Source organism: Streptomyces noursei ATCC 11455, from assembly GCF_001704275.1.
GTDB lineage: Bacteria > Actinomycetota > Actinomycetes > Streptomycetales > Streptomycetaceae > Streptomyces > Streptomyces noursei.
This window is the reverse complement of sequence record NZ_CP011533.1, coordinates 3,652,591-3,709,471: the sequence shown is the minus strand read 5'-3', so window position 1 is coordinate 3,709,471 and position 56,881 is coordinate 3,652,591. Positions and strand designations below refer to the sequence as shown.

The 56,881-nt window shown below is 69.6% G+C and carries 48 protein-coding genes and 2 pseudogenes (2 of these 50 running past the window's edge); 27 read left to right on the top strand and 23 right to left on the bottom strand.

The window, feature by feature from the left end; translation table 11 throughout:
* Positions 1–72 carry the final stretch of a hypothetical protein gene (locus tag SNOUR_RS15380; RefSeq protein ID WP_067347305.1) on the top strand. The gene continues 132 nt to the left of window position 1, outside the view, so the window shows 72 of its 204 coding nt (coding positions 133–204); the start codon falls outside the window, past its left edge; it ends in the stop codon at positions 70–72.
* A gap of 36 nt (positions 73–108) precedes the next feature.
* Here SNOUR_RS15380 and SNOUR_RS15375 read toward each other — a convergent pair whose 3' ends face one another.
* From SNOUR_RS15375 to SNOUR_RS15360, 5 genes are all read right to left on the bottom strand, one after another.
* Entirely contained in the window at positions 109–771 is a 663-nt protein-coding gene (locus SNOUR_RS15375) for a hypothetical protein (protein ID WP_067347303.1), read from the bottom strand.
* A gap of 24 nt (positions 772–795) precedes the next feature.
* Positions 796–1,533, bottom strand: a complete 738-nt coding sequence (locus SNOUR_RS46185) for a hypothetical protein (RefSeq protein WP_159425862.1) — start codon at positions 1,531–1,533, stop codon at positions 796–798.
* Between the two features lie 12 nt (positions 1,534–1,545).
* Positions 1,546–2,787 (bottom strand): putative T7SS-secreted protein, encoded by a 1,242-nt coding sequence (locus SNOUR_RS15370; protein WP_067347301.1) that lies wholly within the window; start codon positions 2,785–2,787, stop codon positions 1,546–1,548.
* Between the two features lie 57 nt (positions 2,788–2,844).
* Positions 2,845–3,183, bottom strand: a complete 339-nt coding sequence (locus SNOUR_RS15365; RefSeq protein ID WP_067347299.1) for a WXG100 family type VII secretion target — start codon at positions 3,181–3,183, stop codon at positions 2,845–2,847.
* A 280-nt stretch (positions 3,184–3,463) separates the two neighbouring features.
* Positions 3,464–5,140, bottom strand: a complete 1,677-nt coding sequence (locus SNOUR_RS15360; protein ID WP_067347298.1) for a fumarate hydratase — start codon at positions 5,138–5,140, stop codon at positions 3,464–3,466.
* 300 nt (positions 5,141–5,440) lie between these two features.
* Here SNOUR_RS15360 and SNOUR_RS15355 point away from each other — a divergent pair.
* Together SNOUR_RS15355 and SNOUR_RS15350 are read left to right on the top strand one after the other, a co-directional pair.
* Positions 5,441–6,031 (top strand): annotated as a pseudogene (locus SNOUR_RS15355) (DUF1707 SHOCT-like domain-containing protein); the annotation flags it as partial.
* A 332-nt stretch (positions 6,032–6,363) separates the two neighbouring features.
* Positions 6,364–6,726 (top strand): WhiB family transcriptional regulator, encoded by a 363-nt coding sequence (locus SNOUR_RS15350; protein WP_067347296.1) that lies wholly within the window; start codon positions 6,364–6,366, stop codon positions 6,724–6,726.
* Between the two features lie 130 nt (positions 6,727–6,856).
* Here SNOUR_RS15350 and glpX read toward each other — a convergent pair whose 3' ends face one another.
* Positions 6,857–7,888 (bottom strand): class II fructose-bisphosphatase, encoded by a 1,032-nt coding sequence (gene glpX / locus SNOUR_RS15345; RefSeq protein ID WP_067347294.1) that lies wholly within the window; start codon positions 7,886–7,888, stop codon positions 6,857–6,859.
* 228 nt (positions 7,889–8,116) lie between these two features.
* Between glpX and SNOUR_RS15340 the strand changes: the two genes are divergently transcribed.
* The gene (locus SNOUR_RS15340) at positions 8,117–8,653 is read left to right on the top strand and encodes a DUF4245 domain-containing protein (RefSeq protein WP_079142659.1); all 537 of its coding nucleotides are present in this window, start codon (positions 8,117–8,119) and stop codon (positions 8,651–8,653) included.
* 105 nt (positions 8,654–8,758) lie between these two features.
* Here SNOUR_RS15340 and SNOUR_RS15335 read toward each other — a convergent pair whose 3' ends face one another.
* The 4 genes from SNOUR_RS15335 to SNOUR_RS15320 all read right to left on the bottom strand — a co-directional run bounded on the left by SNOUR_RS15335 (position 8,759) and on the right by SNOUR_RS15320 (position 12,547).
* Complete coding sequence (locus SNOUR_RS15335; protein WP_067347290.1) at positions 8,759–9,352, bottom strand: malonic semialdehyde reductase; 594 nt, start codon at positions 9,350–9,352, stop codon at positions 8,759–8,761.
* A gap of 233 nt (positions 9,353–9,585) precedes the next feature.
* Positions 9,586–9,855 (bottom strand): exodeoxyribonuclease VII small subunit, encoded by a 270-nt coding sequence (locus SNOUR_RS15330; protein WP_067358335.1) that lies wholly within the window; start codon positions 9,853–9,855, stop codon positions 9,586–9,588.
* Positions 9,856–9,865: 10 nt separating this feature from the next.
* Complete coding sequence (gene xseA, locus SNOUR_RS15325; protein ID WP_067347288.1) at positions 9,866–11,122, bottom strand: exodeoxyribonuclease VII large subunit; 1,257 nt, start codon at positions 11,120–11,122, stop codon at positions 9,866–9,868.
* A 39-nt stretch (positions 11,123–11,161) separates the two neighbouring features.
* Positions 11,162–12,547: an APC family permease gene (locus tag SNOUR_RS15320; protein ID WP_079142657.1), complete on the bottom strand. Its 1,386-nt coding sequence runs from the start codon at positions 12,545–12,547 to the stop codon at positions 11,162–11,164.
* A 75-nt stretch (positions 12,548–12,622) separates the two neighbouring features.
* Here SNOUR_RS15320 and SNOUR_RS15315 point away from each other — a divergent pair, with 75 nt between their 5' ends.
* Positions 12,623–13,624 (top strand): 4-hydroxy-3-methylbut-2-enyl diphosphate reductase, encoded by a 1,002-nt coding sequence (locus SNOUR_RS15315; protein ID WP_079143428.1) that lies wholly within the window; start codon positions 12,623–12,625, stop codon positions 13,622–13,624.
* A gap of 73 nt (positions 13,625–13,697) precedes the next feature.
* Complete coding sequence (gene ppgK, locus SNOUR_RS15310; protein WP_067347282.1) at positions 13,698–14,639, top strand: polyphosphate--glucose phosphotransferase; 942 nt, start codon at positions 13,698–13,700, stop codon at positions 14,637–14,639.
* A 58-nt stretch (positions 14,640–14,697) separates the two neighbouring features.
* Here ppgK and SNOUR_RS48325 read toward each other — a convergent pair.
* Positions 14,698–14,991 (bottom strand): annotated as a pseudogene (locus SNOUR_RS48325) (DUF6542 domain-containing protein); the annotation flags it as partial.
* A gap of 655 nt (positions 14,992–15,646) precedes the next feature.
* On the opposite strand from SNOUR_RS48325, the gene ychF reads away from it, so the two are divergent.
* The 3 genes from ychF (at position 15,647) to SNOUR_RS15295 (ending at position 17,466) form a co-directional block, all read left to right on the top strand.
* The gene (ychF, locus tag SNOUR_RS15305; protein ID WP_067347280.1) at positions 15,647–16,735 is read left to right on the top strand and encodes a redox-regulated ATPase YchF; all 1,089 of its coding nucleotides are present in this window, start codon (positions 15,647–15,649) and stop codon (positions 16,733–16,735) included.
* 198 nt (positions 16,736–16,933) lie between these two features.
* On the top strand, positions 16,934–17,215 hold the full coding sequence (locus SNOUR_RS15300) for a type II toxin-antitoxin system Phd/YefM family antitoxin (protein ID WP_067347279.1): 282 nt from the start codon (positions 16,934–16,936) through the stop codon (positions 17,213–17,215).
* The gene (locus SNOUR_RS15295; protein WP_009321768.1) at positions 17,212–17,466 is read left to right on the top strand and encodes a Txe/YoeB family addiction module toxin; all 255 of its coding nucleotides are present in this window, start codon (positions 17,212–17,214) and stop codon (positions 17,464–17,466) included. Before SNOUR_RS15300 ends, SNOUR_RS15295 begins: the two co-directional genes overlap by 4 nt.
* A 121-nt stretch (positions 17,467–17,587) precedes the next feature.
* Here SNOUR_RS15295 and SNOUR_RS15290 read toward each other — a convergent pair whose 3' ends face one another.
* Entirely contained in the window at positions 17,588–18,763 is a 1,176-nt protein-coding gene (locus SNOUR_RS15290; protein WP_067347277.1) for a serine/threonine-protein kinase, read from the bottom strand.
* The gene (locus SNOUR_RS15285; RefSeq protein WP_067347275.1) at positions 18,760–20,574 is read right to left on the bottom strand and encodes a hypothetical protein; all 1,815 of its coding nucleotides are present in this window, start codon (positions 20,572–20,574) and stop codon (positions 18,760–18,762) included. The genes SNOUR_RS15290 and SNOUR_RS15285 overlap by 4 nt, the downstream gene beginning before the upstream one ends.
* A 212-nt stretch (positions 20,575–20,786) precedes the next feature.
* On the opposite strand from SNOUR_RS15285, the gene SNOUR_RS15280 reads away from it, so the two are divergent.
* The 3 genes from SNOUR_RS15280 to SNOUR_RS15270 all read left to right on the top strand — a co-directional run bounded on the left by SNOUR_RS15280 (position 20,787) and on the right by SNOUR_RS15270 (position 23,915).
* Positions 20,787–22,715 carry a P-loop ATPase, Sll1717 family gene (locus SNOUR_RS15280; RefSeq protein WP_067347273.1) on the top strand — a complete coding sequence of 643 codons (1,929 nt, stop codon included), beginning with the start codon at positions 20,787–20,789 and terminating at the stop codon, positions 22,713–22,715.
* Positions 22,716–23,235: 520 nt separating this feature from the next.
* Positions 23,236–23,520: a hypothetical protein gene (locus SNOUR_RS15275; RefSeq protein WP_006138089.1), complete on the top strand. Its 285-nt coding sequence runs from the start codon at positions 23,236–23,238 to the stop codon at positions 23,518–23,520.
* Positions 23,502–23,915 carry a DNA-binding protein gene (locus SNOUR_RS15270; protein ID WP_067347271.1) on the top strand — a complete coding sequence of 138 codons (414 nt, stop codon included), beginning with the start codon at positions 23,502–23,504 and terminating at the stop codon, positions 23,913–23,915. The genes SNOUR_RS15275 and SNOUR_RS15270 overlap by 19 nt, the downstream gene beginning before the upstream one ends.
* Positions 23,916–24,293: 378 nt before the next feature.
* Here SNOUR_RS15270 and SNOUR_RS15265 read toward each other — a convergent pair whose 3' ends face one another.
* Complete coding sequence (locus SNOUR_RS15265) at positions 24,294–24,674, bottom strand: AbiJ-related protein (RefSeq protein WP_067347269.1); 381 nt, start codon at positions 24,672–24,674, stop codon at positions 24,294–24,296.
* Between the two features lie 1,261 nt (positions 24,675–25,935).
* Between SNOUR_RS15265 and SNOUR_RS15260 the strand changes: the two genes are divergently transcribed.
* Positions 25,936–27,612, top strand: a complete 1,677-nt coding sequence (locus tag SNOUR_RS15260; RefSeq protein WP_067358334.1) for an SWIM zinc finger family protein — start codon at positions 25,936–25,938, stop codon at positions 27,610–27,612.
* Between the two features lie 347 nt (positions 27,613–27,959).
* On the opposite strand, the gene SNOUR_RS15255 is transcribed toward SNOUR_RS15260, so the two are convergent.
* Positions 27,960–28,721: a PIG-L deacetylase family protein gene (locus tag SNOUR_RS15255; RefSeq protein WP_067358332.1), complete on the bottom strand. Its 762-nt coding sequence runs from the start codon at positions 28,719–28,721 to the stop codon at positions 27,960–27,962.
* A gap of 218 nt (positions 28,722–28,939) precedes the next feature.
* Between SNOUR_RS15255 and SNOUR_RS15250 the strand changes: the two genes are divergently transcribed.
* The 6 genes from SNOUR_RS15250 to SNOUR_RS15225 all read left to right on the top strand — a co-directional run bounded on the left by SNOUR_RS15250 (position 28,940) and on the right by SNOUR_RS15225 (position 36,142).
* Entirely contained in the window at positions 28,940–29,689 is a 750-nt protein-coding gene (locus tag SNOUR_RS15250; RefSeq protein WP_039633129.1) for a GntR family transcriptional regulator, read from the top strand.
* 343 nt (positions 29,690–30,032) lie between these two features.
* Entirely contained in the window at positions 30,033–31,715 is a 1,683-nt protein-coding gene (locus tag SNOUR_RS15245) for an APC family permease (RefSeq protein WP_067347267.1), read from the top strand.
* A 236-nt stretch (positions 31,716–31,951) separates the two neighbouring features.
* The gene (locus SNOUR_RS15240) at positions 31,952–32,131 is read left to right on the top strand and encodes an SPOR domain-containing protein (RefSeq protein WP_039633125.1); all 180 of its coding nucleotides are present in this window, start codon (positions 31,952–31,954) and stop codon (positions 32,129–32,131) included.
* A gap of 63 nt (positions 32,132–32,194) precedes the next feature.
* Positions 32,195–32,623, top strand: coding sequence for a (deoxy)nucleoside triphosphate pyrophosphohydrolase (locus tag SNOUR_RS15235; protein ID WP_067347265.1), 429 nt, complete (start codon positions 32,195–32,197; stop codon positions 32,621–32,623).
* A gap of 237 nt (positions 32,624–32,860) precedes the next feature.
* A complete protein-coding gene (locus SNOUR_RS15230; protein ID WP_067347263.1) occupies positions 32,861–33,322 on the top strand; it encodes an ATP-binding protein in 462 nt (153 codons plus the stop codon).
* Between the two features lie 279 nt (positions 33,323–33,601).
* On the top strand, positions 33,602–36,142 hold the full coding sequence (locus tag SNOUR_RS15225) for a SpoIIE family protein phosphatase (protein WP_067347261.1): 2,541 nt from the start codon (positions 33,602–33,604) through the stop codon (positions 36,140–36,142).
* 64 nt (positions 36,143–36,206) lie between these two features.
* Here the strand turns inward: SNOUR_RS15225 and SNOUR_RS15220 are convergent, their stop codons facing one another.
* The 5 genes from SNOUR_RS15220 to SNOUR_RS15200 form a co-directional block, all read right to left on the bottom strand.
* Positions 36,207–37,604 carry an amidohydrolase family protein gene (locus tag SNOUR_RS15220; RefSeq protein ID WP_312632577.1) on the bottom strand — a complete coding sequence of 466 codons (1,398 nt, stop codon included), beginning with the start codon at positions 37,602–37,604 and terminating at the stop codon, positions 36,207–36,209.
* Positions 37,605–37,724: 120 nt separating this feature from the next.
* Positions 37,725–38,522 carry a succinate dehydrogenase/fumarate reductase iron-sulfur subunit gene (locus tag SNOUR_RS15215; protein ID WP_067347257.1) on the bottom strand — a complete coding sequence of 266 codons (798 nt, stop codon included), beginning with the start codon at positions 38,520–38,522 and terminating at the stop codon, positions 37,725–37,727.
* Complete coding sequence (locus SNOUR_RS15210) at positions 38,519–40,441, bottom strand: fumarate reductase/succinate dehydrogenase flavoprotein subunit (RefSeq protein ID WP_067358330.1); 1,923 nt, start codon at positions 40,439–40,441, stop codon at positions 38,519–38,521. Before SNOUR_RS15210 ends, SNOUR_RS15215 begins: the two co-directional genes overlap by 4 nt.
* Before the next feature lie 70 nt (positions 40,442–40,511).
* Positions 40,512–41,339, bottom strand: a complete 828-nt coding sequence (gene sdhC, locus SNOUR_RS15205; protein ID WP_067347255.1) for a succinate dehydrogenase subunit SdhC — start codon at positions 41,337–41,339, stop codon at positions 40,512–40,514.
* 15 nt (positions 41,340–41,354) lie between these two features.
* Positions 41,355–41,654, bottom strand: coding sequence for an Rv0250c family protein (locus SNOUR_RS15200; protein WP_067347253.1), 300 nt, complete (start codon positions 41,652–41,654; stop codon positions 41,355–41,357).
* Between the two features lie 387 nt (positions 41,655–42,041).
* Between SNOUR_RS15200 and SNOUR_RS15195 the strand changes: the two genes are divergently transcribed.
* The 8 genes from SNOUR_RS15195 (at position 42,042) to SNOUR_RS46180 (ending at position 53,369) form a co-directional block, all read left to right on the top strand.
* On the top strand, positions 42,042–44,393 hold the full coding sequence (locus SNOUR_RS15195; protein WP_067347252.1) for an ABC transporter family substrate-binding protein: 2,352 nt from the start codon (positions 42,042–42,044) through the stop codon (positions 44,391–44,393).
* A 184-nt stretch (positions 44,394–44,577) separates the two neighbouring features.
* Positions 44,578–46,485, top strand: coding sequence for a translational GTPase TypA (typA, locus tag SNOUR_RS15190; RefSeq protein ID WP_039633106.1), 1,908 nt, complete (start codon positions 44,578–44,580; stop codon positions 46,483–46,485).
* A gap of 250 nt (positions 46,486–46,735) precedes the next feature.
* Positions 46,736–48,358 carry a peptide ABC transporter substrate-binding protein gene (locus tag SNOUR_RS15185; protein WP_067347249.1) on the top strand — a complete coding sequence of 541 codons (1,623 nt, stop codon included), beginning with the start codon at positions 46,736–46,738 and terminating at the stop codon, positions 48,356–48,358.
* Positions 48,359–48,378: 20 nt separating this feature from the next.
* Positions 48,379–49,302: an ABC transporter permease gene (locus SNOUR_RS15180; RefSeq protein ID WP_067347247.1), complete on the top strand. Its 924-nt coding sequence runs from the start codon at positions 48,379–48,381 to the stop codon at positions 49,300–49,302.
* Positions 49,295–50,278, top strand: coding sequence for an ABC transporter permease (locus tag SNOUR_RS15175; RefSeq protein ID WP_067347245.1), 984 nt, complete (start codon positions 49,295–49,297; stop codon positions 50,276–50,278). Before SNOUR_RS15180 ends, SNOUR_RS15175 begins: the two co-directional genes overlap by 8 nt.
* Positions 50,279–50,291: 13 nt before the next feature.
* Entirely contained in the window at positions 50,292–51,323 is a 1,032-nt protein-coding gene (locus tag SNOUR_RS15170) for an ABC transporter ATP-binding protein (protein ID WP_067347243.1), read from the top strand.
* On the top strand, positions 51,310–52,380 hold the full coding sequence (locus SNOUR_RS15165) for an ABC transporter ATP-binding protein (RefSeq protein WP_067347242.1): 1,071 nt from the start codon (positions 51,310–51,312) through the stop codon (positions 52,378–52,380). The genes SNOUR_RS15170 and SNOUR_RS15165 overlap by 14 nt, the downstream gene beginning before the upstream one ends.
* A gap of 512 nt (positions 52,381–52,892) precedes the next feature.
* The gene (locus tag SNOUR_RS46180; RefSeq protein ID WP_159425861.1) at positions 52,893–53,369 is read left to right on the top strand and encodes a ricin-type beta-trefoil lectin domain protein; all 477 of its coding nucleotides are present in this window, start codon (positions 52,893–52,895) and stop codon (positions 53,367–53,369) included.
* 1,186 nt (positions 53,370–54,555) lie between these two features.
* On the opposite strand, the gene SNOUR_RS15160 is transcribed toward SNOUR_RS46180, so the two are convergent.
* The 3 genes in view from SNOUR_RS15160 to SNOUR_RS15150 are tightly spaced (at most 12 nt apart) and all read right to left on the bottom strand, a layout consistent with a single transcriptional unit that may run on beyond the window.
* Positions 54,556–55,710 carry an ABC transporter ATP-binding protein gene (locus SNOUR_RS15160; RefSeq protein ID WP_067347240.1) on the bottom strand — a complete coding sequence of 385 codons (1,155 nt, stop codon included), beginning with the start codon at positions 55,708–55,710 and terminating at the stop codon, positions 54,556–54,558.
* Positions 55,711–55,722: 12 nt separating this feature from the next.
* Positions 55,723–56,790: an ABC transporter ATP-binding protein gene (locus SNOUR_RS15155; RefSeq protein WP_067347238.1), complete on the bottom strand. Its 1,068-nt coding sequence runs from the start codon at positions 56,788–56,790 to the stop codon at positions 55,723–55,725.
* Between the two features lie 11 nt (positions 56,791–56,801).
* Positions 56,802–56,881 carry the 3' end of an ABC transporter permease gene (locus SNOUR_RS15150; RefSeq protein WP_067347237.1) on the bottom strand. The gene runs 892 nt beyond the window's last position, so the window shows 80 of its 972 coding nt (coding positions 893–972); its start codon lies beyond the right edge, outside the window; it ends in the stop codon at positions 56,802–56,804.

Sequence of the window (56,881 nt, the reverse complement as noted above, 5' to 3'; positions counted from 1 at the left end):
GACCGCTTCGACCTCTACGGCCTCTCCCAGGCGTGGCCACCGTGTGCTTGCCCGCGCCACAAGAGCTGTTGATGCCGAGCCGTTCGGCGCCGCCGCACGGGAGGCCCGCTAACCGAAGAGGTCCCGCGGAGCCGGAACCCCCTCCGGCGCGAAGCGCAAGCTGCGGAGGAAGGGAGCCAACACCTCGCAGTAATCGGCCCAGTGGTCCGTGCTGGGTGTGCTGAAGGTGACCGTGACCAGAGCCTGGGCTCCCGGAACCGCGCTCCGCGGAACGGGGATGAACGCCTGCAACTGTGCGACATCGATCGGAATGTCGTCCCCCGAGGCCGTGAATTCGGCGGGTATGCGCAGCTCGGGTGACTGACGGAGGACGAGCGTGGCCTGACCGCAGGGCAGGTCGATCGCGCTGACCTCGGCGGTCGGCCCGTGGTGGGCGGCGAGGATCTTGGTCATGCCGGAGACGGCGATCTCCGGGGCCTGATAGGTGAGCGGCTGGAGTGCGATGGTGACCGTCCCCGTGGACCAGTCGCCGTCGTCGAACGTCCCGAAACAGGTGGCGGAATAGCGCACGCCGTTCTCCGCGAGGAGCTGCGAGACCTTTGCGTACTCCGCTGCCATCTCGTCGAGCTGCGCCTCGGACGGTGTCGCGCCGCGCGCTTGCGCGTGGGCGGCGACCTCGGCCCGTGCCTGGTCGACATTCAGCCCTGGGGTCGTCTTCCGGAAGATCGAGGAGATCTCGAAGGCGATCTCTACCGGCTGTTCCGTGCTCATCTGGATTCACCGTGCTCGCTGGGCTCAGGGGGATTGCGGCGGCTGTTGTCCGCCGGGGGGCCAGTGGCCCGGTGGCGGGCCGTATCCCGGTGGGGGAGGTGCCATGTAGGGGTTGTTCGCCGGTGGCGGCGGCAGTGGGGCGCCAGGAACGGGACCGGGATGTGCACGCGGTGGGGCGGCCTTACGCTTCCGCTGGTTGGCGCGCCGCGCGTACCGGGCGAGCACCGCGGCGCCGGCCAGGAAGACGGCCGAGACCGTGGCGGCGGCCAGAGCGTAGGGGCGCCCGGCGTGGAACTCGCGAACGGCCACTATCGCCGATCCGGCACCGAAGGCCAGGAGGCCCCAGAACTGCCTCTCCCGGGCGACCGGATCGGGTGCTTGGCGGAGTTCCTCTTGGATGTGTTCCATGCGAACGGAAACGGGTGGTGTGGGCCATCCCGGCGTGCCACCCGTGTTCGGTGGGACGGCAGTGTTGGTCCTACGCATGACGAGGCGGCGAGGCGAACCTCGATGGGTCTCGAAGTGCGATACGGAATACCCGTATTGATAGCCCAACCATGCGGTCTGCTCGGCCGTCATTCCGGCGCCGTGCACCTGGACTTTGACTTCCGGCCTCCCGTCGAATGCACGGCAAACCTTTTCGAAGTTCCTGCGTCGCTGGTCCGCTGTTGCGCCGAGATCGGAAAGGGTGGTGACGACAATGGCGATGACGATCACCGGCGTGCCGGTCAGGACCACCACGAGGAAGATGTCGGAAAGCAATGCGTGATCTCCTCAGCCCGCTTGCTGCCGTGCCGCGGCCGAGTCCTTCTCGCTGCCGTTTTCCCAGGCGTGCTTGAACGCGACCACTAGACCGCCCAGCGGCGGCGCCGTGCCGCCCAGCAGCAGGGAACCGCCCACCGCAAGGGCCTCGCCCGCGTTGTGGGGGAGGAAGTAGCCAAGGCTCGTCAGGTCGTGCTTCCAATCCACCACGGTCTTGCCGGTCGATCCCCACCCAGCGGCCTTGCTGAGCTCGTCGACCTTCTCCCCCAGGACCGCTCCGCCGACCTTCTCCGCCACTGTGGCGCCCTTGCTCAGGCCGAACGAGGCGATCCCCAGCTCGTCCTCCAGCAGTGTCCGGTCGCTGACGACGTCTTTGCCGCCGAAGCCTTGTGCCGTCTTGTGCAGTGCAAACGCGGCCAGCGAACTCAGCCCGGAAATCGGTGCCATGACTTCTTCCGCCGGCGGGAAGCAGAATCCAACCAGCCCGGTGAGCGTACTGAGCGTCGACAACACATCCCCGATGGCCGCGATCGCGTTGGCGTGTTCCTGGGCCCAACGCCCGACCGCGTGGAAGAGGGCCTCGTGGTCTTTGACCAGCTGCTCCAGGCCGTTCTTGAGGTTGTCGAAGAAGCCCGGTTCCTTGGGGGCCTGTTCGGCGGCGAGTTTGAGTACCGAGGCGACGGTTCCGGCGAGCTCCTCGTGCTGGCTGCGGATGTTGTTGGCCGAGGAGACGATGCCGGACAGTTCCTCGCGGGCCGTGCCGAGTTCGTTGAGCGCCGCGCTGTAGCGCTGTTTGGCGTCCGCGGCCTCCTCGTCCGTCATTCCGATTCCGCCGAAACGGAAGAGGTTCAGGTCGTCGTTCCGTTCGGCCCGTTCGGCGCGTTTGCGGGCGGTCTTGGCCTCGGCCTCGTACGCATGCGCCTTGGACTGCATCGCGCCCAGCTGGTTCTGCCATTTCTGCAGCACACCGTGAGCCAGTTCGAAGCTCTTGCCGGCGTCGTCAAGGAGTTTGGGAAGCGCCTGGGTCTTGGCGCGGAACGCTTCTGCGGCGGTTCCGGTCCAGTCGCCGTCGCCGATGTTGTGCAGCGTCTCCGACGCACTCGTGATGTTCTTCTGTGCCCGGTTCAGGTCCTCGACCAGGTCACTGACCGCCTGCGGGACCCCGGGCGCCGGATTGAACTGCAATCCGGGAAAGTTGCCGTTGTCCTCGTACGGGTCGCCGCCGTACCCCCACAGCTGCTCACCGAGCGACACTGCTCATTTCCCCCATGTCTCTGGTCGACGTCCAAGCCATGCACTGCGACCGGCCGCTCAGCCGAACGGACTGGTGGCCGGGCCCCCGCCGCCCTGGCGGACGCCCTTCGTGAACGCCTGCCGTACCGCGTCGTCCGTCTCGTTGTATGCCCGGGCCGTGGTCTCCAAGCCCTGCTTGATGGCGTCGGTCAGCTGCGTGATCTGGTCGATGCCGTATTCCCAGGAGCTTTTGAACTCCGCCCCGGCCTTGTCGATCTGGTCGTTGCCGAGATCTCCGGTGGTCGCGCTCCGCAGATCGCCGCTCGCGTGCTTCATCGACTCCGTGCAGCGCTCCAATCGCGTCGCCAGGGAACCCAACTCCTCGACGTCGACCGTGAATTCCCCTGCCCCCGACATCCGTTCCGCCCCCTTGACATGTCGTCATCCATCGCGTGGCCGGCGAGAGTAACACGTGCGTAATTCCGCGGGTCAAGCGCATGAGAGAGAGCGTTCCGGTGGCGGCGAGGAGGGGGAAAGATTCCAGCCATGGCCGTGACCGGGTGAATTAGCGAAAAATTAACGGCCGTCATTCGCGCGCTGCGAATGACGGCCGTTGAACCGTACCGTCCGGGACGTTATGTGGGACGTGATACCGGACGTTACGTCAGGACGTGGTGCCGGAAGTGGCGCCGGGTCGTCACGCCCCCGGTCGCATCGGAATGCTGGTGAACGTCGGCGTCGTCGGCGCCGGGTCCTGGAAGAAGTCGTTGCCCTTGTCGTCGACGACGATGAAGGCGGGGAAGTCCTCGACCTCGATCTTCCAGACGGCTTCCATGCCGAGCTCCTCGTATTCGAGCACCTCGACCTTCTTGATGCAGTCCTGGGCGAGGCGGGCGGCCGGGCCGCCGATGGAGCCCAGGTAGAAGCCGCCGTGCGTGCCGCAGGCGTCGGTGACCTGCTGGGAGCGGTTGCCCTTGGCCAGCATGATCTTGGAGCCGCCGGCGGCCTGGAACTGCTCGACGTAGGCGTCCATCCGGCCGGCGGTGGTCGGGCCGAAGGAGCCGGAGGCGTAGCCCTCGGGGGTTTTGGCCGGACCGGCGTAGTAGACCGGGTGGTCCTTGAGGTACTGCGGCATCTCCTCGCCGGCGTCCAGCCGTTCCTTGATCTTGGCGTGGGCGATGTCGCGGGCGACGACCAGGGTGCCGGTGAGCGAGAGCCGGGTCTTGACCGGGTGCTTGGTCAGCTCGGCGAGGACGTCGGCCATCGGGCGGTTGAGGTCGATGGCGACCGCGTCGAGGTCGGCTCCGGCGCCCTTGGTCAGCTCCTCGTCGGTGGTGTCCGGGAGGAAGCGGGCCGGGTCGGTCTCCAGCTGCTCCAGGAAGACGCCCTCGGCGGTGATCTTGGCGACGGCCTGGCGGTCGGCGGAGCAGGAGACGGCGATGGCGACCGGGCAGGAGGCGCCGTGCCGCGGCAGACGGACCACGCGGACGTCGTGGCAGAAGTACTTGCCGCCGAACTGGGCGCCGATGCCGATCTTCTGGGTCAGCTCGAAGACCTTCTCCTCCAGCTCCTTGTCACGGAAGCCGTGGCCGGTCGGGGAGCCCTCGGCCGGCAGCTCGTCCAGGTAGTGCGCGGAGGCGTACTTGGCGGTCTTCAGCGCGTACTCGGCCGAGGTGCCGCCGACGACGATGGCCAGGTGGTACGGCGGGCAGGCGGCCGTGCCGAGGGAGCGGATCTTCTGCTCCAGGAACTTCATCATGGACGCCTCGTTGAGGACGGCCTTGGTCTCCTGGAACAGGAAGGACTTGTTGGCCGAGCCGCCGCCCTTGGCCATGAAGAGGAACTTGTAGGCGCCGCCGTCGGTCGCGTACAGCTCGATCTGGGCCGGGAGGTTGGAGCCGGTGTTCTTCTCCTCCCACATGGTCAGCGGCGCCATCTGCGAGTAGCGCAGGTTGAGCTGGGTGTAGGCGTCGTAGATGCCGCGGGAGAGGGCCGCCTCGTCACCGCCCTCGGTCAGCACGTGCTGACCGCGCTTGCCCATGACGATCGCGGTGCCGGTGTCCTGGCACATCGGCAGCACGCCGGCGGCGGCGATGTTGGCGTTCTTGAGTAGGTCCAGGGCGACGAAGCGGTCGTTGGCGCTGGCCTCCGGGTCGTCCAGGATCTTGCGCAGCTGGGCCAGGTGGGTCGGGCGCAGGTAGTGCGCAATGTCGTGCATCGCCTCGGCGGCGAGCTTGCGCAGCGCCTCCGGCTCGACCTTGAGGAACGTCCGGCCGTCGGCTTCGAAGGTGCTGACGCCCTCCGAAGTGACCAGACGGTAGGGGGTGTTGTCCTCGCCGGTGGGGAGCAGGTCGGTATAGGCGAATTCCGGCATGGGGGATATGTCCTTACTCGGAGGGGTGGTGGCTGACTTCTACGGCAGCGCCTGAACAGCGTAGAACCCCGGCGTCGGGCCGCCGCTGTGAGGTAGGGCTCAGTCCCTGCGGACGCGCCCCCGTTCCACTAGTCGCGATCTATCGCGTTTCGGTACGCTGTGGTCGTGGACGCTTCAGGAAACGGGGGACGACCGGGCCCCGAGACCCCGCCCGGGCCGCTTGCACAGCCGGATCAGCAGGCGGTGAAACTGACCAAGGGTGAGGCGAAGCCGCAGGGCAGGCCGGTGGCCCAGGCCGAGATGCGCGCCTCGGACGCGGACCGCGACCGGGTCGCGGAGATCCTGCGGGAGGCGCTGGCCGAGGGCCGGCTGGACGCCGAGGAGCACGCCGAGCGGATCGACGCGGTCTACCGCGCCAAGACCCTCGGCGAGTTGGAGCCCGTCGTGCGGGACCTGCCCGCCGTCGGCGCCCGGCCGCAGCCGGCCGCGGATCCCTATGAGTACGGCCCGGCCGGCCCGGAGGCCGACCAGAACCTCGTCGCGATCTTCAGCGCGGCCAACCGCAAGGGCCGCTGGCGGGTCCCGCGGCGGATCAACGCGGTCGCGATCTTCGGCAGTGTGGAGATCGACCTGACCGAGGCGGTCTTCCCGCAGCAGCGGGTGCAGATCAACGTCGCCTCCGTCTTCGGCAGCGTCGAGGTCCGGGTGCCGGAGAACATCACCCTGCGCAGCAGCGGCTCCGGCATCCTGGGCTCCTTCGAGGTGGAGACCCACGAGGCGGAGGACGGCAACGCACCCGAGGTGGACGTGAACGGCTTCGCGCTGCTGGGCAGCGTGGAGGCCAAGCCCAAGCGCGGCGCCTGGATCCGCGATCTGCGGGACCGGCTGCGCGGCGACCGGCGCGAGCGGTTGGACGAGCTGCGTGCCGAGCGGCACGAACGGATGGACGAGCTCCGCGCCGAGCGGCACGAGCGGATGGACCGACTGCGGGCGGAGCGCCACGAGCGGTGGGAGGAGCGCCGGCGCCGCCGACTCGGCTAGTCGCAGGGGCCGTTGCGGCACCGGTCGTCACGTCCTCGATCGCCACGGTGTGCATAAGCCCGCGTACAGCGGGTAGGGCTGGTGCATCGTCTCTCGTACGGCTGCGGGGTGCGAAAAAGGCCGTGCGCAGCGAGACGGGCAAGGGTGATTTCTCTCGCCGAAGCCGTCGTCAGGAGTAGACCGTGCTGCTACCGCATCAGCCCCTGCAGGATGCCGCTGTCGTCCCGTCCCAGCGAGGGCACGCTCGTGACGAGGCCGGCCCCTGGCATTCGGAGGCGGTGTGCCGCCGGGACGAGGCCGGGCTCTTCTTCGCCCCCTCCAAGGAGCCCACCGCCGCACGGCTGGCCAGGGAGGAAGCCGCGAAGCGGGTCTGCGCCCGCTGCCCGGTGATGGTCGAGTGCCGGGAGCACGCCCTGCTCCAGCCGGAGCCGTACGGCGTCTGGGGCGGGCTGACGGCCGCCGAGCGCCGGGTGGTGCTGACCCGCAGGCGGCGCCGGGAGAACGAACTGCAGCGGGCCGCCGCCCCGATGCCCGCGGCCGGCTGACCGCACGCGAGTCCGCACGGGCTCCCGCACCCGCGGCTGGGCGCACCCCCCGGCGGCAGCTGGGGGAGCAGCTCGCCCCCGCCGGAAGTCGCTTCCGACGGGGGCGAGTTGCGTGCCGGGACGGCCCGGATCAGCTCGGGCGCTCGAAGTCGATCGAGCTGTAGGCCCGCAGCTTGGAGAGGCGGTGCTCGGAGTCGATCTGGCGGATGGTGCCGGACTTGGAGCGCATCACCAGGGACTGGGTGTAGGCGGTCTCCGCGCGGTAGCGGACGCCGCGCAGCAGCTCGCCGTCGGTGATGCCGGTGGCGACGAAGAAGACGTTGTCACCGCGGACCAGGTCCTCGATCTGCAGGACCTTGTCCAGGTCGTGGCCGGCGTCGATGGCGCGCTGCCGCTCGTCGTCGTCCTTGGGCCACAGCTTCCCCTGGAAGGTGCCGCCCATGCACTTCAGCGCACAGGCCGCGATGATGCCCTCGGGCGTGCCGCCGATGCCCAGCAGCAGGTCCACGCCGGTGCCCTCGCGGGCCGCCATGATCGCGCCGGCGACATCGCCGTCGGAGATGAACTTGATCCGCGCGCCGGCCTCCCGGACCTCCTTGACCAGGCCCTCGTGGCGCGGCCGGTCCAGGATGACGACGGTGACGTCCTCGACGGCGGACTTCTTCGCCTTGGCGATCCGCTTGATGTTCACCGCGACCGGGGCGGTGATGTCGACGAAGTCCGCCGCCTCCGGGCCGGTGGCGAGCTTGTCCATGTAGAAGACCGCGGACGGGTCGAACATCGAGCCCCGCTCGGCGACCGCCATCACGGAGACCGCGTTGGCCATGCCCTTGGCGGTCAGCGTGGTGCCGTCCACCGGGTCCACGGCCACGTCGCACTCCGGGCCGGTGCCGTCGCCGACCCGCTCGCCGTTGTAGAGCATCGGGGCGTTGTCCTTCTCGCCCTCCCCGATGACCACGACGCCGTTCATGGAGACGGTGTGGATCAGGGCGCGCATGGCCTTCACCGCCGCGCCGTCCGCGCCGTTCTTGTCACCACGTCCGACCCAGCGGCCCGATGCCATGGCGCCGGCCTCGGTCACCCGGACCAGCTCCAGGGCGAGGTTGCGGTCCGGGGCCTCCGGGCTGACCTCGAGTTGGGACGGGAGATGATGCTCGGTCATCGAGCGCACCTTTCTGTACGGCGACGGCCGGATTGATGAGGGTGCTCATGACTTTATCGGTAGGTCGCGAAAATGAGCAGGGGGGCCTTCGCATGAGCAAGCCACTGGCTGGGTAGCGCCCCCGCCGCCCGTTATCCGGACGCCGCTCCGTTTGGGCAGGTGGGTGGGGTCCGAGGGGGCCGCGTCCGGTCGCCGACGGGCATAGGGGACCATAGGGACGTGGCTGGTATGCGAGGCAGGCAAAGAGTGACGGACATGGTTCTGTCGCTGGCGGTGATCGGCGTCCTGGTCGGGGCGATCTACTTCTTCATCCCGCACGACGACAGCGCGACCGCGGAGAAGAACGCGGTGCAGACCGTCGACACCCGCGTCGAGATCATCACCGCCCGACGCGCCGCCCCGTACCCGGTCGCCGCCCCCGAGGGCCTGCCCAAGACCTGGCGGACCACCTCCGTGAGCTACCAGGCCAGCAACGACGGCAAGGGCGGCGCCTGGCACCTGGGGCTGCTCGACCCGGAGCAGCAGTACGCGGCCGTCGAGCAGAGCGATGCGCCCGCCAAGCAGTTCATCCAGGACGTGACACTGGGCGCGGCCAAGGTCGCCGGCCAGCAGGCCGTCGGCGGCAAGAAGTGGGACCGCTACCAGGGCGACACCTACAAGGCGCTGGTCAACGAGGAGCCGGGGGTGACCACGGTCGTCACCGGCACCGCGCCGTACGGGCGGCTGGCGGAGCTGGCCGCGGCCCTGGTCGCCAAGAAGGGCTGAGCGGCCGGCCCGCCCCGTTCGCCGGGCACGCCGCAGGAGCAACGACGAGGCCGCCGCACCCGGTTGGGGTGCGGCGGCCTCGTGATGCGTCGGGCCGGGGGCGGCTCAGACGGTGGTCGCGGCCTCGTCGAAGGACAGGCGGGGGGAGCGCGGGAAGAAGGCGTCGGCGGCGGGCTTGCCGAGGTTGATGACCAGGAAGGACTTCTGCTTGCCGTCGCCGAAGAACTCCTTGTCGACGCCGGTGAAGTCGAAGCCGGTCATCGGGCCGGCGGCCAGGCCGGCGGCGCGGATGCCGAGGATGAAGTAGCCGGCCTGGAGGGTGGCGTTCTGGGTGCCGGCGACCTCGCGGTACCCGGCCTCGGAGAAGAAGTCGTCCTTGACGTTCGGCAGGGCCGGGAAGAGCCGCGGCAGCTTCTCGTGGAAGTCCAGGTCGACGGAGAGCACCACGGTCAGCGGCGCGGCCAGGGTCTTCGGGCCGTTGGCGCCCATGGCGTGCGCGACCAGGCGCTTGCGGGCGTCCTCGGAACGGACCAGGGTGATCCGCAGCGGCGACTGGTTGAAGGCGGTCGGGGCGTACTTCACCAGGTCGTAGATGGCCTGGACCTGCTCGTCCGTCACCGGCTCGTCCGTGAACGTGTTGGCGGTCTGGGCCTCGCGGAAGAGGAGGTCCTGGGCGGCTGCGTCAAGGGCGAGAGACATCGGGGCACCTCGGGCTTGGGGTGGTTACGGATCTTCGAAGACTGTGCTGTCTACGGGAACCACTCTAACCGAGATAGATTAAAGTTCAACTAACGGCTGGAAAGTGTGAGGCGCTTCACAAGGCGGGAGCGACCTTCCGGAATCCGGAATACGGAAGGCCACTCGGGTTCGCCGCCGCTCGGGACGAGGGGCTCGGGTCCGCCCTTGGTTCGGCCCTACGCGTACTCCTACGCCTACTCCTGCTCCGCTTCGCCGTTCTCCGGCGACCCCTCCGCCAGCGCCGCGTCCAGGCGCGCCCGGGCGCCGTCCAGCCAGCGGCGGCACACCTTCGCCAGCTCCTCGCCGCGCTCCCACAGGGCGAGCGACTCCTCCAGTGTCGTGCCGCCCGCCTCCAGGCGGCGGACGACCTCGATCAGCTCGTCCCGCGCCTGCTCGTAGCCGAGGGTGGAATCCACCGGCGCTCCGCCGGCCGCCTCGTCCACCACGTCATCCGTCTTCGCCATGTCTCCCACCCTATGAGTCCGCCCTGGTCGGAACCGTCTGCTCGAAATCCGCACCCGGGACCGCGGCCACCCGCACCCGGAACTCGCCCTCGGCCACCCGGGCCCGCAGCTCCTCGTCCACCGCCACCTCGGACGGCGCGCGCACCGCCGCCCCGTCCGGCCGCTGGAGCACCGCGTAACCACGCTGGAGAGTCGCCTTGGGGGAGAGCGCCACCACCCGCGCCAACGTGTGCACCAGCTCGGAGTCCGCGCGGTCCAGCAGATGGCCCAGCGTCCGGCGGCCGCGCTCCAGCAGGGCGGTGACCTGCTCCTCGCGCTGCTCCACCATCCGCTGCGGATGCTGTATCGACGGGCGCTGCAGCGCCGCCGCAAGGCCCCGCTCCTCGCGGTCCAGGAAGCCGCCGAGCGCGCGCCGGGCCCGCTCCCGCAGTTGACGGACCCGGGCCAGCTCCTCGCCCACGTCCGGCACCACCTTCTTCGCCGCGTCCGTCGGCGTCGAGGCGCGCAGGTCGGCAACCAGGTCCAGCAGCGGGCTGTCCGGCTCGTGGCCGATCGCCGAGACCACCGGCGTGCGCGCCTCCGCCACCGCCCGCACCAACTGCTCGTCGGAGAACGGCAGCAGGTCCTCCACGCTGCCGCCGCCGCGCGCCACGATGATCACGTCCACCTCGGGCAGTGCGTCCAGCTCCTGCACCGCGGCGATCACCTGCGGCACCGCGTGCACCCCCTGCACCGGCACATTGCGCACCTCGAAGCGGACCGCCGGCCAACGGTGCCGGGCGTTCTCCAGCACATCGCGCTCGGCGGCGCTGGCCCGGCCGCAGACCAGCCCGATCAGCTGCGGCAGGAACGGCAGCGGGCGCTTGCGCTCCGCCGCGAACAGCCCCTCGGCGGTCAGCGTCCGCTTCAACTGCTCCAGCCTGGCGAGGAGTTCACCCACCCCGACCGGTCGGATCTCGGCGGCCCGCAGCGACAGCTGACCGCGCGGGGCGTACCACTCCGGCTTGGCGTGCACCACCACCCGGGCGCCCTCGCTCACCACCTCGGAGACCTTGTCGAAGACCTGGCGGTAGCACGTCACGCTCACCGAGATGTCGTGCGACGGGTCGCGCAGCGTCAGGAACACCACGCCCGCGCCCGGCCGCCGCGAGAGCTGGGTGATCTGCCCCTCGACCCACACCGCGCCGAGTCGGTCGATCCACCCGCCGATGAGTCGGGACACCTCGCCGACCGGGATCGGCGCTTCCGGAGACGTAGAGACAGCCATACGAGCGAGAGTAGCGGCGGCCACCGACAGTGCCGGGCCTCACGCGTCGGACGGACCGGCGCCGGCCCTCGCGTACTGCACCGCCAGCACCACCAGACCCACCAACAGCCAGACGCCGCCCACGATCTGCGCGGTCGGGGACGCCTCGACGACCACCGCGACCACCACCGCCAGCCCCAGCAGCGGCACCACCACATGCCGGAGCACGCTCGGCGGCGCCCCCTGCCGGCGGAACCGGAACCACCCGATCACCGAGGCGTGCAGCAGCGCGAACGCGCTCAGCGCGCCGACGTTCACGATCGACGACAGCCGGTCCAGACCGTCGTCCCGGGCGGCCGCCCAGACCGCCGCCACCAGCGTCACCAGTGCCGCCCCCAGCAGCGCCCGGCGCGGCACCCCGCTGCCCGCGTCCACCTTCGCCATCGCCCCCGGCAGCCGCCGGTCCCGGGCCATCGCGAACAGCAGCCGGCCGGCCGCGGCCTGCCCGGCCAGCGCCGCGAACGCCGCCCCGATCGCCTTGCTCACCGCCACCAGGTCGTGCAGCCAGCCGCCCACCGCGGAGTCCACCGTCGTATAGAACGCGGCTCCCTGCTCGCCCGGACGGGCGGCCAGTTCCGCGGCGCTCATCGGGGCCAGCAGCGCCGCCAGGTACGTCTGCACCGCGAACAGCACCCCGGCCACCACCAGGCACGTCACCACCGCCCGCGCCACCCGCCGCGAACCTCCGGAAGCCTCCTCCGCGAACGACGCGATCGCGTCGAAGCCCAGATACGACAGCACCGCCACCGACACCGCCGCCAGCACCGCGTCGAGCGAGAAGCCGCCCTCCCCGGTCAGCGGCACCGCCCAGCCGCGCTGCGCCCCGTGTGCGGCCAGCGCCCACACCGCCGCCACCACGAAGACCACCAGCACCGCGATCTCCAGCGCCAGCACCGCGAACCCGACCACCGCCGCGGTCCGCACCCCCCAGAGGTTCAGCAGTGTGGTGACCACCACAGCGACCGCCGTCCACACCCACTGGTGCACCTGCGGCACCAGGGCGTGCAGCGCGATCCCGGAGAACAGGTACGCCACCGCCGGGATCAGCAGGTAGTCCAACATCGCCATCCATCCGGCGACGAACCCCGCGCCCCGGCCCAGGCCGACCCGGGCGTACGCGTAGACCGAGCCGGCCTTCGGGACGACCCGCACCATCTGGGCATAGGAATACGCGGTGAAGGCCATCGCCACCGTGGCGACGACGTAGACGGCCGTGATCGCGCCGTGCGACGTGGCCTGGAGGGTGCCGAAGATCCCCACCGGCGCCATCGGGGCGATGAACAGCAGCCCGTACACGACCAGATCCCGGAACGACAGCGTCCGGCGCAGCGCTCCGGTGTCGTCGTGCGCCCTCTCACCAACGGTCGCGCCGTCCATACCCGGCATCCCGCCTCCTCACCCGTGCTCCGCACCAGTCTGGGCCACCGCCGCGATCACCCCCTGCCGGGGCGCGGCCGTACGATGGGACCCATGTCTGCTACTCCCGGTCCGCAGCCCAGCCGCAAGGTCCTCCTCGCCGCCCCGCGCGGCTACTGCGCGGGCGTGGACCGCGCCGTGATCGCCGTCGAGAAAGCCCTCGAGCAGTACGGCGCCCCGGTCTACGTGCGCCACGAGATCGTCCACAACAAGTACGTGGTGAAGACCCTGGAGAAGAAGGGCGCGATCTTCGTCGAGGAGACGGAGGAGGTGCCCGAGGGCAACATCGTCATCTTCTCCGCGCACGGCGTCGCCCCCGTCGTCCACGAGGAGGCCGCGCGCGGCAAGCTCGCCACCATCGACGCGACCTGCCCCCTGGTCACCAAGGTCCACAAGGAGGCCGTCCGCTTCGCCAACGAGGACTACGACATCCTCCTGATCGGCCACGAGGGCCATGAGGAGGTCATCGGCACCAGTGGCGAGGCCCCCGAGCACATCCAGCTCGTCGACGGCCCCAAGGACGTCGCGAACGTCGAGGTCCGCGACCCGGAAAAGGTCGTCTGGCTCTCCCAGACCACGCTCTCCGTGGACGAGACCATGGAGACCGTCGACGCCCTCAAGGGCCGCTTCCCCAACCTCCTCTCGCCGCCCAGCGACGACATCTGCTACGCCACCCAGAACCGTCAGATCGCGGTCAAGCAGATGGGCGCCCACGCCGACCTCGTCATCGTCGTCGGCTCCCGGAACTCCTCGAACTCCAAGCGCCTGGTCGAGGTCGCCCTCGGCGCCGGCGCCACCGCGTCCTACCTGGTCGACTACGCCGAGGAGATCGACGAGAGCTGGCTGGAGGGCGTGACCACGGTCGGTGTCACCTCCGGCGCCTCCGTCCCCGAGATCCTGGTCGACGGGGTCCTGGAGTGGCTGGCCGCCCGCGGCTTCGACGACGTCGAGACGATCACCGCCGCCGAGGAGTCGATCGCCTTCTCGCTGCCCAAGGAGCTCCGCCGCGACCTGCGCGCCGAGGCCAAGGCCGCCGTCGAGGACTGATCGACCACCGTCGCCCGCCCGCCGTCCCGCCATACCGGGAGCGGCGGGCGGAGTACGCGCCTAGCCTTTTCTCATGAGGGTCTTCGGTGTGGACATCGGCGGATCGGGCATCAAAGGCGCCCCGGTCGATCTGGAACGCGGCGAGCTGGCCGACGAGCGTTACAAGGTACTGACGCCGCACCCGGCCACCCCCGAGGCGGTCGCCGACTGCGTCAGGGAGGTCGTGGACCACTTCGGGTGGACCGGCCCGGTCGGCGCGACCTTCCCCGGTGTGGTCACCGGCGGGACGACCAGGACGGCCGCCAACGTCGACAAGCGCTGGATCGGCACGGACGCCGCCGCGCTGCTCACCGGCCGGCTCGGCGGCGACACCGGCGGCAGCCCGGTCACCCTGCTCAACGACGCGGACGCCGCGGGCCTGGCCGAGATGCAGTTCGGCGCCGGCCGGGGCCGCAATGGCACGGTCGTCGTCCTCACCTTCGGCACCGGCATCGGCAGCGCCGTCTTCATCGACGGCCGGCTGGTCCCCAACACCGAGCTGGGCCACCTGGAGCTGCACGGCCACGACGCCGAGAAGCGTGCCTCCACCAAGGCCAAGGAGGACGAGGAGCTCAACTGGCAGCAGTGGGCGCACCGGGTCCAGAAGTACCTTGCCCACGTGGAGATGCTCTTCTCGCCCGCCCTGTTCGTGATCGGCGGCGGGGTGAGCCGCAAGGCGGAGAAGTTCCTGCCGCTGATCGAGGGGATCAGGGCCGAGATCGTGCCGGCGCGGCTGCAGAACGACGCGGGGATCGTGGGGGCCGCCATGGCCGCGCGGCCCTCCGCCGCCGGCTCCACCGGAGCCGCCCAGGCCGCGCCCGCTACCGGCGCGCCGCCTGCCGCGGGCGGCTCCCCGGCCGGGAACGGTCCGGGGCCCGCGGCGCGGACCCGTCCGGCCCCGGGGCCGACGCCCGCGGACCGGGCCCCGAGCGCCGCTGTCGACTCACCGGTCGGCTGGCCCGACGGCCGGCGATGAGCAGCGCCTTACGGACCAGCACCAGCAGCCCGCAGACCAGCGTGCCCCCGTAGAGCCACCCGGCGTTCAGGGCCAGGACGGTGAAGACGCCGATCAGCAGCCCGGTGAGGCCCGCGGGACCGTGCTGCACCGGCAGCGTGCCGACGGCGAACGCGATCGGCAGCGCGACCGGCGCCGCGACCAGGTCCAGGGGCCGCACCCACGCCCCGGCCGCCACGCTGACCAGCAGGAAGAACACCCCGTACGCGGTCTGTGTGCCGCCGAACAGCCAGCGGTCCAGGAACCCGAAGGCCAGCAGCGCGGCGGTGGCCAGCAGCCCGCAGCCGAGGCCGGTCAGCTTGGCGGCCGGCATCCGGCGGAGCAGCCCGGCCACCGGGGCGGGCGCCGGGGGACGCCGCGGGCCCGCCCGGTAGACGGCCGCGACCTCCTCGCCCTCGGTGGGCGGCCCGGCGGCCGGCCGCGGCATCCACTCGCCCGCCCGCACGGCCGACGCCCGGAACTCCGCCGGCGTGGGGGCGTAGCCGCGGGCCGTGACCTCGGTGCCGGCCGGTACCGACGCATAGCCCGACGCCCGCATCGCGGACAGGAAGGCGTCGTCGGGATCGGGTCCCACGGCCTCCGCGGGGCGTGGGAGCCGGGCGTCCCGCCCCGGGTCCGGGCCGCCGTCGTGCGGCCGACCGCACGGGGCCGTGCGCGCTTCGCGTTCCTCCGTGTATTGCTCCACGTCTTGCTCCACTCGGCAACGGTAGGCCGCTAAGTGGGATTAATCGGTCATGGGACACGCGCTTTGACCTCCCTTGGGGGCACTGTTAGGCGGCCCGGCGCACGCCACCGGGGCACGCGGCGCGGCGGGCGCCCTCCCCGGCGCCGCGTGCGGTCCGCCCGGCCCGGCGGGGCCCGCCCAGTAGACTGGTGGATCGGCCCTCCTCGGCCAGGCCCGGTCCCACCGGCCGGATCCGGGAAGCGGCCCGCCCTTCGCCCACCTCCAGCTCCGGGAAGTCGCCACCGTGTCGCTCACGATCGGAATCGTCGGTCTGCCCAATGTCGGCAAGTCGACCCTGTTCAACGCCCTGACCAAGAACGACGTGCTGGCGGCCAACTACCCGTTCGCCACCATCGAGCCGAACGTCGGCGTGGTCGGCGTCCCCGATGCCCGCCTCACCAAGCTCGCCGAGATCTTCGGCTCCGCGCGGGTGCTGCCCGCCACCGTCGACTTCGTCGACATCGCCGGCATCGTCCGGGGCGCCTCCGAGGGCGAGGGCCTGGGCAACAAGTTCCTCGCCAACATCCGCGAGTCCGACGCGATCTGCCAGGTCATCCGCGCCTTCAAGGACGAGAACGTCGTCCACGTCGACGGCAAGGTCTCGCCCAAGAGCGACATCGAGACCATCAACACCGAGCTGATCCTCGCCGACCTCCAGACCATCGAGAAGGTGCTGCCGCGCCTCCAGAAGGAGTCGCGGATCAAGAAGGACGTGGCCCCCAAGGTCAAGGCCGTCGAGGAGGTCAAGGCCATCCTGGAGGAGGGCCGCACCCTCTTCGCCGCCGGCTACGTCCAGGGCACGGAGAAGACCGAGCTGCTGCACGACCTGCACCTCCTCACCACCAAGCCCTTCCTCTACGTCTTCAACGTCGACGAGGAAGAGCTCACCGACGAGGACTTCAAGAACGAGCAGCGGGCCCTGGTCGCCCCCGCCGAGGCGATCTTCCTCAACGCCAAGCTGGAGGCCGACCTCGCCGAGCTGGACGACGAGGAGGCCCTGGAACTCCTGCAGTCCGTCGGCCAGGAGGAGCCCGGCCTGGCCACCCTCGCCCGCGTCGGCTTCGACACCCTGGGGCTGCAGACGTACCTGACCGCCGGTCCCAAGGAGAGCCGCGCCTGGACGATCAAGAAGGGCGCCACCGCCCCCGAGGCCGCCGGAGTCATCCACACCGACTTCCAGAAGGGCTTCATCAAGGCCGAGGTCGTCTCCTTCGCCGACCTGGTCGAGACCGGCTCCGTCGCCGAAGCCCGCTCCGCCGGCAAGGCCCGCATGGAGGGCAAGGAATACATCATGCAGGACGGGGACGTGGTGGAGTTCCGCTTCAATGTGTGAGCGGATGAAATAACACCACGTTGGCGACCTGGCAAACATGCAGGTAAAACGGGGTCGACTCTTCAAGGAGTCGACCCCCTGCTGTTTCCCGTGCTGGGATGGTGCTGGGTTTCATGACGGATCGTCACTTATTGACTTCGCTTGAGGTGGCCGTGAGTGGTACGTTATTCAGTACCACTCGAGGTAGGGGGTCAGTTCATGTCGATAACTGCGAGCGAAGCCCGCAAGGCTCTCTTTCCACTGATCAAGAAGGTCAATGACGATCACGAGGCCATCGAGATTGTCTCCAAGCACGGCAATGCTGTGCTCGTCTCGGCCGAGGATTACGCGGCACTGCGCGAGGGCTCGTACCTGCTGCGTTCCCCTGCGAACGCGCGGCGACTGCTCAAGGCGTACGAGAACGCCCTGGGCGACATCAACGTCTCGGAGCGCGAGCTGATCGATCCGGATGCTACGGATCCTGCTGAGGGTGCTGCGTGAGGCTTGTCTTCGAGGATCAGGGCTGGGAGGACTACACGTCCTGGCTCAAGAACGACCGCAAGATGCTCGCTCGGATCAACAAGCTCATCGAGGACGTCAAGCGCGATCCCTTCACGGGGATCGGCAAGCCCGAGCCACTCAAGTACCACTTGCCTGGGGCATGGTCGAGGCGGATCGACGACGAACACCGCCTCGTATACCTGGTCACGGACAAAGAGATCGTGATCCTCGCGGCGCGCTATCACTACTGACCGCGGGGCCATCCGTGCTGGGTTGCCGCTCTCGTGCCGGATTGATGCTGGGGGCGATCGAGGGGGAGGTTTCCGGAGGGGAAGGTCGGGATCCGAGGGCAGTGCTCTGGGTTTCCTCGCCTTAAGCGCTGACCCACCGCGCCATACCTTCAAAGGCGTCGAGCGTGCGACTGTGCCCCGGACCGAACCAGGTGCTGCAGTCCTGACCGAGACGGTCGTACAGTTCGGCGGCTCCGCGCACGTCACCGCTATGCCCGGTGAGGTCGGCAAGTTCCATGCGCGCTGTGATGACCAGAGCATGGTCTTGGCCGTGCTTCCAGATAAGCCGCCGTACGGTGAGTTCGGCAGCGCTGAGTTGATCCGCAAAGCCGTTGCCGGACGCGTCCGAGCCCGGTGCGGGGCCGTGAGCACGTTGCTCTGCTCCGGAAGCGTCGAGGTCCTGTTCGATCTCCTTGATCGCATGGACGACCGCGCGCGCGTTGCGGGGCCGGTGCTGGGGATCCTTGGCGAGTAGTGTCATGATCAGTTTTTCGAGTGTCGGTGGCACTCCTGCCACCCGCGCTCGCGGCGGCGTGGGCGCCTTGTTCTGGTGGGCTTGGGTGAGAGCGACGGGATCGGCGCGGGTGTCGCCGAATGGTGGCCATCCAGTGACCATTTCGTACATCACGCAGCCGAGTGAGTACAGGTCGCTGCGTTCGTCGCCAGGCTCGGCGCGGCACCGCTCGGGTGACATGTACAGCGGTGTGCCAGCCGCGCTGCGTGTCTCGGTAGCGTCGACGAAACGGGACAGACCGAAGTCGACGAGGCGTACGTCGCTGTCGGCCTCCCGCACGAGCACATTGCCGGGTTTGATGTCACGGTGGACGACGCTCTGGTCGTGAGCGGCGGCGAGGCCCTGGGCAATCTGACCGCTCCAACGACAGGTACGTGCCAGTGGTAGGGGGGTGATGCCCACATGGGCGTTCAGCGGCTCACCGTCCACGTATTCCATGACGAGGAATGGCGTCTCGTTGTCCATGTCACAGTCGTAAATGCTGGCGACATACGGGCTGTCGACCTTGGCAGCGATCAGGCTCTCGCGCGCGAACCGCTCACGTATTTGCCGGACCCGCTCCGGATCCGGCCGCGGCCCCGCCAGCCTGTCTAAGGCGAGGAATTTCAGAGCTACTTCGCGGCCGAGCATCGCGTCGCGGGCACGCCAAACGTCTCCGAATCCGCCGCTACCCATGTGGTCGACCAGTTCGAAGCGGCCGCCCAGACCGACGAAGCGGCGGCCGTCGCGGGGACCCATCATCATTCGTTCTCCCTGTTGTCGCTGCTTGCGTCCCGAGTGCCTCCTTCGAGCACACCCGCCTCGCGCCGCCACGCCTGGTTCGCCCAGGTTGCCAGTTGGGGAGCAACATCGAGGTTCTCATGCCATGTAGTGAAGAACGTGACGCGTTGGGTCAACGCCTGGTTCAGGACGGCGGCGGCGGTCTGGGCACTGTCTCGGCCTTCACGGCTGAGTTCCTGCTTGCGTGCCGGGACTCGCCGCCACTCGGCGATCGTCAGAATGACGGCAGCGGTTGCGAGTGTGGCGGCGATGACCCGCGGTACGCCTTGTGGAAGGAGGAACGCCGTGATCACGCCCACCACGGTCGTCACGGCAGCGGCGAGGAACCGGAACCGATTGAGCCGGACGGATTCGACCTTCTGATGGGTGCGCTCCTCTATCAGCTCCCGCACTTCGTCGACCAGTTGCTGTTCTGGGACGGGCGCGGTCGGGTCTGCGGGAAGCGGGCGATTCCACTCACCCCAGCTGACGTCGATCTGCCGGGGGAGTAGTGACCGGGAGCGTTGCACGTAGGCTTCGGACGAGTTCAGCACGTGGGGCCACACTGCACGGAGTGCCAACAAGCGTGCCTCCTCTCCAAGATGCACGGCTTCCGGCATGAAGACAGCGTTCACCAGCAGTGTCCGGAGGTTCACCGGCTTTGCGGCGTTCCGCTGTGCCGTGTGCTCCTGGCGTGCTGTCTTCTCGTCACCACTGTGCTCGACGACGAGTTCGAGATAGCGGATGCGTGACGCGAGCTGTGCCTCGTCGGTGTCATGTCGGTCGATGAGCGCGTCGAGAGCGCTGTCGACGTGTCCTGCCGGACCGTCGTCTAGGTCACCGGGGAAGGCGCGGCGCAGATGGGCGAGCGTGGCCTTCGGGACGGTCGCCCACTCCCAGCCGCTGCGCAGGCCATCCCAACCGTCGGTGCACAAGCTGCCTAGTTCCTGGTATCGCTGTGTTGGCAGGGCCTTCCCCAAGTCACCCATGTGACGGGCGACTTGAGTCTCAAGTGTGGTCGCCTGCGCCAGCTCAAGACGGCTGAGCCACTGCCGCATTGCCTGCCGGGTGTATGCATGTGCTTGTGCCCCCAGCTCGTTGCAAGCGACGGCGTCGAGTACGACGTGGAAGTCCTCGTCCAAGGCGTAGGGGTCGAGTGACTGCAGATAGCGGTCCATCCAGCGGGCGGCTTCGTCCAATTCGCCCAGGCGTGTACAGGTCAAGGTGAAGAAGAGGTTGGCACGGGCCTGGTCGATCGAGTACGCCTGAGCCCGGGCACGGTGCATCTGTGGTTCTTTGTCGAGATGGCGGGCCGCGAGAGCTACCACCGCCGGGCCGAGCCAGAATCCACGGTCCATGAGCATGCGTTCCTGGGCGCAGGCGGCTACCAGGTCTTTGTCCACCATGCCCTTCTCCAGAGCGTCCTTCGTCAGCGCGTGGACGAGTCCGTGAGCCAGGGCGCGTGTTTGTCGGCGCTGTTCGAACCGTGCGTGCCACTCAGTCGTCAGCCGGGCCAACTCTGCCTCAGCACGCGCCCGGACCTGATCTCTGGTGTACTGATCCGTGAACTCAACTAACTTATGCTCAAGCTGACGTACGGAACCTTCGACCCGGTCGATGGTGTGCGAGACGTCACCGAGTTCAGAGGCCATGGTCCGCAGCTCGCCTCGTAGCGCTGTGACATTGCCCTGCACTGCTTCGACCCGCGTTCCCAGGGCGTCGACATCTCCGTCCAGCCGGCGTAACGCTCCCGCGACTTCATTGAGAGGCGCCTCCGTGTCCCCGTACTCTTCCACGTCGTCCCCCGGAATTGGATGATGCCTCCGTCGACGAGGCTCCTCACTCGGCATCGCATAAGACTCGCGTCTGTCTTGCTCATTATGCGTACGCCTGCGCCACTGGGCTTATGAACGGTTAATCTGGGCGGGCTGTCGGCGCGGATCCGTACCGCAGGGGCAGCCGCGGCACCCGTCAAGGAGCCACCGGCACAGGAGGAGTCGCAGACATCGTGGATCAGGTGCACCAGCCCGTACGTGATCTCTTCTTTGGGCGTGATGACGCCGAACATGACTTCGCCGATGGCCTGCTGAGGCAAGGCTTCCAGCGGACGCTCGCCTATGAAGCGGCACTCCACGGGCGTAAGTCGCTGGTCATTGGCAGAAAGGGTTCGGGTAAGAGTGCCATCTGCGCTCAACTCGCCCACGGGGGCATGTATCCCGGTCCGACGGCCGAGATCATGCCGGACAGCGCTGCGGGCGATGAGATCCGCCGGTTCGATCTTCAGGGCATCACGTCGGACACCGCCAAGTCGCTGATCTGGCGCTATCTGTTCGCTGTACAGGTCGCCCGGTATGTCGTCGACCATGCGCGCGCCCGGCACAGCCGGTCGTTACGGCAACCCGCGCCGGTCCGCGCGCTGCGCGAATTTCTGCGGATCAACGGCGAGGAGCACGAGGCACGCCTCACGGACAGGCTCAGGCGTGGCACGAGTCGCCTGCAGTCGGCGACACTGTCCCTGAAGATGTTCGGGATCGAGGCCAGTGTGGCGACTGGCGACGGCACAGCCGGGCTCGGCTCCGAGGGCGCCCGCGCGATGCACCAACTCGACGCGCTCGAGGCCGGCGTCCTAGCGGCTCAAAGAGTGTTGGACTGTGCCACTGACGGGCACCCGCCTCTGCTCATTCTTGTCGACCAGCTGGAACTGGTGTGGGAGGCGGACCCCGACAGCCATGCCCTGGTCACTGGGCTGCTTCTGGCTTCCAAGCACCTCGCAAGGACCTATGCCACGTCGGCTCGCTGCGTGCTGTTCATCCGCTCCGACATCTACGACACCCTCAACTTCGCGGACGGTGACAAGTTCCGCAGTGAGGAGATGCAGATCACCTGGACCCCGGAGGCCCTGCGTCGCTTGGCACTCGCCCGAGCCTCTGTTTCCTTGAGGCGACAGCTCAGCCATGAGCAGTTGTGGGGCGATGTCTTCCCCAGCTCCGTCTGCGGCGAGCCGACGGCTGACTATCTTGAACGTCACTGCCTGCCTCGCCCGCGCGACGCCATCCAATTCCTCACCCTCTGCCGTGACGTCGCATGGGAACGGGGGCACAGCACGGTGCGCGAGTCCGATGTGCTGGCTGCGACCAAGCGCTTCTCGCAGTGGAAGCTGGAGGATCTTGCCAGGGAATACAACGTCGGATTTCCGTTTCTGCGCCAAGTCTTCGCCTTGTTCGAGAACGGCGAACCTCGTGTCTCCCGGGAGGAGTTCGGCGAGCGCTTTTCGGCCATCCACACAAACTTGCACGAGGCGCACTCCGCCTACACGGAACACCTCACCGCACAAGCCATGGTGGCGGCCCTCTTCGCCGTCGGTTTCCTCGGTGTGCGGCGGGGCGACAGCGTCGCGTATGCGGGTTCAACATCGCTGCCCGTCCAACTCTACGAGGACGATCTCCACGTCCATCCCTGTTTCCGCCAAGCACTGAACTGCAGGGAGGGCACTACGGCAAGATCGACGGCGGCGGACCTAGCCCTGCAGACCCCGCTGCCGAGCGGCACGCACACCAGCTTTCTGCGTAACATCGCCGTGACGGACGCAGGGTTCACCGTTGATCGCGATGTGCGCCTCCTTGAGGAGGTAGATCGCGTGATGCAGCGTCTACTCCGCCACCTTGGGCGATCGGGACTGCCGGTCGATGTACGCGAGGAAACGAGACTCGCTCTGTCGGCACTGCGCGGGCAGGACCATGCCCTCGCAGGGGAGGGCGCAGGTGTCGAGGCGCGGGTGCGCTCCGGCATCACCCTCCTGGAGACACTCGCCGGCCATCTCGCCCACGAGGGTTATGGCAGCGAGGCTGTCACTCTGCGCTTGGCCGACGAGGCGCGCAGGCTTGAGCGGGTGCTGGGTGGGGCGGCCGGCGGTGGAGACTCTGACTCCTCTGGGTGACGCAGTACGCCGGAAGGCGGTCCGGGCGTCACGGTCCGTCTCAACGAGGCTTGGACGAGCGAAGCCGGCTTGGGGTGAGGGGCCACGGCTACACAAGCCTCGTTGTGGCGCCAAGGGGCGTCTGCGTCCGCTGGTGCTGGGATGGATCTCCCGTGCTGGGATTGTGCTGGGATGACCCCGTCCAAAACGGCGTTTCCGCAGGTGGGAGCTCTGCGCAAAATGTTCCGGTTCAACGTGTAGCGGCTGACTTATCACCCCGTCGCTGATCTGGCAAATGTGCAGGTCAGAGAGGGTCCGGCTCTTCGGGGTCGGCCCTTAGTTTTTTCCCGTGCTGGGATGGTGCTGGGATAGCTGACCCCTCGTCACCTGTCCTCGCCCCTGCTCATCCCTACCGTGCTGGGATCGCGCTGGGATGGGATGAGGGTGCCCGTGCTGGGATTTGTGCGAGCAGGGCGCTGACCAAGCTGTGAAGGTAGTGCGGACGTGGCACTTTTCCTACTCGTTTGACACAATCGGGGGCATGGCTGAGACGACGTACAGCATCGGGGAAGGCCCGGCTACGCGGGTGAGTCTGTCGCTGCCGGAGGGGACTGCGGAGGCGATCCGGGCGCGGGTGGGCAAGCGGGAGTTCTCCGCATTCATCGCCGAGGCGGTCGAGCGTGAGCTGCGCGGGCAGGTCCTGGACGAGTACCTGGCGGACTACGAGAGCCGCAAGGGGCCGGTCTCCGAGCCGGCTCGTCAGCGGGCGCGGCAGGTCTTCGACGAGGTGTTCGCCGAGGAGGCCGAGTGGCCCGCCGCAGGTTGAGTCACGAGGGGACGCTGGTCCTCGACAGCGAGGGGTTCTCGAAGCTACTCGCCGACGACGAGCAGGTGGTGGCTCTGATCGCTGAGGCGCGCTCGCGCGGCATGGAGGTCGTGATCAGTGCGCTCACCATCATCGAAGCCGTCCACGCCCGTACGAACAAGTCCCACCTGAACTGGGTGCTTTCCGGGCTGCGAGTCGTCCCCGTCGGTGACGAGGAGGCGAGGGCTGCCTCGAAGTTGCTGATGAATGCCAGGTTGGACGGACACAAGTACGCGATCGATGCGGCCGTCGCCGAGGCCGCACTGCGACAGCACCGCCCCGTGGTCATGCTGACTTCCGATATTGACGACATGGCCAAGCTGTGCGGCGAGCGGGTCCGGCTCGTGGCGGTGTGATTTCCCCTGGTCCGGCTTCTGCCTTTCGACGGTTGATCAGTGAGTGGCGGTGGAGCTACCAGTATTCGGCGGACCACCAGCTTCGGTATCCGGCGATCCGCCGCTATGTTGCCGCTCCTCCGCCTGGTGAAATTCCGTAGGTCGCGGGCGGAGCCAAGGCTCAATAGGAGCGGGGCCCGTAGGGGCTCCAGTGACCGAGGAAGGGCTTGCGGTCGTCGCCGCTTGGCTTCGGCGGCGTGGGCAGTTTCAGCGCTGATACCGATTCGGTGAGGTTTTGGAGGTGCGCGTCCGCGAACGCGAGCCACGCCTCGATCTCGGTCCGCTCCTGCCCGGGCGGGAGTGATGTGGTGTGGTCGCGTACTGCTGTGATGTATTCGGTCAGGCGGCCGTCGGAGTGACGGCGCTCTCTGGAAGCGGTGCATAGACGGGCCGCCCGGACACGAAGTCTCGAGGGCGCAGCGCCCAGCCATCCGCTGCCAGAAGCCGGTTCAGCTCATCGACGCGCCTGGCCGCCTCGTCGGCGTCGGGGCGTACCTCGGGATGTACCAGCCGTGCGAGGAATGCCAGCAGCACCTCGTCCGGGCCATCGAGAAGCCCAAACCGCGGGTCCTCGAAGACCCAATCGTCCTCGCAGTCGTAGTTGTTGAACCGGTGCTGGATGATGTCGGTGCGGGCGGTCGGGTGGCGCGAGTCGGTTGATGGGAGGGCGTCCAGGTCGTACAGGCCGCCCAGGAAGGCGACTTCGTCCAGGCGTCCCACCAGCCGCCCTCCGTAGCGCGTAGCAAGTCGAAGACATCGCGCCGTGTCACCGCTGTGATCCTTGCTGAGTCGTCCTGGCCAGGGTGCGTCATGACAACAGAATGGCGTGCCAGTGATGCGCCTGCCGAGCCTTCGCGGCGGTCGCGGGGCCGCGCGAACGAGCCCTGACGCCGGCGGTCGGCGACCGGACCGGAGCCGAAGGACTGCACCGCTTCTTCGATGAACTGCGCACCAGCTGGAGCCGCAAACTGCACCAGATGCGCGCGCTGTACGTACTCACGTTCGAGGTGGTGCTTCCTGCACCGTTCCTGCGTGACCAGATGGCCGTCCTCCATCGCGACCTGCGCCGCAGGATTGAGAGCGGGACCGCGGAGGGGCGACCGGTGTCGATGTGCCCGCGACCGCGATGCTGATCGTCGGCGCGTTGCGCGGTGCCGTCCATCAATCGCTGCTGGACCCCGAGGCCGTCCCCATCGCCGCCGCGTTGGCCAACCTCATGCGTCTCGCCGACGCACTACTTGCGCAGTCCGTCGGATCTCAGTTCGTGGGTCGACCAGGTTGTGTAGCGTTGGCGGCCCTGAGCCCACTTGTACTTTGCAGCGATTCCCGTGCTGGGACGGTGCTGGGATCCGCCTGCATTTCCGCAGGTCAGAGCCTTGTGGTGGAATCCCGCTGCAACGTCTGAGCGGATGGCATGGCACCACGTTGTCGGCGTGGCGAACATGCTGGTGAGAAGGGGTTGGGCTCCTGGGAGCCCAACCCCTTCTTCGATCCCGCGCTGGATCGGTACCGGATGTTCTGACCTGGCGTCAGGATGGTTCAGGCGTCGTAGACAGTGGAGCCGATCTCGATGCGCTGACTCCCAGGGTGACCGGTCTGCTCCCGGTAGACGGTGATGTGGTCGAGGGAGAGACCGAGGGGTCCGCCCAAGTGTGCGGACTGTGGACGTAGGTCAAGAGGGTGGGCTCCGGCGCGAGGGCCAGGGATGCGGCGCGGTGTAGCGCGTGGTCTCCGCGTCGCAACAACGGTGCAGGTTGTAGTGGAGCTGACTCTCTGCGTCGAGGTACGGCCAGGGAAGCGAATCGGTGTGTATGCGTGTCCTCGTTGCGCCGCGTTGGGTTTCTTCGAGGTCAACGAGCGAGGTCGGGTTCCTGCCGACGTTCGCGAGCATGGGGTCATCTGAGTAGCGTGGAAGCGCCTCATGAGGCATGGGGGCTCTTCTCGTGCAGTGAACAGGACCAGGAGCAGGGTGAAGGAGACCATGAGCGGCCTCACCGAGGCGAACCTCAAGATGTTGGCTGGTGCCCGTTCCTTCGAGCGCGGGCGCGGGTATCTGGATGCGGTGTCCGGGGTCGAGGTCGGTGAGGGATGGGTCACCGCGAGCGTCCACGGCACGGAGCGGTATGAGGTGGAGCTGTTCCTGGACGGGCCCGGCGGGCTGTCCGGCGAGTGCGACTGCCCGTATGGCCGGGAGGGCAATTTCTGCAAGCACCTGGTCGCTCTCGGCCTGACGGTGCTCGCCCGGCCGGAGAGCCTGCCGCGGCAGCGGAAGGCGGCGCGGGACCGGGCACTGGACCTCGACACATGGCTGTGTGCCCTGTCGAAGGACGAGTTGCTCGCTCTGGTGCGGGAACAGGTCGGCGAGGACCGGCGGTTGCGGCGCCGCCTGGAGCTGCGTGCCGCGAGCGCCCGCGGGGATATCGCCTCGGTCCGGGCCCGCATCCGGGAACTGCTCGACATCGGTCCGTTCGCACAGTACGGGTACGTCGAGTACGCCGATGCCCGCGCCTATGCGGACCAGGCCGGGCAGGCGGTGTCGGCGATCGGCGGGCTCACCGGCTCCGGACGGGCAGCCGACGCGATCATCCTGGTGCGGGAGGCGATGAAGCTGCTGGCCGGGGCGGTGGAGAGCGTCGACGACTCCGACGGGTGGCTCGGCGAGGTGGGCGCCGGCCTCGCCGACGCCCACCTCGCCGCGTGCCGTGCGGCGCGCCCCGATCCGGAGGAGCTCGCGCGCTGGCTGATCGGCCATGCGCTCGGCGAGTCGGACGACGGTCTCACCGACATCGATCCGCTCGACTACGCGGACGTGCTCGGCACGGAGGGGCTGGTCGTCCTGCGGAAGTTGGCGGTCCAGGCGTGGCAGGGCAACCGCCGTGGCTGGGCGGAGAAGTATCTGATGGAGCGTCTGGCCAAGGCGGGAGGCGACGTCGACGCAGTGATCGCCGTCTATGCGGCCGACCTCGCGCCGAACGGGCACACGCATCTGGTCATCGCTCGCGAGCTGGACACCGCCCGGCGCCCCGCCGAGGCCCTGTGCTGGGCGGAGCGCGGCATCCGGGAGGCCAGGGACCTCGCCGCGGTCGACACCGCCCTCGTCGACCATCTCTGCGACCGTTACACACAGGCGGAGCGGCTCGCCGAGGCCGTCGCCCTGCGTCGCGATCACTTCTGCGCCCGCCGCACCCTGCTCACGTACCAGCAGCTGCGTGCCGCCGCCCGGGCCGCGGACTGCTGGCCGGCCGAGCGCGAGGGCGCGCTGGCCCTCCTGCGTGCCGACGCGGAGCAGCGGCAACCGGGCCGGTGTGGTGGTCCTGCCCTGGTCGACGCCCTGCTCGACGACAAGGACGTCGACGCCGCCTGGCAGGCCGCCACCGAGACCGGTGCCGATGACCGACAGTGGCTCACCCTCGCCGACCACGCCCGAGCCACCCGCCCCACCGACGCGCTCGGCGTCTACCTACGCCTGGTAGAGCCGCTGACCGCACAGACCGGCAACGCGATCTACGAACAGCTCGTCAGCCTGCTCCTGAGCATCCGGGACTGCCACCGCCGCCTGGAATCGCCGGAGGAGTTCACCGGATACGTCACCGCCCTGCGTACCGCCCAGAAACGCAAGCGGAACCTGATGCGCCTGATGGACGAGCACCATCTGTGAACCGGGCGACGCCGCGGAGGCCCCCGCGCCATACTTCCCCGCCGCCGGATTTCGCTCCGTGAGCGGCATGGCAGCGGCCATCGCCGACCGCTGGACACGTGCTGGATCGGACCGGGAAGGGTGAGTGGGGCGGGACGCCGGGGCGTCCCGCCCCTTCCGTTTCCGTTGGTCCGGTGGGGGCCGCTAGGGCTGTCCGATGGGTCGTGGCCGGGTCCGTGGCGTCTGGTACGGCACCTCGCCGCGTTGCCGAAACGCCCCAATAACTCCGCTATCGAGCCGCTCCGGCACCTTGCGATGCACCGCACCAGACGCCACGGCCTTGCCGACCCTGACCCATCGGACAGGCGCTAGTGCCCGAACACCTCGAAGAGGACCGCGGGGCGGCCGTGGTGGCGGGCGGCGGCCCTGGCGAAGGAGCGGTCGAGGAAGTCGCGGGCGTAGGCGTGCGGGTCCTGGTCGGGGGCGGTGAGCGCCTTGATGTAGGTGGTGTGGGCGGCCAGGGAGGCGACGGCGCGGGGGATGCCGGGGCCCACTTCGGCGGCGTGGGTGGGGCGCGGGGAGCCGGCCACGGCGGTCCAGCGGACGCCGGACCAGGGGGCGAGGCCCTGGGCGTCGGTGAGTTCGGGGAAGATCCAGCGGTTGCCGGCGTCGGCCGGGGCGTCCAGGACGGCGCGGCCCACCACCCGGTGGTCGGGGGTGTTCCACTGCGTGCCGAACCAGGTGTCGCGGTGGTTGAGGGTGATCAGCAGCTCGGGGCGGTGTCGGCGGACCGCGGCGGCCAGGTCGCGGCGGAGCGCCGTGCCGGCCTCGATCACGCCGTCCCGGTGGCCGTCGAGGAACTCGACGGTGTGCGCGCCGACATGGGCCGCGGCGGCGCGCTGCTCGGCCTCGCGGACCGCAGCGCACGCGGGCGGCGCCAGGCCGTCGATGCCGGCCTCGCCGCGGGTGACCAGGAGGTAGCGGATCTCCCGGCCGGCGTCGGCCCATTCGGCGATGGCGGCCGCCGCACCGTATTCGAGGTCGTCGGGGTGGGCGACGACGGCCAGTGCCCGCTGCCAGTCGTCGGGCATCGGCCGGAGGGAGCTGACGGCGGCGTTCTCGGTCGGCATCGCGGCCCCTTTCTGGTCGGTGACGATGGTGGCACGGCCGGTCACGGACAGACAGCCACGGACCGTGGTGGAACGGGTGTTTCGGTGCGGATGGGGTGGGCACATGAGGCGGCGTTGAGCTGCATTCATTGCCGGTAGTGAAGATTTGGCCAGAGCTTGCGGTCGGCGACGCGCGGTTGCCACGCTGTCGCTGACTGTCAAGCTGTTGGGAGGGGCCTGTGCCTTTCGGTGAGCAGCCCGCGTACCTCCGCGTCGCCGGTGACCTGCGTCAGAAGATCGTCGACGGGGTGCTGGCCCCGCACACCCGGCTCCCTTCCCAGGCCCGCATCCGTGAGGAGTACGGCGTCTCGGACACCGTCGCGCTGGAGGCGCGCAAGGTTCTGATGGCCGAGGGTCTGGTGGAGGGCCGGTCCGGGTCCGGGACGTATGTGCGGGAGCATCCGGTGCCGCGCCGGATCGCCCGCGGCGGCTACCACACCCTGGGGTGCACGCCGTTCCGCCAGGAGCAGACGGACGAGCGGGTGCGGGGCACCTGGGAGTCCAACAGTGAGCAGGAGGCGGCCGGTTCGGCGGTGGCGGCCCGGTTGCGGATCCCGGTGGGCGCCCGTGTGATGCGCACGCGGTACGTGTTCCGCGCGGAGGGGGAGCCGTCGATGCTCTCCACCTCCTGGGAGCCGCTGGAGATCACGGGGCGCACGCCGGTGATGCTGCCCGAGGAGGGCCCGCTGGCGGGGCGCGGGGTGGTCGAGCGGATGGCGGCCATCGACGTGGTGGTGGACAACGTCGTCGAGGAGGTCGGGGCGCGGCCGGGCCTGGCCGAGGAGGCGATGGCGCTGGGCGGGGTGCCGGGCCATGCGGTGCTGGTCATCTCGCGCACGTACTTCGCGGGCGGCCGGCCGGTCGAGACGGCGGACGTGATCGCGCTCGCGGCGCGCCATCGGGTGGCCTACCACCTGCCGGTGAAGTGACCGGTCGGTCGCCCGGCCGCCGGTGGGGCGGGGAAGGCGGCGGTCTTCGGGGGCGTTCCGGGGGCCGGTGAGCGCCCTGCGCACTCCCTGTGTTCGTCAAGTCGACGGCCGGTATGGGGATCCTGCGCTATCCGCAAAGTCTGTTGGGCATGACATTCGGCCGACTTTGCTGTCCGATTTGCGGGAGTTCGCTCCAGAAAGTCGTCCGGATATCGGTGTTGGAAACCTCACAGAGGCTCAACTCGGCGGGATTTTTTGGCCGGTGTGGGAACCGGATCTTCGGATTCGCTCATACGATGGCGAAGTTTGTGCACGGCACGGGGGAAGATCAGGAGACCAGCACGTGACCACGACGAAGACGACGAGTGCGGAGCAGGGCTCGCACTCGTCGAATTACCGTCGGTCCCTCGGGACCATCGCCCTGACCGCCACTGGTCTCGGGTCCATCATCGGTTCCGGCTGGCTGTTCGGGGCCGAGCGCGCCGCCGCCATCGCCGGTCCGGCCGCGATCATCGCCTGGGTCATCGGCGCGGTCGTCGCCCTGACCATCGCGCTGACCTACACCGAGCTCGGCTCGATGTTCCCCAAGGCGGGCGGCATGGTCCGCTACGGCCAGTACTCGCACGGCTCGCTCGCGGGCTATCTGGCGGCCTGGGCCAACTGGATCGCCATCGTCTCGGTGATCCCGGGCGAGGCCACCGCCTCGGTCCAGTACATGAGCTCCTGGGAGTTCGGCTGGGCGAAGGCGCTGTACGACGGCACGGAGCTCACCGGCTCCGGTGTCGCGGTGGCCAGCGTCCTGCTGATCTTCTACTTCTTCATGAACTGGTTCGCGGTCTCGCTGTTCGCCAAGACCAACACCGCGATCACGGTCTTCAAGGTCGTGGTGCCGATCCTCACCGCGGGCGCCCTGATCTTCGCGCACTTCGACACCAGCAACATCCAGCGCGCCGGCGGCTTCGCCCCCAACGGCTGGAGCGCGGTCTTCAGCTGTGTGGCGCTCTCCGGCATCGTCTGGGCCTACAACGGCTTCCAGTCGCCGCTCAACCTCGCCGGTGAGGCGCGCAACCCGGGCCGTTCGCTGCCCAAGGCCGTCGCCTTCTCGATCGTCATCGCGCTGGTCATCTACCTCGCGCTGCAGGTCGCCTTCCTCTTCGCGGTGCCCGCCGCCGACCTGAGCAAGGGCTGGGGCGGTCTGTCCTACCACTCGCCGCTCGCCGAGCTGGGCCTCGCCTGGGGTCTGAACTGGCTGGCGCTGCTGCTGTACGCGGACGCGTTCGTCTCGCCGTCCGGCACGGGCATGATCTACGCCGCCACCACCTCGCGCATGATCCAGGGTGTCCAGGAGAACGGTCACCTGCCGGGCGTCTTCGGCAAGGTGGACGCCAAGACCGGCATTCCGCGCCCGGCGCTGGTGCTCAACCTCGTCGTCGCGTTCATGTTCCTCGCGGTCTTCCGCGGCTGGGGTTCGCTCGCCGAGATCGTCTCGGTCGCGACCGTCATCTCGTACATCACCGGGCCGGTCGCGGTGATGGGTCTGCGGCGGCTGGCGCCGCAGATGAAGCGGCCGGTGAAGCTGCGCGCCATGCCGGTCATCGCGCCGATCGCGATGATCTTCGGTTCGCTGGTCCTGTACTGGGGTAAGTGGCCGCTCACCGGCAAGGTCATCTTCATCATGGCCATCGGCCTGCCGGTCTGGGCGTGGTACGAGATCGTCCGGCCGTGGAGGCAGGGCCGCAGCCCGCTGCGGGAGCTGCTGCCGCACCTGAAGGCGGGCGCCTGGATGGTGGTCTACCTGGTGGTCATGGCGGCCGTCTCCTACCTGGGCGGCAAGGAGTTCGGCGGCAAGGGCTACCTGCCGCCGGGCCTCGACCTCGCGGTGGTCGCGGTGATCGCGCTCGCCTTCTACTACTGGGGCGTGCGCAGCGCCTGGCGCAACCCCTCGCTGGTCGCCGTCGAGGCCGAACTGGCCGCGGAGGAGAGCGCCGGGGAGGCCGAGGGCGACAAGGCCCCGACCACCGCCTGAGCGGCCGTTCGCGGCGCGCTTTCTTCCCTCAGCGCACAAACCTTCACCGGCCACTCGCGGGCCGCCCCTGGTGCACCCAGGGCCCGCGAGTGGCCGGTTCGGTTTCTCTTTGTGTAAATCCATAACCGGTGCGTGAAGGTCGGGCGTAGGCTCGGGCATATGCGGATTGCGATTTCGGCATCAGCACAGGAGGGGCGCGCCGCCGCGGCGCGCTGCGCGGCGGACGGAGGGGCGCAATGACCGATAACGAGACCGCGCTGCCCTGGCTCGTCATCCGCCAGGACGAAGGCGGTAACCGCTATCGCGTCGGCCGCTATGCCACCCGAGCGGAGGCGGAGCGGGTCGCCGAGCGCCTGGACACCCGTGGCAATCAGCGGCTCTACGTGGTCGAGCGGGTCGGGCAGGGGGCCTCGTAAGGAGTGGCATGAGGGGAGCGGAGCGGGGAGCGGGAGTCCGGCGGGGGACGTAGGCTGCCGCGCATGACGACGGTGCGCGTAGTGGTGGGCGGTGCGGTGTGTGAGCGGGGGCGGTTGCTGGCCGCCCGACGGAGCGCGCCGCCCGCGTTGGCCGGCCGCTGGGAGCTGCCCGGCGGCAAGGTGGAGGACGGCGAGACGCCGGAGCAGGCGCTGGTCCGCGAGCTGCGCGAGGAGCTGGGCGTGGACGTCGCCCCCGTGGAGCGGATCCCGGGTGAGTGGGTGCTGCGGCCCGGCTTCGTGCTCCAGGTGTGGACCGCCCGGCTGGTCTCCGGCCGGCCGGAGACGCTCCAGGACCACGACGAGCTGCGCTGGCTGCGGCCCGGCGAGGAGCGCGAGGTGGACTGGCTGGACCAGGACCGCCCGGCGGTCGCCGAGGTGATGCGCCGGCTGGGCTCCAGGCCCGCGGTCGGGATCCCGGGCGCCCGGCTGTAGCGGGCCGGGGCGCCGTCCGGTGTGCCTTCGTGGGCGCGGGCCGGTGGCGCTCGCGGTGGGCCGTCGGGCTCCGCCGTTCCGCGGGTGTGCGCGACACGGCGACACTTTGCCGGGATATGGGCCATTTGTGCCACAGTGCACGGTTGAAGGCGGTACTTGCCGCTCGATATCGGGTATGTCCTGATTGGCCCCGTTCGGCGTGGGTCGGGTACGACGGGGGACCCCTCGGCCTGGGAAGTGATCGGCGTGAGTGACAGCGCAGCGGCAGAGGCCCCGGATCCCGACCCCGCCGATGTCCGCAAGCGCGGCAGGATCTCCGGTGCACCGAGCGCGGAATGGAGCTTCCCCGCCGATCCCGGCGCGGTGCGCACCGCCCGCACCATGGTCCGTCAGGTGCTCGACGACTGGGGGCTGAACGGCGCCGCGGACGTCGCGGTGCTGCTGGTCAGCGAGCTGGTCACCAACTCCCTCCGCTATGCCAGCGGTCCCATCGGCGTGCGCATGGTGCTGCTCGGCGCCGGGGCGCTGCTCGTTGAGGTCTCCGATCCGCTGCCCGACCCGCCGCGGACCCGTAACGCCGCCCCCGACGACGAGGGGGGACGCGGACTCCAGCTGGTCGCGCACAGTTCGCGGCGCTGGGGCACCCGGCAGGGAAAGAGCGGCAAGACAGTGTGGTTCGAGCTGGCTGTGGCTGGTTAGGACTCATGAGGAGTCCTGATCGTTGCCATTTCATCGACATTTTGTAGATGGCCTGCGATCGAGACTGTGCTGTGATCGTGAAGACCGTGTTCCGGATAGCCGAGGTGCTGGAATACTCGGCAGGTCCGGTCCGGGCACGATGAGCTGGAGGGGACGGGGCTCGTGAGCGAGAAGTCATCTGGCGGGGTGGTACCTGCGCAGGACGGTGGCCGGGGCGGTGCGGTCGGTCCGGTGGACCCTGGCGAACGTCGCCATGCCCGCGAGCCGCAGGGCGCGCCCGTGTGGCAGAGCAGCCGGCCCGGATCGATCTACGACTACATCAAGGTCGCCTCGTTCTCGCTCGGGCCCGACGGGCACATCGACCAGTGGAGCGAGCGGGCCGAGCAGATGCTCGGCATCCCGGCCCGCCACGCCCTCGGCAAGGACCCCGTCGAGGCTTTCGTCCCCAGCGAGTTCCGGGAGACCGGGCGCCGCAAGGTGTGCGAGATCCTCGACGGCCGGGAGTGGACCGGTCTGGTGCCCTACCGCAGGGAAGCGGGCGGCGCGGCCGAAGGGCTCGCCGAGATCTATGTGATGCCGGCCGAGAACGAGGACGGCGAACGCGGCGCGGTCTGCCTGGTCGTCGACGTCCGGGCGCTCCGCGGCATCGAGACCGACCTCGCCGCCGCGCAGGCCGTTTTCGGTCAATCCCCCATGGGCTTCACCCTGTTCGGCACCGACCTGAAGCTGCTGCGGGTCAACGAGCGCTTCGCCACCGTCTTCGGCGGCCCGGCCGGCAAGTACCGCGGCGGCACACCGCACGACTTCCTGCCCCGCCCCGAGGCCGAGCGGATGACCGTCGCGCTGCGCCGGGTGCTGGAGACCGGCGAACCGGTCAGCGAGATGCAACTGGTCGGCCGCGTCCCCGGCGAGGAGGACCGCCGCCGCTGGTCGGTCTCGCTGTACCGGCTGCACGGCGCCAGCGGCCGTCCCATCGGCGTCGCCGCGCTCGCCTCCGACGTCACCGGCCGCCGCCGCGCCGAACGCGAGGCGGCCAACGCCCGCCGCAATCTCGCGCTGCTCAACGAGGCCGGTGCCCGGATAGGCAATTCGCTCGACCTGGAGACCACCGCCCGCACCCTGCTGGACGTCGCGGTACCGCAGTTCTGCGACCTGGCGTCGGTGGACCTCTACCAGGGGCTGCTGGCCGGCGACGAGGAGCAGCCGGGGATGAGCGACGGCAGCGCGGAGCTGCGCCGGGTCGCCTTCGCCAGCGCGGTCTCCGACGCCCCGCTCCCCGGCAAGACGCCGGAGGAGGACCCGGTCGCGGTCGGCGCGGTCCACCGCTACCCGTTCAACTCCCCGTGCGCGGCCGCCCTGCGGACCGCCCAGGCGCAGATCATCCCCGGCCGGGAGAGCGACGAGGGGCCGGAGCTGGGCGCGGTGGTGCACTCCACCCTCGCGGTGCCGATGGTCGCCCGGGACACCGTCGTCGGCCTGGTGCAGTTCTCCCGTACGAAGGGCAGCGAGCCGTTCGGCGAGCGGGACACCGCGCTGGCGGTGGAACTGGCCGCGCGGGCCGCGGTCTGCATCGACAACGCCCGCCTCTACCGCCGGGAGCACGAGCGGGCCCTGATACTGCAGCGCAGCCTGCTGCCGCCCGGCGACCCCGAGGCGGCCGGCCTCGACATCGCCTGCCGCTATCTGCCCGGCACCACCGCCACCGAGGTCGGCGGCGACTGGTTCGACGTCATCGAACTCCCCGGGCACCGCACCGCGTTGGTGGTCGGCGACGTCATGGGGCGGGGCCTGCGGGCCGCGGTCGCCATGGGCGAACTCCGCACCGCGGTGCGGACCTTGGCGCTGCTGGACCTGGAGCCGGCCGAGGTGCTCGGAGCGCTGGACGAGATCGCCCGGGGGCTGGGCGGCAGCGGGGACCGGGGGGCCGCGCGCAGCCGCTCGGGCGCCGCGTCCGGCGGGGCCGCCCAGGGCCGCTCGGCCCGGACCGCCGACCTCTCCGAGGTCTACCTCGCCACCTGCGTCTACGCCGTCTACGACCCGATCACCCGGGTGTGCACCTTCGCCAACGCCGGGCATCTGCCGCCGGTGCTGGTCGAGGAGGGCGAGGAGGCGCTGCTGTTGGACGTCCCGCCGGGGATGCCGCTGGGCGTCGGCGGGGAGCCGTTCGAGGAGATCGAGGTCGAGGTGCCGGACGGCGCGCTGCTCGCGCTGTACACCGACGGCCTGGTGGAGTCCCGGCACCATCCGCTGGACGAGGGGCTGCAGGCGTTCCGGCGGGCGCTGTCGGACTCCGGCCGGCCGCTGGAGGACGTCTGCGACCACGTCCTGAGCGCCCTGGACACCTCGCACGGCGAGGACGACATCGCGCTGCTGATGGCCCGGGTGCACGGGCTGCCCAAGGACGCGGTGGGCGACTGGAGCCTGGCGCCGGAGCCGCGTTCGGTCGCCCGGGCGCGGGAACTGGCCCGCGACCAGCTGAACGACTGGGGGCTGCAGGCCCTGGTCGACACCACCGAGCTGCTGGTCAGCGAGCTGGTGACGAACGCCCTGCGGCACGGGCACGGGGAGATCCGGCTGCGACTGCTGCTGGACCGGACGCTGGTCTGCGAGGTCTGGGACGCCGATCTGGCCCAGCCGCGGCGACGGCGGGCCCGGGACACGGACGAGGGCGGCCGCGGTCTGCAGCTCGTCGGCCTGCTGAGCGAGCGCTGGGGGAGCCGGCGCACCCCGCGCGGCAAGACCGTCTGGTTCGAGCTCGCCCTGCCGGACGGCGACGCGACGCCGATGGACCCGGCAGAGGCGCTGCTGAGCCTCTTCTGAGGGCCCGCGGGACACCGCCCGGGGCCGGACCCCGGGTGGACGGACCCGGGCGCCGTGGGGCGGTTCAGGCGGTGCGGACGTGGGCGGCGGCCAGCTCGGCCTCGCGGACGACGCGGGCGGTGTCCACGTGCAGCAGCGCGCCGCCGGCCTTGCGCAGATGGCCGTCGACGAAGACCTCGCTGACGTTCGGCGGCTGGCCGTTGAGGACGATCTGGCTGGTCCAGTCGAAGCGCGGGGCGAAGTTGAGGGTGCCGGGGTCGAGGACGACGACGTCGGCGCGCTTGCCCGGTGTCAGCGACCCGACCCGGTCCGCCATCCCGATGGCCTCCGCGCCGCCCAGGGTCGCCATCCGCAGCACCGCCGGGATGGTGGGGTGGATCGCGGCGTCCTCGTGGCGGGCCCGCTGGAGGCCGACCGCCGCCTTCATCACGTTGAACATGTCCGAGGTGTCGTTGGTCCCGCCGTCGTGGCCGAGCCCGGCCTTGACGCCGTGCCGGTGGAACGCCGGCAGCGGGCAGATGCCGGACGCCAGCCGCATGTTGCTCAGCGGGCAGTGCGCGATCCGCACGTCGTGCTCGCCGGTCAGCGCGATCTCCTCGTCGGTGAGGTGGATCGCGTGGTTCATCAGCAGCCGCGGGCCGAACGCGCCGACCTCGCGCAGCGAGCGGATCGGGTCGTCCTTGCGGTCGCCGCGGTTCTCCAGGACGTGGGAGTTGAGCATCACGCCGAGGTCCCGGGCGAGCGCGTGCAGCGTGCGCAGGTTCGCCAGCTGTGACATCCCGGCGTGGGCCGACACCTGGACGGAGGCCAGCGGGAGCGGGTCCAGGAGGTCCTTTTTGATCTTGGGGATGAGGTGGGCGTCGGCGGCGCTCTGGGCCGAGGCGTAGACGAAGCGCAGCCCGGCGTCGTCCAGTGCCCTGATGTAGCGCTCGCTGGTGTCGTAGGGGATGGGGTGCACCCAGTCGACGACGGTGGTGACGCCCGCCTGGAGGGCGTCGAGCGCGGCCAGGTGGACGAAGCGGTACATGTCCTGGGGATCGATCTTGGGGAGGGTGGCGCGGTTGCAGTCCTTCATCCAGCCGTAGAGGCCCTCGTCCGCGCAGCCGCCGCGGATGCTGGACTGCCACAGGTGGTTGTGCAGATCGACGAAGCCCGGCAGGACGATCCTGCCGCGGGCGTCCAGCACACGGGCGCCGTCGGGGGCGGCCAGGCCGTGGCCGACCGCGGCGACGGTGCCGTCCCGCAGCAGCACGTCCACGCCGTTCTCCAGCTGGCCCAGGGGGCCGCTGCCCAGGCGGGGGTCCATGGTGAGGACCAGGTCCGCGCCGCGCAGCAGGGTCGTGCGGCGGTGGCCGGGGTCCTCCGCCGGGCGGCCGGGGCGGTCCTGGGCGAGCTCGGGGAAGCCGGCGGCGGCGGCCAGGGGAACGGTGCTCAGGCCGGCCAGGACGCGCCGCCGGCTCATACTTGGAAGATTCATTCCGTTCTTATACCGCGGCTGTTCGAATGCGCCGTAAGAGGGTTTCCAGTCATGCGACGTGGCGTCAGAACTACGGCAAGTAGGGCGACTTGGGCGCCGGCCGGGTCATTCGGCCCGTCGCCGGATCTTGTTCCCGAGCCACACCAGAGGGTCGTACTTGCGGTCCGCGGCGCGCTCCTTCATCGGGATCAGCGCATTGTCGGTGATCTTGATGTTCTCCGGGCAGACCTCCGTGCAGCACTTGGTGATGTTGCAGTAGCCGAGCCCGTGCTCGTCCTGCGCGGTGCGCTTGCGGTCCACCCCGCCGGCCGGCGCGGCGTCCAGCGGGTGCATGTCCAGCTCGGCGATCCGCATCAGGAACCGCGGGCCGGCGAAGGCGCCCTTGTTCTCCTCGTGGTCCCGGACGACGTGGCAGGTGTTCTGGCACAGGAAGCACTCGATGCACTTACGGAACTCCTGCGACCGGTTCACGTCCTCCTGCTTCATCCGGTACTCGCCCGGTCCCAGTTCCGCGGGCGGCACGAACGCCGGGATCTCCCGCGCCTTGGTGTAGTTGAAGGAGACGTCGGTGACCAGGTCGCGCAGCACCGGGAAGGTCCGCATCGGGGTGACGGTGATGGTCTCGGCGCGCCCGAAGACCGACATCCGGGTCATGCACATCAGCCGCGGCCGCCCGTTGATCTCCGCGCTGCACGAACCGCACTTGCCCGCCTTGCAGTTCCACCGGACCGCGAGGTCCGGCGCCTGGGTCGCCTGGAGGCGGTGGATGATGTCGAGCACCACCTCGCCCTCGTGCACCTCCACCTCGAAGTCCCGCAGCGCGCCGCCGTCCGCGTCGCCCCGCCACACCCGGAAGCGCGCCTGGTAGGCGCCGGACCGCTGCTCCGCCTGCCGCTCGCTCACCGGCTCAGCTCCTCGTCCGTCAGATACTTCACCAGCTCGTCCTTGTCGAAGAGTTCCAGGAGGTCGCGGCGGATCGGCGGGGTCTCCCGGCGGGAGAGCCGGATCTGACCCAGCACCGGATCCGCCTCGCCCGGATCCGTCCGGTAGTCGGCCAGTTCGCAGACCAGGTTGACGTTGCGCCAGTGCCGGTCCATCTGCGGATGGTCGTCGCGGGTGTGTCCGCCGCGGCTCTCCGTGCGCTCCAGGGCCGCCCGCGCCACGCACTCGCTGACCAGCAGCATGTTCCGCAGGTCCAGGGAGAGGTGCCAGCCCGGGTTGTACTGCCGGTGGCCCTCCACGCCCGCCCGGCGGGCCCGCGCCCGCAGCTTCGCCAGCCGGTCCAGCGCCTCGGCCATCTCGCCCTCCCGGCGGATGATGCCGACCAGGTCGTTCATCGACTGCTGGAGCTCCTGGTGCAGGGTGTACGGGTTCTCCGCCGGGCCGCGGCCGTCCTCGGCGCTGAACGGGCGCAGCGCCTCCGCCTCGGCGGCGTCGGTCTCACGCGGTTCGGGGGCCGGCCGGGCGCGCAGTCCGCTGACGTACTCGGCCGCGTACAGCCCCGCACGGCGGCCGAAGACCAGCAGGTCGGAGAGGGAGTTGCCGCCCAGCCGGTTGGAGCCGTGCATCCCGCCGGCCACCTCGCCGGCGGCGAACAGCCCCGGCACCCCGGTCGCCGCCGCGGTGTCCGGGTCCACCTCCACGCCGCCCATCACGTAGTGGCAGGTCGGGCCGACCTCCATCGGTTCGGCGGTGATGTCCACGTCCGCCAGCTCCTTGAACTGGTGGTGCATGGACGGCAGCCGGCGCTTGATCACCTCGGCCGGCATCCGGGTCGACACGTCCAGGAACACCCCGCCGTGCGGGGAGCCGCGGCCGGCCTTGACCTCGGCGTTGATGGCCCGTGCGACCTCGTCGCGGGGCAGCAGTTCGGGCGGCCGGCGGTTGTGCTCGGGGTCCTCGTACCAGCGGTCGCCCTCGGCCTCGGTCTGGGCGTACTTCTCCTTGAAGACGTCCGGGATGTAGTCGAACATGAACCGCTTGCCGTCGGTGTTGCGCAGCACTCCGCCGTCGCCGCGCACCGACTCGGTGACGAGGATGCCCTTGACCGACGGCGGCCAGACCATCCCGGTCGGGTGGAACTGGACGAACTCCATGTTGATCAGCGGCGCGCCGGCCAGCAGCGCCAGCGCATGGCCGTCGCCGGTGTACTCCCAGGAGTTCGAGGTCACCTTGAAGGACTTGCCGATGCCGCCGGTGGCCAGCACCACGGCCGGCGCCTCCAGCACGAAGAAACGGCCGGACTCCCGGTCGTAGCAGAAGACGCCGCAGACCTTTCCGTCGGCCTTCAGGACGCGGGTGACGGTGCACTCCTGGAAGACCTTCAGCCCCTCCTCGTACGAGCCGGAGACCCGCTCGTCCTCCTGCTGGAGCGAGACGATCTTCTGCTGGAGGGTGCGGATCAGCTCCAGGCCGGTCCGGTCGCCGACGTGCGCCAGCCGCGGGTACTCGTGGCCGCCGAAGTTGCGCTGGGAGATCCGGCCGTCCGGGGTGCGGTCGAAGAGCGCGCCCCAGGTCTCCAACTCCCATACCCGGTCCGGGGCCTCGCGGGCGTGCAGCTCGGCCATCCGCCAGTGGTTGAGGAACTTCCCGCCGCGCATGGTGTCCCGGAAGTGGACCTGCCAGTTGTCGTGCTCGTTGGCATTGCCCATGCTGGCCGCGATGCCGCCCTCGGCCATCACCGTATGGGCCTTGCCGAACAGGGACTTGCAGATCACCGCCGTCCGCATGCCCGCCTCACGGGCCTCGATGGCGGCACGCAGCCCGGCGCCGCCCGCCCCCACCACGACCACGTCCCAGGTCTGCCGGTCCACATGCGCCATCAGCGGCACACCTTCCCTCGGTTCTCGTCGGAGTCCGTGGATTCCCCCGGATTCCCTCGGTTGTCGTTCGTCAGAAGAAGCGCGGATCCTCGAACGCGCCGCTGGCCAGCAGGAAGACGTAGAAGTCCGCCAGCGCCACGCTGATCAGCGAGGACCAGGCGAGCAGCATGTGGCGCGCGTTGAGCTTGCTGACCCAGCCCCACAGCCGGTAGCGCACCGGGTGCTTGGAGAAGTGCCGCAGCCGGCCGCCGACGATGTGCCGGCAGGAGTGGCAGGAGAGGGTGTAGGCCCAGATCAGCCCGATGTTGGCGAGGAAGATCAGCGAGCCCAGGCCCATATGGCCCCAGCGGTAGTGGTCGTCGCGGAAGGTCAGCACGGTGTCGTAGGTGAGGATGCCGGCGACCAGCACCGCGAAGTAGAAGAAGTAGCGGTGGACGTTCTGCAGGATCAGCGGGAAGCGGGTCTCGCCGGTGTACTTCCGGTGCGGCTCGGCGACCGCACAGGCCGGCGGGGAGGCCCAGAAGCCGCGGTAGTACGCCTTGCGGTAGTAGTAGCAGGTCAGCCGGAAGCCCAGCGGGAAGATCAGGATCAGCAGGGCGGGCGAAAGGCCCCACCAGCTGCCGAAGAGCGCCCAGTTGGGGCCGCCGCGCATGGTGTGGCAGTTGTCCGCCAGGCACGGTGAGTAGAACGGCGAGACATAGGGCGCGTGGTAGTAGTCGGCGTTCGCGAACGCACGCCAGGTCGAGTAGACGACGAACGCGAGCAGCCCGGCGGCCGTGCCGGCCGGCGCCAGCCACCAGCGGTCTGTGCGCAGGTGGCGGGCGGGGATGGCGGCGCGCGAGGCATCGTGCACGCCGGTCGGGCCCGATTGCGATGCGGGTTCGATGCCAGTGGCCAACGTCGGTCTCCGTCCTCAGGGCGCGTGCCGGTCCTTGGCGCCCAGGCCCTCGTCCTCGGCGTCCGTCCACAGCGCGGCGTTGTAGGGGGTGTCCGGGATCGGCACCATCTCGTCCTCGGCCTTGTCCGGCCGGCCCGGTGGGGCACCGGCCAGGCCCTGCTTGAGCAGCGCCAGACTCTCCCGCAGATGGTCCGTGTCGCTGCGGACCCGGCGGACGTCCAGCCCGCCACCGATCCGCGTCTGAAGTTTTCCGACCGCCTGGACCAGGGCGTCCAGGCTGCGTTCAACCGCCGTCAAGTCGTCCTGTACGGACATCACATGCCCTCACTTCATGAGTGTGGTGGGCGATCTCATGCGCCCGAGAGTGTCGCGCGTCACAGTAGGGCTTGGGAAGGGGGCAGGCGCGAGTACGACTCGAACCGGTGCGTTGCGGGACGGCCGTACCTGCGCTACGCCGAACTCCGGTGCGAATCGAGCCGGTACGGCGGTCCGCGGAGTTCCCTGCGTGCTCCCCGCATCCGTCAGCCGGACGAGTCGCAATTGGGCCGGGCGGGTGGCCTTGCCCGGACCCCCGACGTGTCGAACGACCCGGGCCTGGGCGGTCACCTTCAGTAGGGAGCCCATAGATGTGATGAGCCGCAAAGTCGGCCGAACGTGTTGCTGCGGCTCGGCGCGGCGCGCGCGAGCCCGGAGGGAACAGTCATGACCGACCACGTCAGCCCAGGCGGCGCGGTGTGCCGGAGACGCCGCTGTGTCGCGCTCGTCGCGGTGGGGGTGCTGCTCCCGCTGCCGGCACTGGCCGGATGCAGCCAGGGCGACACCGCGCCCTCCGTCGCCCAGTCCCAGGACATCGCGCCGGCCCCGCGCGGATCGGTCAAGGACGGCGGTACGGTCCGCTGGGCGATCGACTCGCTGCCCGGCACCTTCAACGCCTTCCAGAGCGACGCCGACGCGGCCACCGCCCGGGTCACCGGCGCCGTCCTGCCCAGCCTGTTCACCCTCGACGCCAACGGCCGGCCGCAGCGCAACGCCGACTACCTCGCCGCCGCCGACGTCAGCGCCCGCGAGCCGCGGCAGGTGGTCACCTACAAGCTCAACGCCAAGGCCCGCTGGAGCGACGGGCGGTCGATCACCGCCGCGGACTTCGTCGCCCAGTGGAACGCGCTGCGCGGCAAGGACAACGCCTACTGGACCGCCCGCAACGCCGGTTACGACCGGATCTCCAAGGTCGCGGCGGGCGCCACACCGCGCGAGGTCAAGGTCACCTTCGCCCGCCCGTACGCCGACTGGCAGTCGCTGTTCACCCCGCTCTACCCGAAGAGCGTGATGGGCGACGCCAACGCCTTCAACGACGCGGTACGGGAGAAACTCCCGGTCGGCGCCGGCCCGTTCCTCGTCCAGAAGCGGGACGCCGACCACCGCACCGTCACCCTCGTCCGCAACCCCCAGTGGTGGGGCGAGCGGGCCAAGCTCGACCGGCTGGTGCTCACGGCGCTGCCCCGGAGCAAGCGGGCCAAGGCGCTGGCCGCCGGGGCGGTCGACGTCGCCGCGGTCGACCAGGTCGCCGCCAAGCGGGTCGCCCAGGCCGCCGGGCCCCCCGCGGCCAAGGGCGCGGACGCCAAGGCCGAGGGCCGGGACGCCGCCGCCCGGAACGCCGCGCTGCGCGGCTACACCATCCGCAAGGCCCTGGAGCCGGCCTACACCCAGCTCGCCCTCAACGGCAGCGCCGGGCCGCTCGCCGACCAGCGGGTGCGCCGCGCGGTGGCCCGCGCGATCGACCGGCAGGCGCTCGCCGACACCGTCCTCAAGCCGCTGGACCTGCCCGCCAAGCCGCTCGGCAACCACCTGCTGATGGCCGGCCAGCACGGCTACGAGGACCACAGCGACGCCCTGGGCGACACCGACTCGGGTGAGGCGAAGAAACTGCTCGCGGAGGCCGGCTGGAAGCCGTCCGGCGGGTCCGCCGGGCAGCCGGCGGGGGAGGAGCAGGCCGGCGCCGGCCGGGCGGTCACGCCGGACCGGGCCGCCGACGGGTACTCCGAGGCCCCCCGGGCGGACGAGCCCGGCGACGGCACGGCCGTGGACCAGTCCGGTGACGCCGGGAGCGACGGCCGCAACCCGCACCGGCCCGGCGCGGTCGACGACCGGGACGGCGCCCGTCCGGCCGCCGCCGAGGCGCCGCTGTCCTTCGCCGGGGCGGTCGGCTCCGAGGTCCAGCAGGCCGCCCTGCTGCGGCAGAGCGCGGGGTTCTACAAGGCCGAGGCCGCCCAGCAGAAGGTGGCGTCGGGCGGGGACACCGCTTCCCCGGCGTACCGCAGGTACCGGCGGTACAAGAAGCGGGCCGCGCAGGTGCTGGGCGCCGCCGAGCGGATCGAGACCGGGCAGGCCCCGCATCTGCCGGGCGCCGCCGCCGGCCACGCCGCCGCCCTGTGGTCCGGCACCGGTCTGCTGCACGCCCGGCCGGCCGACGCCGGGCGCTCCCCGCAGGCGGCGGCCGGCCGGGCCCCCGGCGCGGCGCCGGTGCTGCGGAAGGACGGCCGGCCGCTGGCGCTGCGCTTCGTCCTCCCCGAGGGGCCCGGCTCCGAGCAGCTGCGCACCGTCGGCCGGCGGATCTCGGGGATGCTGAACCGGATCGGGGTGCGGACCACGATCCAGCAGGTGCCGGATTCCAGCTACTTCCAGGACCACATCGCCTCCGGCGACTTCGATCTGGCGCTGTACTCCTGGCCCGGCACCGCCTACCCGGCGACCGACGCCCGGCCGATCTTCGCCAAGCCGCAGCCGGCGCCGGACGGCTCGCTGACCGTCGAGCAGAACTACACCCGGGTCGGCACCGACCACATCGACCAGCTCTTCGAGCAGGCCGCCTCGGAGCTGGACACGGACGCCGAGCACACCCTGGTCGAGCAGGCCGACGCCCGGATCTGGGCCGCCGCCGGCTCGATCCCGCTCTACCAGCGGCCGGAACTGGTGGCCACTAGGAAGTCACTCGCCAACATCGGCGCGTTCGGCTTCGCCACACCCCGCTTCCAAGACATCGGTTACACGAAGTAGGGGTTGCGCCAGAGCTAAAGTTCGATAAGGAACCGCAGGTCAGAGGTAGTGCGTACGGGCTGGGGCGGCCAATGCCGCCGCAGCCCCGTACCATGGGGTGAGGCCGTGGCGTGTCAAGCCCGGCAGGGCCGCGTAACACAGACGTACGCGCAGCCGTCCACTCACTTCGGGAGTACGCCGCAATATGGCCACGCGCCACGACATCCGTAACGTCGCCATCGTCGCCCACGTCGACCACGGCAAGACGACCATCGTCGACGCCATGCTCAAGCAGGCCGGCGCCTTCGCCGCGCACCAGCTGGAGTCCGTCGACGACCGCGTCATGGACTCGAACGACCTGGAGCGTGAAAAGGGCATCACGATCCTCGCCAAGAACACCGCGGTGAAGTATCACCCGAAGGACGGCGGGGAGCCCATCACGATCAACATCATCGACACCCCCGGTCACGCCGACTTCGGTGGCGAGGTCGAGCGTGGTCTGTCGATGGTCGACGCGGTGGTCCTGCTGGTGGACGCCTCCGAGGGCCCGCTCCCGCAGACCCGCTTCGTGCTGCGCAAGGCGCTGCAGGCCCGGATGCCCGTCATCCTGTGCATCAACAAGACGGACCGTCCGGACTCCCGCATCGACGAGGTCGTCAACGAGACGTACGACCTGTTCCTGGACCTGGACGCGGACGAGGAGCAGATCGAGTTCCCGATCGTCTACGCGTGCGGCCGTGACGGCATCGCGTCGCTGACGAAGCCGGAGGACGGCACGGTCCCGGCCGACTCCACCAACCTGGAGCCGTTCTTCTCCACGATCCTGGAGCACGTCCCGGCCCCGACCTACGACGAGACGGCCCCGCTCCAGGCGCACGTCACGAACCTGGACGCCGACAACTTCCTCGGCCGTATCGCGCTCCTGCGCGTCGAGCAGGGCGAGCTGCGCAAGGGCCAGACCGTGGCCTGGATCAAGCGCGACGGCACGGTCTCGAACGTCCGCATCTCCGAGCTGATGATGACCGAGGCGCTCACCCGCAAGCCCGCCGAGGTCGCGGGCCCCGGTGACATCTGCGCGGTCGCCGGTATCCCCGACATCATGATCGGCGAGACGCTGGCCGACCCGGAGAACCCGATCGCGCTGCCGCTGATCACGGTCGACGAGCCGGCCATCTCCATGGTCATCGGCACGAACACCTCGCCGCTGGTCGGCCGCGGCGGCACCGGCAAGGGCGCCGCCGCCAAGACGGCGGTCAAGGACCGCAAGGTCACCGCCCGCCAGGTGAAGGACCGCCTGGACCGCGAGCTGATCGGTAACGTCTCGCTGCGCGTCCTGGACACCGAGCGCCCCGACGCCTGGGAGGTGCAGGGCCGCGGTGAGCTGGCGCTGGCCATCCTCGTCGAGCAGATGCGCCGTGAGGGCTTCGAGCTGACCATCGGCAAGCCGCAGGTGGTCACCAAGGAGATCGACGGCAAGGTCCACGAGCCGGTCGAGCGCATGACGATCGACGTGCCCGAGGAGCACATGGGCGCCGTCACGCAGCTCATGGGTGTCCGCAAGGGCCGCATGGACAACATGTCGAACCACGGCTCCGGCTGGGTCCGCATGGAGTTCGTGGTCCCGTCGCGCGGCCTCATCGGCTTCCGTACGGAGTTCCTGACGCAGACCCGCGGCACGGGCATCGGCCACTCCATCCACGAGGGCCACGAGCCGTGGTTCGGCACGCTGACGACCCGTAACAACGGCTCGCTGGTCGCCGACCGTGCCGGTGCCGTCACCGCCTTCGCGATGACGAACCTGCAGGAGCGCGGCGTGCTGTTCACCGACCCCGGCACCGAGGTGTACGAGGGCATGATCGTCGGCGAGAACTCGCGCGCCGACGACATGGACGTGAACATCACCAAGGAGAAGAAGCTCACGAACATGCGCTCCTCCTCGGCCGACTCCTTCGAGGCGATCGTCCCGCCGCGCAAGCTGTCGCTGGAGCAGTCCCTGGAGTTCTGCCGCGACGACGAGTGCGTCGAGGTGACCCCGGAGGCCGTCCGCATCCGCAAGGTCGTCCTGGACCAGAAGGAGCGCGGCCGCACCGCCTCGCGCGCCAAGCACGGCTGACGCGACCCGCGCCACGGCTCTTCCCGGCGCCCCGTCGGACCATGGTCCGACGGGGCGCCGCCGTATGCCGGTACGGCCCCGGTGGCACGGGGCGGTGACCGGGGGTCGGTCATCCGAGGGGTTTCCCGGGGGTTCGGAGCAGTGGCGGCCGGTGCCGAGGTGCGCTATGCCCCGGTTTGGGCTCTGATGTGGGCTACGTGTGGTCCCCGTGACTACGTGTGACCCGGAGTCCGGACCGTAAGGAGGCGCCATGCGCGGAGCCGTGCGCGCGAAGTGGGCCGTCTGCGCGGGGGTGCTGGCCCTCGTGGCCACCGCCTGCGGGGGCGGGACCGCCGGGCCGGGCGGCTCCGCCGTGGTCAGCGCCTCCTGGGGGGACCCGCAGAATCCGCTGGAGCCGGCCAACACCAACGAGGTGCAGGGCGGCAAGGTCCTGGAAATGCTGTTCCGCGGCCTCAAGCGCTACAACCCCGGGACCGGTGCCGCGGAGAACGTCCTCGCCGAGAAGATCGAGACCACCGACGCCCAGCACTACACCGTGACGCTCAAGCGCGGCTGGACCTTCAGCAACGGCGAGAAGGTCACCGCCAAGTCCTTCGTGGACGCCTGGAATTACGGCGCGTTGCTGGACAACAAGCAGAAGAACGCGCCCTTCTTCCAGTACATCGACGGCTTCGACAAGGTGCACCCGGACAGTGGTTCGGCCACCGCGAAGACCCTCTCCGGACTCCGGGTGAAGGACGACCACACCTTCACCGTCGCCCTGAACCAGAAGTTCTCCAGCTGGCCGGACACCCTGGGCTATTCGGCTTTCATGCCGCTGCCCCAGACGTTCTTCCGCGACCATGCCGGCTGGCTGGCGAAACCCATCGGCAACGGCCCGTACCTGGTGGATTCGTATGCCAAGGGCAGCGTGCTGAAAATGCGGAAGTGGACGAGGTACCCCGGCTCCGACCCGGCGCAGAACGGCGGGATCGACCTCCGCGTCTACACCGACAACGAAACCGCCTACACCGACCTCCAGGCCGGGAACCTCGACCTGGTGGACGACATTCCGGCCTCCCAACTGAAGAACGTCCGGGCAGATCTGGGAGACCGGTATCTGAACACGCCGGCCGGGATCATCCAGACCCTCACCTTCCCCATGTACGACCCGCGGTGGAGCAAATCGGGTACGGCGCAGGTGCGACGCGGCCTGTCGATGGCGATCGACCGGGGGCAGATCACCAAGGAGATCTTCCAGCACACCCGCACCCCGGCCACCGACTGGACCTCACCGGTACTGGGCGTCAAGGGCGGCTACAAACCGGGGCTCTGCGGCGAACCCTGTGAATTCAACCCGGCGAAGGCCCGGCAACTCATCAAGGACGGCGGCGGAATTCCCGGCGGCCGGACCACGATCACGTACAACGCCGACACCGGCTCGCACAAGGACTGGGTCGACGCGATCTGCAACAGCATCAACAAGACGCTGGGGGACGACAAGGCGTGCGTGGGGAATCCCGTCGGCACCTTCGCGGACTTCCGTAACAAGATCAGTGCCAAACAGCTGACCGGGCCGTTCCGGGCCGGCTGGCAGATGGACTACCCGCTGATCCAGAACTTCCTCCAGCCGCTGTACTACACCGGCGCCTCCTCCAACGACGGAAAATTCAGCAACCCCGAATTCGACAAACTCGTCAACCAGGCGAACGCCGCCCCGGACACCCGGCAGGCGGTGGCGAAATTCCAGGACGCGGAGCGGGTCCTCGCTCGCGAGATGCCCGCCATCCCGCTGTGGTACCAGAACGGCAGCGCCGGCTATTCGGAACGGATCAGCAATGTCCGGCTCAATCCGTTCAGCGTGCCGGTCTACAACGAGATCACCGTCGGTTGACCACGGAGGCAGACGCGCTCATGGGACGTTATGTGATCCGGCGGCTGCTCCAGATGATCCCGGTGTTCATCGGCAGCACCTTTCTGATCTTCCTGATGGTCTACGCACTGGGCGACCCGGTCGCCGCGATGTTCGGCGACCGGGCGCCGGACCCCGCCACCGCGGCGCAGATCCGCCGCGACCTCTACCTCGACCAGCCGTTGTGGAAGCAGTACCCGCACTACATGGGCCAGATCTTCCAGGGGAACTTCGGCATCGCGTTCAACGGCCGACCGGTCACCGAGCTGATGTCCTCGGCCTTCTCCGTCACCCTCCGGCTCACCCTGGTCGCGATCGTCCTCGAAATGGTGGTGGGCATCGCGCTGGGGGTGTTCAGCGGGCTGCGGCGCGGCCGGGGCATCGACACCACCGTGCTGGTCCTCACCCTCGTCGTGGTCTCCGTACCGACCTTCGTCAGCGGCTATCTGCTCCAGTACGTCTTCGGCGTGAAGTGGGAATGGGCCGCGCCGACCGTCGCCCTGGACGCGCCGCTGGGCCAACTGCTGCTGCCCGGCCTGGTGTTGGCGCTGGTCTCGCTCGCCTACGTCACCCGGCTGACCCGGACCTCGATCGCGGAGAACGCCCGCGCCGACTACGTCCGCACCGCCATCGCCAAGGGCCTGCCCCGGCACCGGGTGATCACCCGTCACCTGCTGCGGAACTCCCTGATCCCGGTCGTCACCTTCATCGGCACCGACATCGGCGCGCTGATGGGCGGCGCCATCGTCACCGAGCGCATCTTCAACATCCACGGCGTCGGCTACCAGCTCTACCAGGGCATCCTCCGGCAGAACTCGCCCACCGTGGTGGGCTTCGTGACGATCCTGGTGCTGGTCTTCCTGATCGCCAACCTGCTGGTCGACCTGCTCTACGCCGTCCTCGACCCGAGGATCCGCTATGCCTGAGCCCCACGTGCCCAAGGAAGCCATCGGCCACGGCGACGGTGGCACCGCCGCGCTCGCCATCGGCGAGGCCGAATCGCTCGAACGCGCCCCCGCCGCCGGGCCCCTGCCCCCGGGCGGCGAACCCACCGGCAAACCCCGCAGCCTGTGGAGCGACGCCTGGCACGACCTGCGCCGCAACCCGGTCTTCGTGGTCTCCGCGCTGGTCATCGTCTTCCTGGTGGTCATCGCCCTCTGGCCGCAGCTGATCGCCACCGGCAACCCCTACCGCGCCGACCTCGCCAAGGCCCAGCAGGGCGCCGGCCCCGGCCACCCCTTCGGCTACGACACCCAGGGCCGGGACGTCTACACCCGGGTCGTCTACGGCGCCCGTGCCTCCATCACGGTCGGCACCTGCGCCACCGCCGGCGTCGCCCTCCTGGGTGGCCTGCTCGGCGGCCTGGCCGGCTTCTTCGGCGGCTGGTCGGACACCCTGCTCTCCCGGCTCGCCGACATCTTCTTCGGCATCCCGGTGCTGCTCGGCGGGCTGGTCTTCCTCTCCGTGGTCACCAGCACCACCGTCTGGCCGGTGATCGGCTTCATCGTGCTGCTCGGCTGGCCGCAGATCGCCCGGATCGCCCGCGGCTCGGTCGTCACCGCCAAGCAGAACGACTACGTCCAGGCCGCCCGGGCCCTGGGCGCGGGCAACGGGCGGCTGCTGCTGCGGCACATCGCCCCCAACGCCGTCGCCCCCGTCATCGTCGTCGCCACCATCGCGCTGGGCACCTACATCGCCCTGGAGGCCACCCTGTCCTACCTCGGCGCGGGTCTGAAACCGCCCACCGTCTCCTGGGGCATCGACATCTCCGCCGCCTCCACCCACATCCGCAACGCCCCCCACATGCTGCTCTGGCCCGCGGGCGCGCTGAGCATCACGGTGCTGGCGTTCATCATGCTCGGCGACGCGGTGCGCGACGCCCTCGACCCCAAGCTGCGCTGAGGAGGCGGTGGAGATGACCGACGGCGGCGCGCCCCCGGCGCAGCCCCTGCTCGACGTCCAGGACCTGGCGGTGGAGTTCCGCACCCGGGACGGGGTGGCCAAGGCCGTCAACGGCGTCAGCTACACCGTGGCCGCCGGCCAGACGCTGGCGGTGCTCGGCGAGTCCGGCTCCGGCAAGTCCGTCACCGCGCAGGCCGTGATGGGCATCCTCGACTCCCCACCGGGCTTCGTCACCGGCGGCCGGATCCTCTTCCAGGGACGCGATCTGCTCACCCTGGGCAAGGAGGAGCGTCGGAGGATCCGCGGCGCGAAGATGGCGATGATCTTCCAGGACGCGCTCTCCGCACTGAACCCGGTGCTCAGCGTCGGCACCCAACTCGGCGAGATGTTCCGGGTGCACACCGGGACGTCCCGCAAGGAAGCCCGCGCCAAGGCCGTCGAGCTGATGGAACGGGTCGGCATCCCGGCGGCCCGGGCGCGGGTGGGGGACTATCCGCACCAGTTCTCCGGCGGTATGCGCCAGCGCATCATGATCGCCATGGCGCTCGCCCTGGAACCCGACCTGATCATCGCCGACGAGCCGACCACCGCCCTGGACGTCACGGTCCAGGCCCAGGTCATGGACCTGCTCGCGGAGTTGCGCCGGGAATATCGGATGGGCCTGATCCTGATCACCCACGACCTGGGCGTGGTCGCCGACGTCGCCGACACCATCGCCGTGATGTACGCGGGCCGGGTCGTCGAGACCGCCCCGGTGCACCAGCTCTACAAGGCGCCCGCGCACCCGTACACCCGCGGACTGCTGGAGTCCGTCCCCCGCCTGGGGCACAAGGGCCGGGAACTGCACGCGATCAAGGGCCTGCCGCCGAACCTCACCGCCATCCCGCCGGGCTGCGCCTTCCACCCCCGCTGTCCGCTGGCCCGCGACGTCTGCCACACCGACCGCCCGCCGCTCTACGACGTCGGGCCGGGCCGGACCAGCGCCTGCCACTTCTGGAAAGAGACGATCGAGGGCCGGAAGGAGGCGTTCGATGGCGCCCGCTGAACCCCGTGAACCCCTCCTCGCGGTCCGCGACCTGGTCAAGCACTACCCGCTCACCCAGGGCGTGCTGATCAAGAAGCAGGTGGGCGCGGTCAAGGCCGTCGACGGGGTCTCCTTCGACCTCCGGCAGGGCGAGACCCTGGGCATCGTGGGGGAGTCCGGCTGCGGCAAGTCCACCGTCGCCCGGATGCTGGTCGGCCTGGAACGGCCGACGGGCGGTCACATCCGTTACCGCGGCGAGGACATCACCCGTCTCTCCGGGCGCGCCATGAAGGCCGTCCGGCGCAACATCCAGATGGTGTTCCAGGACCCCTACACCTCGCTCAACCCCCGGATGACGGTCGGCGACATCATCGGCGAGCCCTTCGAGATCCACCCCGAGGTGGCGCCCAAGGGCGACCGGCGGCGCAAGGTCCGCGAACTCCTCGAAGTCGTCGGCCTCAACCCCGAGTTCATCAACCGGTATCCGCACCAGTTCTCCGGGGGCCAGCGGCAGCGCATCGGCATCGCCCGCGGCCTGGCCCTCCGCCCGGAGATCATCGTCGCCGACGAGCCGGTCTCCGCCCTCGACGTCTCCGTCCAGGCCCAGGTCGTCAACCTCCTGGCCCGCCTCCAGGCCGACTTCGGGCTCTCCTACGTCTTCATCGCGCACGACCTGTCCGTCGTCCGCCACCTCTCCGACCGGGTCGCGGTGATGTACCTCGGCAGGATCGCCGAGATCGGCACCGGCGAACAGATCTACGACCACCCCACCCACCCGTACACCCAGGCGCTGCTCTCCGCCGTCCCGGTACCCGACCCCGGGGCCCGCGCCCGACGGACGGGGGCGTCTGCCGGCGAGGGCCGGGGGAGGATCCTGCTGAGCGGCGACGTCCCCTCCCCGGCCGACCCGCCGTCCGGCTGCCACTTCCGCACCCGCTGCTGGAAGGCGCAGGAGCTGTGCGCACGGGTCGAGCCGCCGCTGGCGGTCCCGGCGGCGTTCCAGGACGCCACCGGCCCGGCGCGGCACGCCTCGGCCTGCCACTTCGCGGAGGAACGCCAGGTGGTGCCGAGCGAGTAGACGGCACCCCGGTATGCCGCCCGGGCATCTGGAGCTCGCATGGCGACTTCTGCCGGTCCGCTGGCGCACATTGTTTCCAAGTTCGCGTCGATCGCGGCCCGTTGCCTATCGCTTCTCGATGGCCTCTACCACCATTCGTGCTCCTTCACCAGAGTGGATCGCGCCTCAGATCCGCAGATGTGCTGCAGGCGTACTGCCTCCTTGACTTCCTTGGCAACATGAGGATGCAAGGGGAAATTCAGGCAATTTCGGATATTCAGGCGTCATGGGTGCGGTATCTATGTAATGCGTGGACTCTGAAAGTTGCGTGATAGGCGCTCGTTAAGTTCACGGGTGCGAGAGGTCGATTTGGTGTTTAATGATCCCGTCGGCCGCTATGGGAAAGCGGTCGGCGTGACACTTCCCGCGAAGGTGACCGCTTCGAGGGGGTAGGGTGCAGGCGCCCGTCGTGGTAGTCGCGGACAAAGCCGCCCTGCCGGTGTCAAGCAGACAAGAAAAACGAGGGGAAAAGTATGAAGCGTAAATTTGGTGCGGTCGTCGCCGGGGTGGCTGCGGCAGGGGTTGCAATGCTCGGCACGACGCCGGCTTCTGCCACTCCTGTCCCGGGATTCAACGTTAAGAATATCGCGACCGGGAAGTGTCTCCGGTTCAACGGAATCGGCCACCCCGTGACTGCGGAGACGTGCAACGTTGAAGTTCAGCAGCAGCGATGGGCGATGCACCCCGACGGGATTATATCTGTAGCCGCTGGCACTCCGACGATGGGTCCCTGCCTGCTGGCCAAGAAGGGGGGCGGCGGGGATGTCTATGTGAATTCCTGCAACTTCAGCGGATGGTCTTCGGCTTTCGTCGTGAGCTCCTTCCATAACAAGGAGAAGGCTCTGTGGGCGAACCCGGGCGCCGGGTGCTACCTGAAGGTATCGGGGAGTAATGCGGTCTGCACTCCGGGCCAAGACGGACGGCAGTGGTGGATGGCCATCTACGGATAGTCGGAATCCATTCGTAGTCCAATGAGCCCGGGCCCACCTCCCCTATTGGGGGTGGGCTCCGGTGCTCTATGGCTGCAAGACCGTTTAGGCGGTGTCTTCTCCATCAGTAGAAACCGCCCGCCCTTGGTGCGATGCATGCACCCACGTCGCCCCGACTACGAGAGCGTGTCCACCGCAGCGTGCCGTGATAGGCGTCGAGATTGCCGTGCTATGGCTTGTGTGATATGAATCCGCCGTCGTCGAATAGTACGTTGATGCTTGGGGCACGCAGGGTCTTGACGCTGTGTGGCACCGCTGGGTGATCGGGTGGCCGGCGAGCTCGCTCAGGGCTTCGATCACGCCCACAGCGTCCTCGCACGCTCACCGATACGCCGTCGGGGTGAGAATCAAGCAGACGTCCCATCCGGCCTGTTGGGCGGCGCGTACAGGGGTCTCCGGCCGGCGGGAGGTGCGGCACGAGCGATCAGATGCAGAGTGCGAGTCATCGTCACCTGAGCACCACAACGGTTGGCCAGCGCTCAACGCTACAACGCGATTCCTTGTCCCGTTGCTGCGCCTGCTGCTCCCGCACGAGGCAGCCATGGGTCGGCCGGCGCGCTACCCGCCACGCGGTACGAGGGCGCGCCGCCGCGTGAGCTTTCCTGCATGCACGTTCGGCAGTTGGGGCTGCTGTGGGGTGAAGAGGTGGCTTTGATCCGCCCTTATGTCCCCACTCCTGAGGAACGGTGAGAGCGTCGCTTGCAGCGCGGTCGAAGGCGGGCGTTGTGGTTGGCCTTGCACAGCATCCACGCCGGGCCGCGCTGGATCCACGGTGTGAAGGCGGTGGGCTGTAGCTGCCGACCCGGTCACTCGACGGACCCCGTTCCTATGCTGGGAGCCCGAACCAGGACGAGGCAGGCGGCGGTGGCCAAGAAGTCCTGAGCAGGCATCGGATCCTACATCAAGCGGGACCTCCCGGCCGCGCCCCTGCTTTGGCCTGGTGCGGCCAGCGCCCCCAAGAGCGGACATGGCTCGTTGTCCGCGCGGAATGGATGTGCCTGGGCTGCGTGCGCGAAGCCAGCCGTCGTCCCACCCCGTCGTAGGCCACGGCCGCACCCCCTCCTGGCTAGCGCCGGGGCCCGCTCCCCCCGAAGGGAAGCGGGCCCCAGTGCTGCGTGGCGGCGGTATTCATACGGGTGCGGCGGGTTCAGCTCTCTGAACTGTCGGTGCGCGTCGCCCCGCTCTCGTCTCCGGCGGCCTCCTCGATCGCCGCCAGCGCCGGGTCCAGGATGATGTCCTCGCCGCGGGCCGCGGTCGTCGGCTCCTCGGGGAAGTGGCAGGCCGTCAGGTGGCCGGCGTCGTTCCCGGCGATCTGGAGGAGCGGCGGCTCCTCCGTCGCGCACTTCTCCTGCGCCTTCCAGCAGCGGGTGCGGAACCGGCAGCCGGACGGCGGGTTGACGGGGGAGGGGACGTCGCCGGCGAGCCGGATCCGCTCGCGCCCCTCCTCGCCCTCCTCCAGCAGCTTCGGCTCGGGCACGGCCGAGAGCAGGGCGTGGGTGTACGGGTGGCGCGGCCGGTTGTAGATCTCGTCGCGGGTACCCACCTCGACGATCTTGCCGAGGTACATCACCGCGACCCGCTCGCTGAAGTGCCGGACGACCGCCAGGTCGTGGGCGATGAAGACGAACGCGATGCCCAGTTCGCGCTGGAGGTCCTGGAGCAGGTTGACCACCTGCGCCTGGATGGAGACGTCCAGGGCGGAGACCGGCTCGTCCGCGACGATCAGCTTGGGCTCCAGGGCGAGCGCCCGGGCCACGCCGATGCGCTGCCGCTGACCGCCGGAGAACTCGTGCGGGAAGCGGTTGTAGTGCTCGGGGTTGAGACCCACGGTCTCCAGGAGTTCGCGGACCCGCTTCTCCCGGCCGCCGACCGGGTTGATCCCGTTGATCTCCATCGGCCCGCTGATGATCGTGCCGACCGTCTGCCGCGGGTTCAGCGAGGCGTACGGGTCCTGGAAGATCATCTGGATCTCGGAGCGGATCGGCGCCAGCTGCTTGCGGTTGGCGTGCGTGATGTCCTGACCCGCGTAGGTGATCTTGCCCGAGGTGGGCTCCATCAGCCGGGTGAGCAGCCGACCGGTGGTCGACTTGCCGCAGCCGGACTCACCGACCAGGCCGAAGCTCTCACCGGCGTGGACGGTCAGGTCCACCCCGTCGACCGCCTGGACGGCCCCGACCTTCCGCTTGATCGGGAAGCCGCCGTGGATCGGGAAGTGCTTGGTCAGTCCCTCGGCGGTGAGCAGGGGCTCGCCCTTCGCGGGCGCGGTCCCGCCGGGCGCGGGCAGGGTGTCGTTCTTGGCCATGGTGGTAGCTCCCTAGCCCAGCCGGGGCTTGATCTGCTCGGTGAAGAAGGTCTGCTTCTGCTCTGCGGTGAGGTGGCAGGCGGCGGCCCGGCCTGGCGCCAACTGCGGGCGCTCGCCGGTGCACAGGCCGCCGTCGACCTCCGCGGTGAACGCGCAACGCGGGTTGAAGGCGCAGCCCGACGGTGGGTTGAGCAGGCTCGGCGGCGAGCCCGGGATCGGGTGCAACTCCTCGTTGACGTCCGAGGAGAGCCGCGGCATGGAGCTGAGCAGGCCCCAGGTGTACGGGTGCCGGGGCTCGGTGAGGATCTCCCGGACCGAACCGCGCTCCACCGCCCGGCCGCCGTACATCACCAGCAGGTCGTCGGCGACGTCGGCGACCACGCCCAGGTCGTGGGTGATCAGGATGATCGCGGAGCCGAACTCCTGCTGGAGGTCCTTGAGGAGGTCCAGGATCTGCGCCTGGACGGTGACGTCCAGGGCGGTGGTCGGCTCGTCGGCGATCAGCAGCTGCGGGTTGCAGACCAGCGCCATGGCGATCATGGCGCGCTGCCGCATACCGCCGGAGAACTGGTGCGGGTAGTCGTCCACCCGCAGGTTGGGCTGCGGGATGCCGACCTTGGTGAGCATCTCGATCGCGCGCTGCCGACCCTCGCGCTTGCTCGCGCCGGTGTGCTTGATGAACGGCTCGGCGATCTGCCGGCCGACCGTGTAGAACGGCGACAGGGCGGTCAGCGCGTCCTGGAAGATCATCGACATCTTGTTGCCCCGGAGCTTCTCCAGGGTCTTCTCCTTGGCGCCGGTCAGCTCCTGGCCTTCCAGGTGGATCTCACCGGTGATCTCCGTGGCCTTGGGGTTGTGCAGCCCCAGCACGGCGAGGTTGGTGACGGACTTGCCGGAGCCCGACTCGCCGACGATGCCCAGGGTCTTGCCGCGCTCCAGGTCGAAGGAGAGGCCGTCGACCGCCTTGACGATGCCGTCCTCGGTGGAGAAGCGGACATGCAGGTCGCGGACGGAGAGGAAGGAGCCGGTGCCGGATCCGTTCGGGGCCGGCGTCTCCTCGGTCTTGGTGGGTGTGGTCACGTCAGGCTCTCCTAGGACAGGCGCACGCGCGGGTCGATGAACGCGTACGCCGCATCCACGATGATGTTGAACACCAGGATCAGGGCGGCGC

What these genes read in the sequence shown, in the direction of transcription:
- SNOUR_RS15255 (WP_067358332.1), bottom strand. Translation starts at nt 28,721, where the DNA reads ATGCCGACCGAGAACGCCGCCGTCAGCTCCCTCCGGCCGATGCCCGAC.
- SNOUR_RS15275 (WP_006138089.1), top strand. Translation starts at nt 23,236, where the DNA reads ATGGCTGAGACGACGTACAGCATCGGGGAAGGCCCGGCTACGCGGGTG.
- SNOUR_RS15365 (WP_067347299.1), bottom strand. Translation starts at nt 3,183, where the DNA reads ATGTCGGGGGCAGGGGAATTCACGGTCGACGTCGAGGAGTTGGGTTCC.
- SNOUR_RS15330 (WP_067358335.1), bottom strand. Translation starts at nt 9,855, where the DNA reads ATGGCGAAGACGGATGACGTGGTGGACGAGGCGGCCGGCGGAGCGCCG.
- SNOUR_RS15300 (WP_067347279.1), top strand. Translation starts at nt 16,934, where the DNA reads ATGTCGATAACTGCGAGCGAAGCCCGCAAGGCTCTCTTTCCACTGATC.
- glpX (WP_067347294.1), bottom strand. Translation starts at nt 7,888, where the DNA reads ATGACCGAGCATCATCTCCCGTCCCAACTCGAGGTCAGCCCGGAGGCC.
- SNOUR_RS15315 (WP_079143428.1), top strand. Translation starts at nt 12,623, where the DNA reads ATGGGACCCATGTCTGCTACTCCCGGTCCGCAGCCCAGCCGCAAGGTC.
- SNOUR_RS15220 (WP_312632577.1), bottom strand. Translation starts at nt 37,604, where the DNA reads ATGAGCCGGCGGCGCGTCCTGGCCGGCCTGAGCACCGTTCCCCTGGCC.
- SNOUR_RS15175 (WP_067347245.1), top strand. Translation starts at nt 49,295, where the DNA reads ATGCCTGAGCCCCACGTGCCCAAGGAAGCCATCGGCCACGGCGACGGT.
- SNOUR_RS15160 (WP_067347240.1), bottom strand. Translation starts at nt 55,710, where the DNA reads ATGGCCAAGAACGACACCCTGCCCGCGCCCGGCGGGACCGCGCCCGCG.
- SNOUR_RS15375 (WP_067347303.1), bottom strand. Translation starts at nt 771, where the DNA reads ATGAGCACGGAACAGCCGGTAGAGATCGCCTTCGAGATCTCCTCGATC.
- SNOUR_RS15165 (WP_067347242.1), top strand. Translation starts at nt 51,310, where the DNA reads ATGGCGCCCGCTGAACCCCGTGAACCCCTCCTCGCGGTCCGCGACCTG.
- SNOUR_RS15340 (WP_079142659.1), top strand. Translation starts at nt 8,117, where the DNA reads ATGCGAGGCAGGCAAAGAGTGACGGACATGGTTCTGTCGCTGGCGGTG.
- SNOUR_RS15170 (WP_067347243.1), top strand. Translation starts at nt 50,292, where the DNA reads ATGACCGACGGCGGCGCGCCCCCGGCGCAGCCCCTGCTCGACGTCCAG.
- SNOUR_RS15240 (WP_039633125.1), top strand. Translation starts at nt 31,952, where the DNA reads ATGACCGATAACGAGACCGCGCTGCCCTGGCTCGTCATCCGCCAGGAC.
- SNOUR_RS15290 (WP_067347277.1), bottom strand. Translation starts at nt 18,763, where the DNA reads ATGATGATGGGTCCCCGCGACGGCCGCCGCTTCGTCGGTCTGGGCGGC.
- SNOUR_RS15185 (WP_067347249.1), top strand. Translation starts at nt 46,736, where the DNA reads ATGCGCGGAGCCGTGCGCGCGAAGTGGGCCGTCTGCGCGGGGGTGCTG.
- SNOUR_RS15195 (WP_067347252.1), top strand. Translation starts at nt 42,042, where the DNA reads ATGACCGACCACGTCAGCCCAGGCGGCGCGGTGTGCCGGAGACGCCGC.
- xseA (WP_067347288.1), bottom strand. Translation starts at nt 11,122, where the DNA reads ATGGCTGTCTCTACGTCTCCGGAAGCGCCGATCCCGGTCGGCGAGGTG.
- typA (WP_039633106.1), top strand. Translation starts at nt 44,578, where the DNA reads ATGGCCACGCGCCACGACATCCGTAACGTCGCCATCGTCGCCCACGTC.
- SNOUR_RS15260 (WP_067358334.1), top strand. Translation starts at nt 25,936, where the DNA reads ATGAGCGGCCTCACCGAGGCGAACCTCAAGATGTTGGCTGGTGCCCGT.
- SNOUR_RS46180 (WP_159425861.1), top strand. Translation starts at nt 52,893, where the DNA reads ATGAAGCGTAAATTTGGTGCGGTCGTCGCCGGGGTGGCTGCGGCAGGG.
- SNOUR_RS15180 (WP_067347247.1), top strand. Translation starts at nt 48,379, where the DNA reads ATGGGACGTTATGTGATCCGGCGGCTGCTCCAGATGATCCCGGTGTTC.
- SNOUR_RS15200 (WP_067347253.1), bottom strand. Translation starts at nt 41,654, where the DNA reads ATGTCCGTACAGGACGACTTGACGGCGGTTGAACGCAGCCTGGACGCC.
- ppgK (WP_067347282.1), top strand. Translation starts at nt 13,698, where the DNA reads ATGAGGGTCTTCGGTGTGGACATCGGCGGATCGGGCATCAAAGGCGCC.
- SNOUR_RS15320 (WP_079142657.1), bottom strand. Translation starts at nt 12,547, where the DNA reads ATGCCGGGTATGGACGGCGCGACCGTTGGTGAGAGGGCGCACGACGAC.
- SNOUR_RS15210 (WP_067358330.1), bottom strand. Translation starts at nt 40,441, where the DNA reads ATGGCGCATGTGGACCGGCAGACCTGGGACGTGGTCGTGGTGGGGGCG.
- SNOUR_RS15360 (WP_067347298.1), bottom strand. Translation starts at nt 5,140, where the DNA reads ATGCCGGAATTCGCCTATACCGACCTGCTCCCCACCGGCGAGGACAAC.
- SNOUR_RS15235 (WP_067347265.1), top strand. Translation starts at nt 32,195, where the DNA reads ATGACGACGGTGCGCGTAGTGGTGGGCGGTGCGGTGTGTGAGCGGGGG.
- SNOUR_RS15335 (WP_067347290.1), bottom strand. Translation starts at nt 9,352, where the DNA reads ATGTCTCTCGCCCTTGACGCAGCCGCCCAGGACCTCCTCTTCCGCGAG.